Source organism: Novosphingobium sp. B1 (genome assembly GCF_900176395.1).
GTDB lineage: Bacteria > Pseudomonadota > Alphaproteobacteria > Sphingomonadales > Sphingomonadaceae > Novosphingobium.
Genome location: NZ_FWXL01000003.1, coordinates 223,062 through 279,765 on the forward strand (window position 1 = coordinate 223,062; position 56,704 = coordinate 279,765).

Consider the following 56,704-nt stretch of genomic DNA (forward strand, 5'->3'; position numbering starts at 1 on the left):
GGCCCTGTCCGAACCATCGCCGCCGCTGGCAGCAATCTCGTGCCGCGCGCCGCGTCCGGCCAGACCCTCCATCTCGGCAAGTGCGAGACCTGCCGCGCCAAGATCGCCGCCGATCGCCTCGACTGCCGCCATGATTGCCAGTGAATTGGCCACCCAGTGCTCGCCCGGCTGCGAGATCGTGTAGCAGACCTTGCGTCCGCCGAGATCTGCCGTCACCAGCGTACCACCGCCCACGGCTGGCACGGCATCGATCAGCCGGGCATCCGCGTCGGCATGGCGGCCGAAGCTGACGACGCGCTCGGCATGCTGCACGGCCTTGGCCCGCAGCCGTTCGAAATGGCGGTTGTCGGCCGGGATGATCGCGACGCCACCGGATTCCAGCCCTTCGAAGATCTCGGCCTTCGCATCGGCAATCGCCTCTTCACCGGCAAAGTGGCCAATGTGGGCCGGCGCGATGGTGGTGACGATGGCAACATGCGGGCGGACCAGCCTCGTCAGCGCCGACAGTTCGCCGGCGTGGTTCATGCCCATCTCGAACACGCCGAAGCTGGTGCGCGCCGGCATCCGGGCGAGGCTCAGCGGCACGCCGACGTGGTTGTTATAGCTCTTGACCGACCGGTGCGCGCGGCCACGGCTGGCACGATCAAGCGCAGCATAGAGCGCTTCCTTGACCCCGGTCTTGCCGGCAGACCCCGTGACACCGATGATCCCGGCATCGACGCGGGCGCGCGCCGCGCGGCCAAGATCCTCGAGCGCGGACATGGTGTTGCCGACAAGCACGTGCGGGCCAAAAGTCGCATGCTCAACCACCGTGCCCGCCGCGCCGCGCCCGTAGGAGCCTTCGAGATAGCGGTGACCGTCCGACGCTTCGCCCTTCAAGGCAAAAAACAGGTCGCCTTCCACCACCTCGCGACTATCGATCTCGACGCCCGAGACGGCAAATGACGTGCTGGCCCGGCCACCGGTCGCGCGGGCGATTTCGTCGCTCGTCCATAGCGCAAGACCCGCCTCGTCGGACGGGTCCTCTGGCCACTCGATAAGGGCGGGGTGGGCGGTCATGTGGTGCACTCCCTTGCGACCTGCACGTCGTCGAATGGCAGGATGCGCATGGCATCGCCCCTGCCCACGATCTGTCCCTGTTCGTGCCCCTTACCTGCAACAAGAACGATGTCTTCGCGGCCCGCCTCGGCAATCGCCGCAGCGATGGCTGCGCGCCGATCGCCGATTTCGCGCGCCTTGCTGTCGCAACCGGCCATGACGGCGGCGCGGATTTCGGCGGGCTCTTCCCCGCGCGGGTTATCGTCAGTCACGATGACGAGATCCGACCCGGCGCAGGCAGCGCGGCCCATTTCCGGTCGCTTGCCACCGTCCCGATCGCCACCGGCCCCGAAAACGGTGATCAGCCGCCCCTTGGTGTGCGGACGCAGGGCAGAGATGGCGGCTTCGATCGCATCGGGCGTGTGGGCATAATCGACATAGACCGGCGCTCCGGCCCGATTGATCGCCGCACGCTCAAGCCGTCCACGCACCGGCTGCAAGCGCCCCAGCGCATCAAAAACCTTGTCGGCTTGCGTACCGGAAGCCAGCGCCAACCCTGCCGAAACCAGCGCGTTCGCAGCCTGATAGGCCCCGATCAGCGGAAGGTTGATGTTGCGGACCTTGCCTTCGAACTCGATCTCGAGCGTCTGACCCAATTGCGTGGGGGTACGGGCGAGCAGGCGGATCGCCGTCCCCCGCTCGCCCACCGAGAGCAGCCGCAACCCCCTTGCGCGGACATGCTCCACTGCCCGCTCCGACCATTCGTCGTCCATCCAGACGACTGCCGTGCCGCCCTCTTCCACGACGTGATCGAACAGGCGCATCTTTGCCGCAAAATAATCGTCCATCGTCGCATGATAATCGAGATGATCGCGGCTGAGGTTGGTGAAGGCACCGGCGACGACGCGCAGGCCCTCGTTGCGAAATTGGGAAAGCCCGTGGCTCGATGCCTCATAGGCGACGTGGGTCACGCCCTCGCGGGCAAGGCCGGTCATGTTCGAAAGGAAGGTGACGATATCGGGCGTGGTGAGTCCGGTCGAAACGCTTTCGTCTGCCGTGGTCACGCCCAGCGTGCCGATGGAGGCGGCGGAATGGCCTGCCATCCGCCAGATCTGGCGGGTCATCTCGACGGTCGAGGTCTTGCCGTTAGTGCCGGTGACGGCAACGACGGTTTCGGGCACAGGCTGGAAAAAGCGCGATGCCAAGGCTGCGAACGCCTGGCGCGGTTCATCCATGGCGACGTGGACGGCACCCTCGACCACCGCTTCGGGGCGGGCGACCACGGCCACGGCTCCAGCCTTCACCGCATCGGCTATGAAATCCTCGCCGTTGAAGCGCGTGCCGGGAAAGGCGCCGAACACCGTTCCGGGCGCGACCTTGCGATGATCGATGGCAAAACCGGTAACATTCGCTTCGGCATTGCTGACCGGGAAGCCCGCCGCTTCAAGAATTGCGCCGAGCTTCATTCACCGTCTCCGTTGCCGACCAGCGGGGAAAGGTCGGAAATGTCGATGTCGCGGGTATCGTCAGGCACGACGCCGAGGAACGGCCCGATGCGCGGCACGACGCGGCCAACGATCGGCGCGGCGTTAAACGCTGCGGTGCGCTGGTACGAAGAGGCTGCAGTTCCCTTGGGCTCGTCAAGCATGGCAATCACGACGTAGCGCGGCTTGTCCATCGGGAACGCGGCGGCGAACGTGGCGACCAGCGAAGTGCGATTGTAACCACCGCGACCGCCCGGCTTTTCGGCCGACCCGGTCTTGCCGCCGACGCGGAAGCCTTGGGCATTTGCGGTCTTGCCGGTTCCATCGACCACGATCATGCGCAGCAACTGGCGCATGCGCGCGCTGGTAGAGGCCTTGTAAACGCGGCGACCTTCCGGGATCTGCGAAGGGTCACGCTTGAACAGCGTTGCCGGGCGCCAAATGCCGCCATTGACCATCGCGGCATAGGCCGCCGCAAGGTGAAGCGGAGTCACGGCGATGCCATGGCCATAGCTGACGGTCATCGTAGTGATGCGCGCCCAATCGCCGTTCTTGTTCGTGCCGCGCGGCCAGAGCGGGAAGCCGCGTGCGGGCAACTCCACAAACGGGCGCTCATTCATGCCGAGCGCGGCCATGGTCTTCTTCAGCGCCGGCCCGCCAAGCTTGTCGGCCACCTGCGCCGTGACAATGTTCGACGAATGGATCAGCGCCTCGGGCACGTTCAGCGATGCGCCGAAGCTGTGGCTGTCGCGGATATGGAAGCCGCCGATCGCGAGCGGGCGGTTCGAGGGATAGCGGACGGACAGGTCGGTGACCACGCCGGCATCGATCGCCGCGGCGACGGAGAGCGGCTTGAAGGTGGAGCCGAGTTCGTAGACCTGGTTGGTGACCTTGTTGAACACGAGGTTGTTCAAGGCCATGTCCGACCGGTTCGGATTGAACGAGGGCAGCGACGCCAACGCCACGATTTCCCCGGTATCAACATCGAGCACGATGCCGGCTGCGCCCTTGGCTTCGGTCTCCAGCATCCCGCGGCCAAGTTCGTCTTCAAGCGCCCCTTGCGCGCGCATGTCGATGGCCAGAGCCACCGGACGCCCGCGTTGCGCCGGGTCGAGCAGCTGCTTCTCCAGCACCTGCTCCATGCCGACATGGCCGTGGCCTTCGCTATCGACATAACCGAGCACGTGCGCGCCCAGCGAACCTTGCGGGTAATAGCGCTGATTCTCGCGCGGGAATTCGAGCGCCGGTTCACCCAGCGCGAAGATGCGGTTGGCCTCTTCGGGCATGACACGACGGCGCAGGTAGCTCGGCTTGTCCGACTTCAGGCGCTTGAGCAGGTCGGAATAGTCGGCGTCCGGGAAGATCGCCAGCAATGCGCGGGCCACTTCCTCGGGCGACTTGACCAGCGGCGAACCCTTCTCGCCCAGGGCCTTGGGGTTGTACCACAGCGCATACGCAGGAAATGCGCGTGCGAGCGGCACGCCGTTGCGGTCGGTGATCTCGCCGCGTGGCGGCAGCAGCGCATCGGCGAGCGAGCGCCGCTCGGGCGCATCCTCGAAGAAGCCGAGATGGGCAATGCGGATCAGGGCCGCCGCACCGATGAACATGAACAGGAGCGCGACGACGAGCACGCGCACCTTGGCTTCGACCAGCGAACGCTGGCGGATGTTGGCCAGCTTGACGCGGCCGGAGGCGATGGCGGCGGAGGCAGTGAGCGCGTTCACCGGGCTGCCTTAGCCTCCTTGCCCTTTGTCGTGCGAGAGGGCGCGGCCTCCTTTGCCTTCTTCGCAGAGGACTTATCCGCAACTGCAGTGACCTTTGGCTTGGTCTTGCCGGCATCAGCCTTGGCACTGGTGCCCTTTGCCGCAGACTTGGCCACCTTTTCGGCCTTGCGCGGCTTTGCTTCTTCCTTTTCCGAAGCGGTTTCCTTGCGGACCGGACCTTTGGGCCGCACGTCGACGACCTTGCCGAGACGATCCTGCAAGGTTTCGACAGCCTCGTCATGGTCGACGCGGGCAACGGCCTTCTGCAGCTTCGGCTTGGCGGCAGCGGCGCTGGCAGTGCCTTCGCCCGCACCGTCATCCGCGCTGAGCGCCTTGCCCGACAGCGGCGAAACCATCGCGGGGAACGCAGCCGAGGCAATGATGCTGTCATCGACACTGGCCACGCGGATCGGCGCCGGAGCATCTATGGCGGCAGGAACGCTGAGCGAGGCCAGCTGGCGTTCGCCCTCGAGGTACTGGCTGGCCGACGGCGCGGCGTAACCGAACTCGACGTCATTCCAGGCTTTCAGCTGCTGCTGGTTGGAGCGCGTCTCGAATTCGGTTTCGAGGTACATCTTTTCCTGCTTCAGCGCGACGATCCGCGCTTCGGCATGGTGGATCTGGCTGCGCAGCGCGTTGACGCGGAAGGCGAGCACGAGCACCAGCGCCAGGCACAGGCCCAGCAGCACGAGCCAGCCAACGGAACGCAGGCGGTTGGCCGAAGCGATCATGCTGCAGCCCTCCCCGCATTGTTTCGCGCCGGCGCCCCGGTCCGCACTGCCCAGCGCAGGGTGGCCGAACGCGCACGCGGGTTGCGCTCTTCCTCTTCGGCACTGGGCCGGATGGCGGAAGAAGGTTTCTCGAAAGTGGCGACAGGTTTGGCCAAGGTCTGCGGCAGGTGGCGCGACCCGGCCGGCAGGGCGCCTGCAGCTTCGCGCAGGTACTGCTTGACGATGCGATCTTCGAGGCTGTGGAAGCTGACCACGACGATGCGGCCGCCGGGCACAAGCACCTTCTCTGCGGCGGCGAGGCCTTCCATCAGTTCATCGAGTTCGCCGTTCACGTGAATGCGTACAGCCTGGAAGCTGCGGGTGGCAGGATCCTTCTGCGCCTTGGGTCCCTTGATGTCGGGACGGTAGCCGAGCGCCTTGCGCACGACGCTGGCGAACTGGCCGGTCGTGGTCAGCGGGCGGGCGGCAACGACGGCGCGGGCAATCCGGCGCGATTGGCGCTCCTCGCCATAGCGATAGAGAACGTCCGCTATTTCCCCCTCGTCCGCTTCATTCAGGAAATCCGCCGCACTTGGACCGTCCTGTGACATCCGCATGTCTAATGGACCGTCCGATGAAAAGGCAAACCCGCGGCCCGGCTGATCAAGCTGCATCGAGCTTACTCCGATGTCGAAAACGACGCCCTGAACACCAGCAATTCCGGCCTCCGCAAGTCCTTCGGCGAGTTCGGAAAAACGACGCGGATGGAGAACCAGGCGCGGATCTTTTCCACAGGTTTCTCCCCAGAGCCTTCCCGCCGCGATCGCATCGGGATCGCGATCGAAGGCGTGGACGGTTGCACCCGATTCCAGGATGCGGCGGGTATAGCCGCCGGCCCCGAAAGTCGCATCGACGATCAGGTCGCCCGGCTTGGCCGCCAGGGCCTCGACGACCTCTTCGAGCAGCACGGGAATGTGCGGGGCCCTTGGCGCTACAGCGGTCACTTGCGCTTCCCCTTTGCGGCTTCTGCCATCTTGGCACGGCACCCGGCCTGCGCACTTGCCCATGCCGGGCCCTGTTCGAACAGGATGCGCGGGTTCCAGATGGTGATCTGCCGACCGCCGCCGTGGAAGTAGAGCCCGTCTTCGACCTGGCCAAGTTCGGAAAGATATTCGGGCAGGACGAAGCGCCCGCTTTCATCGAAGCTGGCGCGGGTGAAGCCATAGACCTGCGCCTCGGCCACGTCGCGGTCGAAGTCGAGCCCGAGACGCAGCTTCTTCTCTTCCTCGCGGTCGATCTCTGCGGCGAATTCGTCGAGGCGGGACAGGCCGAATCCGGTCAGGCAAGGCAGGCGGGGATGCTTGTCGAGGCAAAGAATGCGCTGGCTGGCGGAAGATGCGAAGATGTCGGTGCGGAAGTCGGCAGGCAGGACGAAGCGGCCCTTTTCGCCACGCGGCGAAAAGCCCTGCCCCACCAAATTTACCGGCCCTCCCGCCACGCTGGACACCCCGCTCGCGGACGAAAGCTCCCTCGCTCGACAACACGCCTTCGCGCGTCGCCGACTCATCCCCCGCGGATGCGACTGGAGTTCGTCCCGATAGGAACTTTTGTAACGCGGGATGAGGCGGGCGAAAAGGGGAAAATGCGGGAAATCGCGGACTAGTTATGAATCCGTAGCATTTTCTGGACCTCTTACCGCTGCGCTAACCATAGTCCGCCCTAAAAATGGGCACGAATTGCTTGCCCAAGCTGCGATGTTCTTTGGTTCTTGGGAAGTTGCCCGCGAATTCCCGCGAACATAACGTGATCAGATACCGGCTGCTTCGCCAATCAGCTTCTGCAACTTGGACGAGCGCGAATCTTCGTCCTCATTCGGCTCAAGCAAGGCAGCGTCGGCCACGATGATTGCGCGGCCCTTTCCGATGCGGCAGCGCGCCACCAGTAGCGCCTGACCGATCACGCAGGACGCCTCATGCCCGCCGGCGATCGGCGCGAGCGTCCCCGGCAGGTTGACCGGCACATCCTCTCCCGGACTTTCCCGCTCACCAAGCGGCTGGGCATCGTCGAACCGCAATTGCAGCCCCCACCGCGCCAGTATCGGCGACAGAAGCACGACATCCTGGGGGCGACGCCGATCGCCGAGCGGAAACGCACTTTCCCGTGTCAGCATGGGATCTGCGAACAACAGGACATGCCCGCCCTTGCGCACCCAATCGTCGAGCGCGACATTCTCTTCAGGCAGGAGCGGCCGTGGTTGCGCGATAACCAGCAGGTCAACGTGCTGCAGTTCGAGCAAGGTATCCAGCGCCACGAGCTTGCCGTTGGTTTCCAGCACGGAGCGCGCCCAATGCGGCATTGCTGGCGGATCAAGCAGCCCCTTCAGTTCAGCCGCTTCGCTCCACAGGATCGGCAGGCTGGTGAACAGGCCAATGCGCCGGTCGTCCGCTTTCCCGCGCAATCCGGCGAAGGCGAGCGCCACCCCAATCACCGCGACCAGCGCCAGGACGATGACGAAACGCCGGCGCATTGCCGATCAGTTCTTCGGAACTGCCACCGTGGGCGCAGGACTGGGCGGCGGCGCAGGGGAAATCGACACCGTGGGCTTTTCCTGCGCACTGACGGGAAGCTGCGGGGCAACGCCCATGTCGGCCAGCGGGTCCTTGGCCGAAGTCTCGCTCGCCTCGACCGTGGGCGCGGCAGTGTTCACCGCAGAAGCGTCGATATATTTGGCGCGGTCCATTATCACATTGGCAAGGCTGACCAGCAACAACATGCCGGCAAGCCCGAACATGCCCACCTGCAGGCGATGCACCGCCTGCGATCGCAGTTCACGGGTAGAAGGCGGAACGTGCGCAAGCGCGCTGTGCGCGGCCATTTCCGTCTCGCTGGGAGCCGGTGCCTGCTTCGATGCCGGAAAGCCGAATAGCGCCATGACCGCTACTCTATCCTATTGCTCCAGCCATGGGAACACCGGCAGATTCTTGGCCCTGAGCCATTCGGGATTGTAGAGCGAGGACAGGTACCGGAAGCCGGTATCGCACAGGATCGTGGCGACGCGGCTGCCCTTGCCCAATTGCTTGGCCAGCGCCACCGCACCTGCCACGTTGATCCCGCTCGACAGGCCGAGGCAAAGCCCCTCATCAGCCAGCAGCCGTTCGACCCAGTAGAGGCCTTCCTCGTCGGAAATGCGGAACTGCGTATCGATTGGGGCCCCTTCGAGATTGGCGGTAATCCGGCCCTGCCCGATCCCTTCGGCGACCGACGACCCTTCGGCCTTGAGTTCACCGTTGGCATAATAGTTATAGAGCGCGGCGCCGTGGGGATCGGTCAGCGCGATGGTGATGTTCTCGTCAAAAGCCTTGAGGCCGAGGCCGGTGCCCGCGATGGTGCCGCCGGTTCCGGCCGCGCAGGTGAAGCCATCCACGCGGTGCTCCATCTGCTCCCAGATTTCAGGAGCCGTGCTTTCGATGTGGGCGCGGCGGTTGGCGATGTTGTCAAACTGGTTTGCCCAGATCGCGCCTTCGGTTTCCTCGGCGATGCGGCGCGAGGTGTGGACGAAGTGCCCCGGGTTCGAGAACGGCGCAGCGGGAACCAGCACCAGCTCTGCCCGCAGCGCCCGCAGCGTGTCCATCTTCTCGCGCGACTGGGTTTCGGGCATCACGATGACCGACTTGTAGCCGCGCGCATTGGCGACCAGCGCCAGGCCGATGCCGGTGTTGCCGGCCGTGCCCTCGACGATGGTGCCGCCCGGCTTGAGCACGCCGCGCTCTTCGGCATCGCGTACGATCCACAGGGCAGCGCGGTCCTTGACCGAGGCACCCGGGTTGGCAAATTCGCACTTGCCGTAGATCTCGGCGCCTGCCGCCTCGCTCGGCCCCTTGAGCAGGACGAGCGGCGTGTTGCCGATGAGCGAGATGGTATCGGTTGAAATCGAAGGTGCAGTCATAGCCCCCGAGTTAGGGAGACTTTGCCAGATTGCCAACGAATTTGCGCTTGGGGGTGGAGAAGCCCTTCTCGGGGCCGCTATTCGCGCCCCGCCCTTATTGCCGCTCCGCCGGCAAAAGGTGCCACAGCAAGCGCGACGAGGCTGCACGCGCCCAGCAGCAGCAAGCCGCCCTCGCCACCCGGTTGCAGCGAACCGGCCCCGAAGATCAGGAGCGGCACTGCCAGCGGGATCGCCAGCAATCCGCCCAGGGCCGAACCGGAACGCAGCCCGGCTGTCAGCGCGGCAATCGTGACGCCGATGGCGGCCAGACCCGGCGTGCCAAGCAGCAGACCAACCTCGACCGTCCACAATTGCTGCGCATCGAGCGAAAGCAGGCCGGCCGAAATCGGCGCAGCAAGCATCAGCGGTACTCCGAAGCTGAGCCAGTGCGCCACGATCCGGATCATCAGCAGCGCTTCTTCGGCAAGGCCGCGCAATGCCCACTGGTCGAACATGCCAGCTTCCACGTCGGGCTCCACCAAACGATCGAGCGGGAGGATCGCCGCGAGCAGCGCGGCCACCCAGATCACGCCTGCGCCGGTGCGCGCCAGCAAGCGGGCGTCGGGGCCGACTGCGAACGGAAAAAGCATCGCTACGGCCAGGAAGAACAGCAGCGGCAGCACCGCCCCGCCCCGTCCTTGCGCGCCGCGCGTGAGGAGGACCAGATCGCGCACGAAGATCGGCCAGAGCTTTGCGATCACGGCTGAAAATCCAGCAGTTCGACGATCTTCACAGCGGCCAGCGACAGGGGTTGGTGCGAGGCGATGACTACCGCACCACCGGCCTGGCAATGCGCCTTGATCGCTGCCTGGGCGATGCAAGACCAATGTGTGTCCAACCCGTTCAATGGCTCGTCCAGCAGCCAGATCGGCGCCCCGCTGGCTGACACGCGGGCAAGGGCGGCGCGCTTGCGCTGGCCGGTGGAAAGATAACGCACCGGCACATCGAGCAGATCGGCAAGGCCGAAATCGGCATGGGATTGCGGCGAGTGGTCGATCCGCTGCCAGAACGCGAGCGCCTTCTCCAGTGGCTCGTGTCCATCAAGCGCCAGCCTTTCATCGGACAGGGCCAATGCGCCGTGGCGCTCCACCGATCCCGAAAATGGCCGCAGCAAGCCGGCAAGAATGCGGATCAGGCTGGACTTGCCGATGCCGTTCGGACCAGCCAGATGGACGACCTCGCCCGCCCCGACGCTGAGCGACAGCCCGCGGAACAGGATCCGGTCCCCGCGCCTGCAGGCAATATCCGTGGCGACGAGACCGCACTCTTGCATAGGAAGTGGCGATAGGGGAAAGCGCAGGGCCTGCCAAGGATGCCGAAGGACGAGACATGCCGATTGCCCGCCTGACCGATGCCGAACGCGACGCACTGCTGGCCGAACTGCCGCAATGGTCCCTGCGCGATGATGGCCTCGCCATCACCCGCAGTTTCCGCTTCGGCGACTTTTCGGAAGCCTGGGCCTTCATGAACCGCGTCGCACTCTACGCTGAAAAGGCCGACCATCACCCCGAATGGTTCAACGTCTACAACCGCGTGGAAGTGACGCTGACGACGCATGACGCGGATGGTTTGTCGGCAAGGGACGCGGCAATGGCACGGGCGATGGAGGGCTTTCTTTGAAGCTCACCTCACGGAGCAGTTGGTTGAGGCATGGCTCGTCCGTGCTTCTCGTCTTGCTATCGGTACAAGTTGCCAGTGCCGAACCTGCCGCTTGCGCTGAAAATGTCGCCTCATTTCAGCCCAAGTCGGGCGTTGTGGGATCGGCAGAGACGGCAAAGTCAGTGGCCATGATTTACCTGAAGCCCATTTACGGCACCAAACCGATTGAAAGGCAGCGACCCTTCAAGGCTACACTCCGCGAGGGTGTCTGGACAGTGACAGGTTCGCTACCGAGAGGCTTGGATGGCGGCGTCGCACACATCTCGATTTGCCGCCGGAATGGCAAAGTGTTGCGCATTTTTCACGACAAGTGAGCAATTCATAATCAGAAGGGACGTAGCGCCGCTACTTCCCCAACGGACGCCCGCCTGACCGCATCTGCTTGCGCAAAGCGCCCGGCATCCAGCGGGAGGCGAACGCGAGCCGCCGCGCGGTCTTGCCGACCAAAGTATGCACCTTGTCGCCATGCACTGCCGCCCACGCTGCCTCGGCCACTTCGCTCACCGGCGTGATCTCAAGCCCTGCGCCGAGCACGCGGGTGCGGATGTCCTCGTTGCTGGCGCGGTTGGGAGCGTGGTCGAGCAGCGGGGTTTCGATGAACGAGGGCATCAGGCTGCGCACCTTGATCCCGTCCTCGGCCCATTCCCCGTCCAGCGATTCGGTCAGCGCCCGCACCCCGAACTTCGTCGCGGAATAGACCGATGCGCCGGGTGAGCCATAAATCCCCGCCGCACTGGCAGTGTTGAGCAGGCAAGAGCCCGGCGCGCTCACCCGCAGCCACGGAAACGCCGCCTGCGCGCCGAAGATCACCCCCTTGAGATTGATGTCGAGAGTGCGTTCGATCTCCTCGGGCGCCAGATCGACAATGCCGCCGCCGATGGGGATGCCGGCGTTGTTGAACACGACATCAATCTGCCCGCCAGCCGCTTTGGCACAGTCGGACAGGGCAGTATCCCAAGCCGCGCGGTCTCGCACGTCGAGACGGTGGCACGAGCTTTGCCCGGCGGGAAGCTGCGCGGCGGTTTCGGCCATGCCGGCCTCGTTGATGTCCGCGATTCCGACAAACCACCCGCCTTGCGCAAAGCGCTGCGCCACGGCACGCCCGATGCCCGAAGCGCCGCCGGTGATGAAGATCGTCTTGCGTGCCATCGGCACCTCCCCCTGCGCACATTGCTGTCAGCAGGACACTACAGCGCCGGATTGTTATAGCAATGCCAGGTGAAGATCGCTGCTGCACCGCGATGCGGGCGCCAGTCCTCGACCAGAGCGCGGGTTTCCTTCTCGCTCGGCCGTTCGGCAAGGCCGAGGAGCTTGCCAAGCCCGACCTGCACCGCCAGATCGCCCGCTGGCCAGATGTCAGGACGGCCCTCGGCAAAGAGCAGGTAGATTTCCGCCGACCAACGCCCGATGCCCTTGATCTTGACGAGTTCGGCGATGGCTTCCTCGTCGTCATCGGGCAGCGCTTCGAGATCAAGTTCGCCCGAGACGACCAGTTCGCACAAGCTTCGGGCATAGCCCTGCTTCTGGCGCGATAGGCCGCACGCCCGCAGGGAATCGAAATCCGATGCGAGCAGGTCATGCGGCGGAATGTCCTCGCCCAGCAGCGCCTCGAGCTTGTTCCAGACAGATGCGGCGGCGGCCACGCTGACCTGCTGGCCGACGATCGTACGCAGCAGCGTGCCGTATCCGGTCGAACGGATGCGCGGCTCCGGACAGCCAACGCGCGCAATCGCACCCGCCATCTCGGGGCTGCGCATGGCGATGTAGTCAAGCCCCTCGCGAATCGCTTCGGCCGTCAGCCCCACCCTTATTCTCCGCAACAGTGTTTGGCCGGTTTGGACAGTTGCCAAAGGCTCACGGGCGCGATAGCAGCCCCGTCCAAAGGCGAACAGGGGGCGCGGGGTTTGCGTTTTGAGCCCGTCGCCGCATTTGGAGAACGAACGATGCCGAAGATCGTGGTTGTCAATCGTGCGGGTGAAGAGAAGACCGTTGAGGCCGATGCCGGCCTTTCCGTGATGGAAGCGATCCGCGACAACGGTTTCGACGAACTGCTGGCGCTGTGCGGCGGCTGCTGCTCGTGCGCGACCTGCCACGTCTATATCGACCCGGAATTCGCCGACAAGGTTTCCCCGATGAGCGAGGACGAGAACGACCTGCTCGACAGCTCGGATCACCGCAACGAGACTTCGCGCCTGTCCTGCCAGGTGCAGTTGACTTCGGCGCTTGAAGGCCTGCGCGTGACGATCGCACCTGAAGACTGATCTTCGCGGCAAATATCGCCGCTTGAAAGAAGGCCCGCCTCCTAAGGGAGCGCGGGCCTTTTTGCTGCGCGATCGTTAGCCGCGGCGATCCCTTCGGGCAGAAGGTCGCAAAGGCCAATGCCCAGCACCATTTTTTCGGGAACCAATTTGCTCGCGCTGAAACTGCGACGAACAGAGTGCTTTGGGAGCGCTCTCAATTCGTCGCAAATCGACAGATTGCCGTCTTCTGTGCGTGGAACGGCGCAACATTTTTAGTGACATGCATCACTATCGTGTCCGAATGTTTCAGTTGTAACAACTCGTTATACTTCTGAATTTTCGTTCATAAACAATACCATGTGCCAAAATAACCACAGCCGCCACGCGCTGCGGCGGTTCGTTGTGCTTCTCGTTTGAAAGGAAGTATTTCCATAGGCCAAGGAAGCGCCGCTTTCCCCTGCTCGCCAGCAAAGCACCCCTAGCGAGGGCGCGCTGGCCAACGGGAAAGACCCGCCTCCAATTTCCCTGAAGGCGGTGGTTCAGGACAAGAGGACTGCCATTTTGACCACCAAGTATCTCTGCGCGCTCCGTACGGGCGCGACGCCATTGGCGATCGGGTTCGCACTCATCTCCACTGCGGCCTATGCACAGGACGCAACCACTACAGCCGCGCCTCAGAGCGTCGATTGCAGCACGCAGCCAGACGATCCGAGCTGCGGCGACACGCAGGCCATCGTCGTCACCGGCTCTATCCTGCGCCGCACCGACACCGAAACCGTATCGCCTGTCACCACCGTGACCGCGCAGAACCTTGACCAGCGCGGCATTTCGACCGTGCAGGAAGGTCTGCAGTCGCTGGCGGCCAACAACGGCCCCGCGCTGACCAACTCGTTCTCGGCCAACGGCGCGTTCGCCGCGGGTGCCTCGGCGATCTCGCTGCGCGGTCTTTCGACGAACTCGACGCTGGTCCTGTTCGATGGCATGCGCGCTGCCTATTACCCACTGGCAGACGACGGTTCGCGCAACTTCGTCGACCTCAACACCATTCCTGACGACATCGTCGACCGCGTCGAAGTGCTGCGCGACGGTGCATCGGCATCTTACGGTGCCGACGCAATCGCCGGCGTGGTCAACATCATCACCAAGCGCGAATTCAAGGGCGTGCGCGCCCGCGGCGAGGCTGGCGTTTCCGAGCGCGGCGATGCTGCCCAGTACCGCCTGTCGCTGACCGCTGGCGTGGGCGACATCGAGGAAAACGGCTACAACGCCTACGTTTCGGGCTTCTACTACAAGAGCAAGGCGCTGATGAACCGCGACCGCGGTTATCCGTTCAACACGGACGATCTGCGCGGCGTTTGCGGCCCTGAGGGCGACTGCGGCAGCGATGACCGCGTGAACTCGCCGACGGCGACGAGCTTCACCGGCGCCGGTGGCCCGCTCATGGTCCGCCCCTACGACCCGACGAACACGACCGCGCTCGGCCGCTTCCAGATGTTGAACAACGTCGGCTGCGACAGCCCCTATAATCTGACCCCGGGCCAGATTGCCGACAACCCTGCGGCGCCGCTGTCCACCTGCACCATCGACCTGACGCGCAACTATGGCGTGATCCAGCCGGAAATCGAGCGCTACGGCATTTCGGCACGTGTCACAGCCGCCGTTACCGACAGCATCGAAGCCTATGCAGAGTTCAACTACCTGCAGAGCAAGGTTTCGTATTCCGGTCTGCCAGAAGCGATCTCGCGCAATGCCAACGCCGGCATCCTGTTCCCGGGCTTCTCGACCTCGAACAATTCGGCCACGCGTGCGGCCGGTTCGTTCGCTCTGACGCTGCCGGTTTACGTCTGCGCCAACGGCGTGGGTGACGCCAGCGGTCTCAACACGGGCTGCAACGCAACCAACGGCACGCTCAACCCGAACAACCCGTTCGCCAGCCAGGGCCAGCTTGCCCGCATCCAGGGCCGTCTGTTCGACCAGGCGACCTTCAACGAGACGCGCAACCGTGCCTATCGTGGCGCCGTCGGCATCAAGGGCGACCTGACCGACAGCATCAACTTCGACTTCGGTGCGACGGCGATGCATTCGGACCTGCAGCGCACCCAGGAAGGCTATGTCTACATCGCCAACCTGCTGTCGGCGATTGCCAAGGGCACCTACAACTTCGCCGATCCGTCGAAGAACACGCAGGCCCAGAACGACTTCATCCGTCCGACGCAGGTTCTCAATGCGACCTCGGATCAGGTGCAGTTCCAGGGTACGCTCGGCACCAGCCTCATGGAACTGCCCGGCGGTCCGCTGCAGTTGGCAGTTGGCGCAGGCGCACGTTACGAAGCGGTCGATGCGCCTTCCGGCAACCCCGACTATTTCGGCCCGACGCAGCGCTACTTCACGCTCAATGCCTTCGGCACCAAGGGCAGCCGCTGGGTCTATTCCGGTTTTGCCGAACTTAATGCGCCGATCATCGATCAGGTCGAAGTCAACGTTTCTGGACGGTACGACAAGTATTCGAGCGGACAGAATGCGTTTTCGCCCAAGGCCGGCATCAAGTTCAAGCCGATCGACCAGTTGCTGATCCGCGGCACCTACTCGCGCGGGTTCCGCATTCCGTCGTTCGGCGAGGCCAATGCCCTGCCGACGACCGGCTTCGTGACCAACTCGGTGAGCAATTTCACCGATGCGTTCCTGTCGCAGTATGGTTGCAACACCGGGGCGACCACGGCCGCCAACCCGAACGGCTACAGCACCTGCCCGACCTACATCCGCTCCGGATCGTATGGGCAGACCACGCTGGCATCGCCGAACCTGCAGCCTGAAAAGTCGCGCAGCTTCACCGCTGGCGTCTTCTTCGAGCCGATTCGCAACCTCAGCTTCTCGGTGGACTACTACAACATCAAGAAGACGGGTGTGATCACCACCCCGTCGAACTCGCCTGCTCTGGCAGCGTACTACGGCGGTCAGGCAATTCCGGATGGTTACACCGTCATCCCCGATGCTGTCAGCCCGGACTTCCCGAACGCGAAGCCGCGCATTGCCTTCATCCAGGCGCAGCAGATCAACGCCAACACCCAGAAGGTGTCGGGCCTTGATTTCGCGATCGACGGCAAGGTCAATCTGACCGACAACATCCGCTTCACCAGCCATCTCGAGGCCAGCTACATCATCAAGCTGGAATCAGACCTGACCAACAGCGGTGGTGGCATCGAGCGCTATGACGGCACGTTGGGCAACTTCAACCTGACCGCCGGTTCGGGCACGCCGAAGTGGCACGGGTACTGGCTGAACGGCCTGCAGTTCGGCGACGCTCTCGAGGTCAACACCACCGTCAATTACTTCGGTGGCTACAACCTCTCGGCAATGGACCAGGGCGACGAATACAAGGACTGCGGCCAGAACCCGGGCTACAGCCCGACCGGATGCGATGTACCGCGCTACATCACGTTCGACCTGCAGACGCGCTTCAAGGTCAACGACCGCTTCACGCTGTCGCTCACCGCGCTGAACCTGTTCGACAACATGCCGCCGGTCGATGTCGTGACCTATGGTGCACACCTCTACAACCCGATCCAAGGCGGTACCGGCATTCTCGGTCGTTACTTCAAGGTTGGTTTCCAGGCCGACTTCTAAGGTTTCGATACGTGTCCAACTGGGGCGGCATCGCGAGGTGCCGTCCCATTTTTTGTGCAACGTGCGCGCGGCGCACAACGAAAAACGCCCCCGCTTTCGCAGGGGCGCTTTCGATGTAGCGTTAGAAGCGTTCTAGAGCCGCAGGCCCGCCGTTTCGTCGAGCCCGGACATCAGGTTCAACGATTGCACCGCGGCGCCACTGGCCCCCTTGCCGAGATTGTCGAGCACCGCAACCAGCCGCGCCTGCTCGCCATCGGCGCTGCCCATGACATGCAGCCGAAGGCCGTCCCATGGTTCCATCGATGCGCGCATCAGCATCTCGCCATCTGCGGGAAGCTCCTGCGCCACGGTCACCACGGGCGAGCCATCATAGAACTGCGTCAGTGCGGCACGCAGCAGGTCCGCAGGGACGTTGCCGGGCATCACGCCCAGCGGCAACGGAATCTCCACGACCATGCCGCGATGGGCGTTGACCACGGCAGGGCTGAACAGCGGCGCTATGGCCGTGCCGGTATAGCGCTGCATTTCGGGCACATGCTTGTGGCCGAAGGTCAGGCCATAGCCACGCCAGGCAATATCGGTGTCTTCCTCGAAGCGCCCGATCAGCGCCTTGCCGCCGCCTGAATAGCCCGAGACCGCGTTGCAGCTATAGGGCCAGGCTGCGGGCAGCAGGCCGTTGTGGACGAGCGGCGCCAGAAGAGCGATGAAGCCGGTGGGATAGCAGCCCGGGTTCGAGACGCGCTTGGCCTGCGCGACAGTCTCGCGCCCGACGATCTCGGGAAAGCCATAGGTCCAGCCATCTGCCACACGGTACGCGGTCGATGCGTCGATCACTCTGGTGCGATCGTTGCGGATCATCGCAACGGCCGCCCGGGCGGCGTCATCAGGCAGGCACAGGATCACGACATCGGCGTCGTTGATGGCCTCTTCACGGGCGGCATCGTCCTTGCGACGCGCATCGTCGAGCGCGATCAGGGCGAATTCGCTGCGACCGGCCAGCCGTTCGGCGATTTCGAGACCGGTTGTCCCGGCGGCGCCGTCGATGAATACCGAAGTCGTCACTGTACCGCTTCCAGTTGGCTCATTTCCACATAGCCCACGAGCAGGTCGGACCGGGCCTGCCCCCATGCCCAGCCACCGGCGATGTCAAGCACGTCGAATACCTCGCCCTCGGCCAGGCTGCGCAATTCTTGCGCCTCGGGCTTGCCGCCGGCGCGCAGGACGCTGTCCGACTTCACGCAGTGCGGCATCGGCACGGCGTAGTGCGGCACGAAGTACTTCCCGGCGAGGCCGATGTGCGCCAGATCGCCACGCACCGGCAGATGCGGCTTGTCCGAACGGTCGGCCGGACGCGTCAGCACAAGCTGGCCGGTGGGCAGGTCAGTGGGGAGAGGCGTGGCTTCGACAGTCAATTCAGGGTGTCCCCGCAGCAGGAAAGCCGGGCGATTAGCCGCCCCGGCGCTGTCAGGCAAGCCGTGCCGCATCAGCCATACCGCGCCTTGAGCAGCCCCCATGCCGCGCGCAGGCCCAGGGCATCGCCACCCTTGGGACGCCCCGGCTTGCCTACGGGGCGCCAGGCGAAAGTATCAAAGTGTGCCCAATCAAGGTCTTCGCCCACGAACCGATCAAGGAACAGCGCCGCTACGCTTGCACCGGCAAAGCCATTGGCAGGCGAATTCTGCAGGTCCGCCACGTCGGATTTGAGGTATTCGCGATAGCCTTCGTGCAGCGGCAACTGCCAGCACGGATCGTCGCGTTCGATCCCGGCAGCGATGAGCCCTTGCCCGGTTTCGCTGCGGCGCGCGAACATGGCGGGAAGATCCGGGCCGAGCGCAACGCGGGCCGCGCCGGTGAGTGTCGCAAAGTCGATCACCAGTTCGGGCTTCATCTCGGTTGCGCGGGTCAGCGCATCGCCCAGCACCAGCCGTCCTTCGGCATCGGTATTGGTGATCTCGACCGATAGTCCGGCACGCGAGCGCAGGATATCGCCGGGCCGGAACGCGTTGCCGGAGATCGCGTTTTCCACTGCAGGAACAAGCACGTGCAGTCGGACCTTCAAGCCCATGGCCATGATCAGGCCCGCCAGTGCCAGCGCATGAGCTGCGCCGCCCATGTCCTTCTTCATCAGCGCCATGCCCGACGAGGGCTTGATGTCGAGTCCGCCCGAATCAAAGCAGACCCCCTTGCCGACGATGGCCACGCGGGGATGCGCGGGATCGCCCCACTCCATCTCGATCAGGCGCGGAGCATGGCTGCGTGCGGCCGCACGGCCAACCGCATGGACCATGGGGTAGTCATGCTCCAGCGCATCGCCGGACGAGACATGGACTTCGGCATGGTGCTGCTTGGCCAGTGCCCGCGCCTCGGCCTCAAGCTGAAGCGGCCCCATGTCCTCGGCCGGCGTGTTGACGAGGTCGCGCACCATCAGCACTGCGGTCGCTTCGGCGATGGCGGGTTCGATCAGGGCGACTTCTTTTGTCAGAAGGATGCGCGGTTCGGCGTCCTTGGCATCCTTGCGGTAGCGGTCAAAGCGGTATTGCCCGGTTATCCATCCGTGCAGCGCCTTGCCCGCCTCCCCGCCAGCGCGGCGATAGGTTCCGCCCGGGAGCACATCGGCGAGCTTTGCCAGGCACCACGAGGAGAGGTTGTCGACATTGGCGACGCCCGCCACCACGAACCAGCCATCCCCGTCGGGAACGATGGCATGCTCATATCCGCCGCCTTCGAATTTCTGCGCAGCAAGGGAAGCGCGTTGGCCCGCGTTAAGACCCTTGAGAAAGTCCGGCAGCGTCGCCTTGTCGACAAGGTGGATGGCGGTGGCCTGCTGGCCGCGATCTGGCTGGATCAGTGCGTTTTTGTCGGTCATCGTGGATCGAGACATGCCGCAGAGCGCGGCCCGTTGCGAGAGGAATTTGCATGATGCGTACCCCAATGCCGACCTCGCTAGTGCTCATGCCGCTTGTCATGGTGGCTGCCTGTTCGGGTGAGAGCAACAAGGCCAGCGACCCTGCGCCAAGGTCGAGCGCCGAAGCTTCGGCCCAGCCGCCCGCCCCGCCGGCACAGACGCCCGTCACCGCACGCGAGGTTCACGAGAAGAACGACCTCTACGAATTCGACTATTCCTATCCCGCAAGCGCCGGCACCATCCCTGCGTTGAAGGCCCTGCTCGACAAGGACCTCGACAATGCGCAGGGCAAGTTGAAAGCCGAAGCCCTGGAGGGGCAGCAGGCTGCCAAGGATAACGGCTTTCCCTATCATCCCTACACGCACAGCGTGGAATGGAAGGTCGTCACCGACATCCCGGCCTGGCTCAGCCTCTCCACGCTGATCGGCTACTACAGTGGCGGCGCGCATCCCAATTACGGCTACGACACGATCCTGTGGGACCGCATCGCCGGTCAGCGCCGTGCGCCGGTGGACCTGTTCGCGTCAAAAGCAGCGCTCCGCGGGGCCATCCGCAAGGACTTCTGCCGCGAACTCGATCGCCAGCGCGCGAAAAAGCGCTCTGGCCCGGACATGGGCGACATTCCTGAATTCAGCCAATGCATCGACCCGACAGAGCAGACTGTCATCCTCGGATCGAGCAACGGAAAGGCCTTCGACCGCATCGGCGTGCTGATCGGCCCTTACGCTGCTGGCCCCTATGCCGAAGGCTCCTACGAAGTGACGGTGCCAGTGACGCAGCAGGTGCTAGACGTGGTGCGGCCTGAGTTCAAACCATCCTTCGTCGTACGATGAAACGTAGGGTTGCGAAAACCTCGCAATTCCCGCGCCGGGTCGCTACATGGTCGGAATGACCGAATACATGACCGTTGAAGACCACGACGTGCAACTGCGCGATGGCACCATCAAGCTCCATGGCCCTGCGGCGTTCGAAGGCATGCGCAAGGCCGGGCGCCTTGCTGCCGAGATCCTGGACGCGCTGGCGCCGCTAGTCGTCCCCGGTGCGCGGACCGATGACCTCGATGACGTGGTGCGTCAGATGACGCTCGACGGCGGTGCTGTGCCGGCAACGCTGGGTTATCGCGGCTACACGCATTCCTGCTGCATCTCGATCAACCACGTGGTGTGTCATGGCATTCCGTCCGAAAAGACGCTCAAGGATGGCGACATCGTCAACATCGACGTGACGCCGCTGCTTGATGGCTGGCATGGCGATACCAGCCGGATGTATCTGGTCGGCGATGTGCCGTTGAAGGCCAAGCGGCTGGTCGATGTTACCTACGAATGTCTGATGATCGGCATCGAGCAGGCAAAGCCCGGCGCGCGCCTCGGTGACATTGGCGCTGCGATCCAGGCCCATGCCGAAAAGCAGCGCTACGGCGTCGTGCGTGAATTCTGCGGCCATGGTCTTGGCCGCCTTTTCCACGATGCGCCCGAAGTGGTCCACGCCGCCCGCGCTGGCACCGGACCTGAACTGCGGCCCGGCATGTTCTTCACTATCGAACCGATGATCAACCTCGGCAAGCCGGGCGTGAAGATCCTTGAGGACGGCTGGACGGCTGTAACGCGCGACCGGTCGCTTTCGGCGCAGTTCGAACATTCGATCGGTATTACCGAAGACGGCTGCGAAATCTTCACCGCCAGCCCGAAGGGACTGCATAAGCCGCCGTACGCTGCCTAAAAAACAGGCAGCGCTTGCGCAAAATTTGTGCATGATTTGAACAAGGCCGCGCAATCTTGCGCATGGATCATCTGCGCATTCGATTCAAATCTTGCCGGACCCCCGATTTTCCCGCTTTCGCGATGCAGCGCGATGGCCTAGGGCTTTGTGACAGCGCGTGGCACGATTCTTGTAGGATCGGTAACACGCACGGGAACATTTAAAGCCGGTCCGTCCGCCATTGGCGCTCCGGCCCGCGTTGCAGGGGTCTGAACGACGTGAAAAAGGTCGAAGCGATCATCAAGCCCTTCAAGCTCGATGAAGTGAAGGAAGCGCTGCACGAAATCGGCGTGTCGGGCATCACCGTTACCGAAGCCAAGGGCTTTGGCCGGCAGAAGGGCCACACCGAGCTTTATCGCGGCGCGGAATACGTCGTCGACTTCCTGCCCAAGGTGAAGCTTGAGGTCGTCGTGGCCGACGCTCTGGCTGACCGCGTTGTCGAAGCCATTGCCGCCGCCGCACAGACCGGCCGCATCGGCGATGGCAAGATCTTCGTCATCCCGGTCGAAAGCGCGCTGCGCATCCGCACGGGCGAGCGCAACGACGACGCGATCTGAGCTTCCGAAGCGATTGATTTGATGCCGTGCTCTCAGGGGCCGGCAGCTTAGCGGGGGTGGGCCTGTGGACGGGCAAGCCTCCAGACGACCACCCCAGATACCCCCGCACCTCTCCACCGGGGGAATGAAGAAGAAGGACCAGCGATGGCAACTGCAAAGGACATCCTCGCCCGCATCAAGGACGAGGAAATCGAATGGGTCGACCTGCGCTTCACTGACCCGAAGGGCAAGTGGCAGCACCTGACCATGGTCTCGACCGTTCTCGGCGAAGACGAGCTGGAAGACGGCCTGATGTTCGACGGCTCGTCGATCGAAGGCTGGAAGGCCATCAACGAGTCGGACATGATCCTCAAGCCCGACCTCGACTCGGTCTACATCGATCCGTTCTCGGCCTCGCCGATGCTGATCATCTGCTGCGACATCGTCGAACCTTCGACCGGCGAACTCTACGCCCGCGACCCGCGTTCGACCGCCAAGCGCGCAGAAGCCTTCGTCAAGTCGGCCGGTTTCGGCGACACGGTCTATGTCGGTCCGGAAGCCGAGTTCTTCCTGTTCGACGACGTCAAGTTCTATGACGGCTACGACGGCAACGGCTTCAAGATCGACGACATCGAGCTGCCGACCAACTCGGCCAAGGACTACGAAGGCGGCAACCTTGGTCACCGTCCGCGCGCCAAGGGCGGCTACTTCCCGGTCGCTCCGGTCGACAGCTGCGTCGACATCCGTGGCGAAATGGTCCGCACCATGATCGAGATGGGCCTGCCCTGCGACAAGCACCACCACGAAGTGGCCTCGGCCCAGCACGAGCTCGGCCTGACCTTCGGCACCCTGGTGCAGACGGCTGACCGCATGCAGGTCTACAAGTACGTCGTGCAGCAGGTCGCCCAGGCCTATGGCAAGACCGCCACGTTCATGCCGAAGCCGATCAAGACCGACAACGGTTCGGGCATGCACACCCACATCTCGATCTGGGATGGTGGCAAGCCGCTGTTCGCCGGCAACGGCTATGCTGGCCTGTCGGAAATGTGCCTGTACTTCATCGGCGGCGTGATCAAGCACGCCAAGGCGCTGAACGCCTTCACCAACCCGACCACCAACAGCTACAAGCGCCTGGTGCCGGGCTATGAAGCTCCCGTGCTGCTCGCCTACTCGGCCCGCAACCGTTCGGCCTCGTGCCGCATCCCCTATGGCGCTGGCGCCAAGGCGAAGCGCGTCGAGTTCCGCTTCCCCGACGCGATGGCAAACCCCTACCTGTGCTATGCCGCGCTGCTGATGGCCGGCCTCGACGGGATCAAGAACAAGATCCACCCGGGCGAAGCCATGGACAAGAACCTGTACGACCTGCCGCCGGCAGAACTCGCCCAGGTTCCGACCGTCTGCGGTTCGCTGCGTGAAGCGCTCGAAAGCCTCGAAGCCGACTACGACTTCCTGCTCCAGGGTGGTGTGTTCACCAAGGACCAGATCGATGCCTACATCGAACTGAAGTGGCCGGAAGTGATGCGCTGGGAAACCACGCCGTCGGCTGTCGAATTCGACATGTACTACTCGCTCTGATCCACGCGATCAGCGAGAAGCCCAAAAGGGGCGTCCGGGAAACCGGGCGCCCTTTTGGTTTGCCAGGAGGAATCCGACACACCGCCTGCAGCGGGTAACGCACGAGATCGTGATTTTATCCACAGCACCGACTGACTTTGCGACGAAGCGAGATGAACGGTGATTGCCGCAGGATGAACGGAGGGGCGCAGGACTACTCGAATCCTCCGAAAACCTTAGTGGTGCTGCCCATGATAAAGAATGCGGTCGCAGCCCTTCTCGCCACTTTCGCCTTCGCCGCCTTGCCCACGGCAGCGCACGCCCGGCTGCAGTGCGTAACCTACGCCCGCCAGATTTCAGACGTCCAGATCAGCGGCAACGCGCGTGACTGGTGGAGCAATGCCGCCGGAACCTACGACCGCGGCCAGCAGCCCAAGGCAGGCGCCGTTCTGGCTTTCAGCGGCACTCGTGCAATGCCCTACGGCCACGTCGCCGTCGTTCGCAAGGTGGTCGATGATCGCCACATCCTGATCGATCACGCCAACTGGTCAGGTCCGGGAATGGTCGAAAAGGGCGTCATGGCGGTCGACGTTTCAGCCGCTGGCGACTGGAGCGAAGTGCGCGTGTGGTTCGCGCCGACCAAGTCGGTCGGCCTGCGCGCCAGCCCGGCACACGGCTTCATCTACCCGCATTCGACGACCGTCGCTTCGGCCGCTTCGGAAACCAAGCAGGGCTGATTACCCGGCACGGTTCGCCTCATGTCAGGCGGACTTGCGCTCTGCCTCGGCAGGATCATCCAGCAACGCCCGCGCCTCGGCGCCAGGCATCGCTTTCCAGAACAGGTGACCCTGGATCATCTGGCAGCCCGCCGCCTGAACCAGCGCACGCTGCATCGGTGTTTCGACACCTTCGGCTACGACCTTCATCCGCAGCGTATGCCCCAGCGACACGATGGCCCTCAGGATCGAGTGGGCATCTAGATCCCCTTCGATATTCTGCACGAACGAACGGTCGATCTTGATGCGATCAAACTGGAACGAGCGCAGATAGCTGAGCGAGGAATAGCCGATCCCGAAGTCGTCTAGCGCGATACGGAAGCCGCGATACTGCAGGCCCTTGAGCACTTCGACGACGTGTTCGCTGCGATCGAGCATCACCCCTTCGGTGACTTCAAGGATGAACCGGCGCGGATCGGCATTCGTCTCGCGCAGCAGGCCGTCGATCGATGGCAGGAAATCGCGCGCCATGATCTGCAGAGGCGAAAGGTTTACCGAGATGTCGCATTCGGGCCACTCTTGGCATTCCTCGAACGCCCGGCGCAGAACCCAATTGCCCAGCGGCATCATCATGCCAGCCTGCTCTGCCACGGGAACGAACAGGCCCGGCCGGATCATCCCGCGTTCGGGGTGCGGCCAGCGCAGCAGCGCCTCGAAGCCCTCCACTGCCCCCGATGCGGCATTCACGATCGGCTGATATGCCAGCGCCAGTTCGTCGCGCGCGATCGCACGGCGCAGCTCCATCTCCATCTCGCGTCGCAGCTTGACCGAGGCATCCATGTCGCGCGTAAAGCGGCGATAGCGTGCCCTGCCACGCTGCTTGGCGCGATAGAGGGCGATATCGGCACGGCGCAGCAGTTCGCCCGGGTCTTCGCTCTGCTCTGGCCCCCAACTGATCCCGCAGGACAGCGTGATGTCGAGATTGTTGCCGGAGATCACGAAAGGTTCGCGCGCAACCGCCATGATCTGCCGGCCAAGCATGTCGGCCGCCGAGGCACCACCTGACGACCGCCGCATCAGCACGAACTCGTCACCGCCGAAGCGCGAGAGGAAATCTCCCGGGGGCAACGAGCGCCGCAGTCGCAGCGCCATCTGCCTGACGAGTTCGTCGCCGACGTGATGGCCCAGGGTATCGTTGACCACCTTGAAACGGTCGATGTCGACATAGGCAACGAAGACATCGCCCTGACCGCGCGTCCGCGTGCAATCCGCCAGTTGCTGGCGCAGGCGCTGCATGAAGTGCGCACGGTTCGGCAGGCCCGACATCGCGTCGTGCAGGGCATTGTGCTGCGCCTGCGCTTCGCTGGCGACGAGTTCGCTGGTCGTCCGGCGCATCCTGCGCACAATGATCGCACCACCAGCGACGACGCCGACGAAGAACAGGATATAGATCGCCAGCAAGGGTGCCGTCTGTCGCAGGATGGCAGGCCCCGGCGTCTTGGACTTCCAGGTTATCCAGCCGACGGAGCCTCCGTTCAAATCATGCACCGCCAGACCATTGCGATCACGTGCGGTGTCATTTGGCTGCATCTGGAAGCGCACATCGCCGAACATCAGCGAAGATTCCAGATCGGATAGCACCCGCGTATCGATGAACCGCACCAGAATGACGTAATCCGGTGGACCGGCGAGCATCGAAGGCGATACGTCCGGCACGACCGCTGCGGCAGCCATGATTGCCGGCCGTCCTTCGACAACGGACACCGATGATGCCCCTAACGACAGTGGGACGCCCTTGGCATCGACCGGCCATGAAATCGAACCCAGCCGCTTGCGTTGCAGGGTGACGGCATCGCCACTCTCTTCATGGAGCGATTTGCGGATAAGCTGCGAGACAGTGGGTGCCAGAGCATCGAACCGGCAGTCCTTCGAGACATGAGCCTCGCGCCAGCAGCGCACCATTTCGCCATCGAAGCGGACATGGAAGATGCGGTCGATGCGGTGTGAACCCCAGAAATACCCAGCCAGGAAATTGCGCGCCCAGGCTTCGGCATCGGGCGCATTGAGCTTCACCACCGCTTCGTCCCAGGTCAACTGGAGCTTGTTTGCGCTGACGAGCTGGTTCTGATTGCGCTCGATGAAGCGTTCGACCAGGCGCCGCTCCTCCTGGCGCGCAAGGTTGTCCGCCATGCTTGTGGAATTGAGAAAGGCGGCGATCAGCGCAGTCGTGAGGGCGACCAGCGCTAGAAATGTGGCTGCGACTATCCAGCCAGCACTGGACGCGCCAGCGATGTGCCGTGCCCGGCGCGTCTGCAAGGGGGATTTCGTCGCCATGAATGGCACGGCGTATCAAGAGGTTGCAAAGAATTGGTTAGCGCAGGTTACGGGTGCCGGTCCGTCTGCCCAGGGCCTGATCGAAGATGCGGAACCGGAGCAGCTTTGCGGCATTGAAATTACAAGCAAAGACAAGGGGAATCGCAATGTTGCTGACTATCGCACTGATCCTTCTCGTACTGTGGGCTCTGGGCGTTTTTGCGTTCAAGGTCACTGCGGGCGTAATCCACATCGTCCTGATCATTGCGCTGCTGATCGGGCTGGTGCATCTCTTCCGCGGCCGCAGGGTCTGACCGCTTCAGCTTGCGCGATGTGATCTGACAGGCATCGCCGGTTGCGGACCGGCGGTGCGCTCCCTAGCTTGCCTCCAGAGGACAGCGCGCCATCACAGGCGTCGCGCTGGACCCGAATTCTGGAGGCGATGCCATGCGCGAAAGATTGCAACACTACATCGACGGCAAGTGGGTGGACAGCGAGGGCGGCAAGCGCCACGAAGTCATCAATCCGGCAACGGAAGAGCCGGTAAGCGTCATCACGCTCGGCACGCAGGCCGATGTCGACAAGGCCGTGGCCGCAGCGCAGCGAGCGTTCAAGAGCTTCAGCAAGACCACGCGCGAGGAACGCCTTGCGCTGATGGATCGCATCGTCGCCGAATACAAGAAGCGCGCACCTGATCTGGCGGTTGCCATGGCTGAAGAGATGGGCGCCCCCGTGAGCTTTGCAGGCACCGCGCAAGTCGGTGCCGGCATTGGCGGGTTCCTTGGCACGATGGCTGCACTCAAGAACTTCAGCTTCATGGAAGACAACGGCGCCTACAAGGTTGCCTATGAGCCGATCGGCGTTGTCGGGATGATCACGCCGTGGAACTGGCCGCTGAACCAGATCGCCCTCAAGGTCGCTCCGGCGCTTGCTGCCGGCAACACCATGATCCTCAAGCCATCCGAGGAATGCCCGACCAACGCGGCGATCTTTGCCGAGATCCTCGATGCAGCAGGCGTGCCACCTGGCGTGTTCAACCTCGTCCAGGGCGATGGTCCCGGCGTCGGCACCGCGATCAGCTCTCACCCCGGCATCGACATGGTCAGCTTCACCGGCTCGACCCGCGCCGGAATTCTGGTGGCAAAGGCCGCAGCCGACACGGTCAAGCGCGTGCATCAGGAACTTGGCGGCAAGTCGCCCAACCTCGTCCTGCCCGATGCCGATTTTGCCAAGCACCTGCCCTCGACCGCTTCGGGTCCGCTCGTCAACTCCGGTCAGTCCTGCATCTCGCCGACCCGTATCCTCGTCCCGCGCGAACGCGAGGCGGAGGCAGCCACTTTCGTTTCGGCGATGTATTCGGCGACGCCAGTGGGCGATCCGCTGCAGGAAGGCCAGCATCTCGGCCCGGTGGTGAACAAGGCACAGTTCGACAAGATCCGCGGGCTTATTCAGTCGGCCATCGACGAAGGCGCAAAGCTCGAGACCGGCGGGCCCGACCTGCCGGCCAACGTCAACCGTGGCTACTACATCAAGCCTACCGTGTTCTCCGGGGTCACCCCCGACATGCGCATCGCGCAGGAGGAGATCTTCGGACCGGTCGCGACGATCATGGCATACGACAGCCTCGATCAGGCCATCGAGATTGCCAATGACACGGCCTATGGCCTGTCGGCCTGCATCACCGGCGATCCCGAGAAGGCTGCCGAAGTGGCTCCGGCCCTGCGCGCCGGCATGGTCGCCATCAACAACTGGGGCCCGACACCGGGCGCGCCGTTCGGCGGCTACAAGCAATCCGGCAACGGCCGTGAAGGCGGCCTCTATGGCCTGAAGGACTTCATGGAAATGAAGGCGATCAGCGGCCTGCCTGCCTGATCACATAGCCGCTCCTGCATATTGAAAAGGCCGCCCACCCGGGCGGCCTTTTTTGCATGCGCTGCGACGAATGGCGCAGACGCAATCAGTAATCCTTGCTGACCTTTAGGTTGAGGCTTTCATCGCCAATCGTGGAAATCGTTCCAAGCAGCGCCAGCCAGCGGGTTATGCGGAATTCCACCGATGTCGCATTGTAGCCCGCACCATCCGTGACGAGTTCGACGAAGACGCGGCGGCCGAAGTACTTGCCCACCGCGATGCTGGTGCCCGAGCCGACCGTAGGATCGGCGCCGACGATGCGCAGGCGATCCAGACCGATCGCCGTGCGCAGCTTGTTGATCGGATCGAGCCCGCCGCCGCCGCGCAGGCTTGCCAGTGCCGACGCCAGCTGCACCGCTTCTGGCGCCGAAATCTGGGTGATCGAACTGCCAAACAGGATGCGGCTCAGCAGTTCTTCCTCCGGCAGAGCCGGGGTCGAGGAGAAGGCAATGATCGGCCTGGTGCCAGTACCGGTGATCGATATCTTGGCGTTGATGTTGTTGGCATCGCCCTCGGCCACGATATCGAGCAGCGGATCGACCGGCACTTCGCCCGCGAAGCGGATGCGTCCACGCGTCAACTCGAAGCGCTTGCCGGCAAACTCGTAGCCACCGCGCACGAGTTCGGCGGTGCCGAAGATCTGCGGTGCTGCGGTCGTCCCGCGCAGGCGGATATCCGCGCCCCACTCGCTGTCTAGGCCCAGGCCGCGCACGTCGATGCGGTTGGCACCGGCAGCGTCGATCAGGAAGCGCCAGGGCGCTGCCGCGACGCGGGCTGGCGCGGCATCGGCAGGTGCATTGATCTCGCGCGTGGGGATGTTGGGCAGTTCAAGCGCAGCGCTCGCCTTGCCCAGCGCCCAGCGTGCCCGCTCGATCCGCACGCGTCCGGCAATCGTCCCGCCCACGCCGTTGCTGACGATGCGCAAGGGTCCGGTCACCGTTGCCGCCATGTCATCGCGATTGATGAGCTGGGCATTCTGCGAGGACAGTTTCAGGTCGATCGTCGGGCCGTGCTGCGACAGTTCGGCAAGGCCGATGCTGCCGCTGCCGCTGACGCGCCCGCCATCCGGGGTGACGCCGCTGAACCGCGCCAGTTGCAGCGTGGAATCCGTGAACGTCCCGGCCATCTCGACCTGCCGCACATCGGTGCCGGTCAGCGTGCTCTGCACACGCAGGCCCTTGGATGCCATCGCGCCGCGCAGGACTGGGGCACTGATCGATCCGGTAATGTCTGCCCGTACACCGATGGGCCCGGTCAGATCGAAGATTTCGACGCCTGACAGGCGCCACAGCGCTTCGGCCGGGCCCGAATAGCGCAACTGCCCGGCAAGCTGCCCCGCCTCGAGCCGCTCCATGAACGCGCCGCCACGCGGCAGTCCGCCGATGCGTGCCTGCAGGCGCCCGCGCACGTCGCCGCCTTCGCGGATCACCGTGCGCATCTGTACCGCATCGGGATCGAGCTGTGCCACGAGAGCAACGTCGACCGGTCTGGACGTGAGCACGAGGCCCGAACGCGACAGTCCCTTGACCATCAACGCCGCGTTGCCCGAAGGCGCGCCCTGCCCGTCGTTGCTGTATTCGACCACGCCCGAGGCAATTCCGCCGAGCCCGAGATCGGCCACGACGATGTCGATGACCGAAAGCGGCATGCGCGAAAGCATCAGCTTGATCTGCGTCGGCCCGCCCAGCACATGGCCTTCGGCGATCAGTATGCCGCGTCCGAAACCGATCTGCGTCGGTGACAGACGCCAGCCCTCGCCCTCGCGGGTCAGGATCGCGCGCCGTGGCATGCTCACCTGGCGCCCGGCATATTCACCCGACACGTAGGTGACGATCTGATCGGGCGAAAACGCCGCCGTGCCCTGCAGCGCAAAGCGCGTGCCCCGTCGGCCCGAAACCGACGCCGTGACCGAGCCGCTGCCATCCTGCAGGTAGGCCGATGCCGCAAGCTTGCCGATGAAGACCTTGCCCATGCCAATGCCTTCGGCCAGCACGTTGCCTTCGATCGTCGAATGCCCATCCTTGATCAGGCCGCTGGCATCGATGCGCGCATTGCCGATCGACAAGGGGCTGGCCCCGCCGAACCTGGCATTGCGTGCCGTTATATCGGCGTCAAAGCCCTGCCCGCCTTCCCGCGGCGCAAGAGACACTGTGCCATTGAGGCCGCCGCCCGCCAGTGCAATCTGGCCAGCAACGCCATCCTTGCCCAGCGTGACGCCGCCGGTGATGTCGGTCTGCCAGACCCGGAACTGCCGGATATCGACCCGCGTGTCCTGCCCGGGCGGCATAGTCAGGCCGATCAGGCCATTGAACGGCCCAAGGCGTGACTCTCCCTTGGTCTCGATGCGGAAGCCATCGCCTTCGGGCGAAAGGGCTACGCGCACGTCCTTCAACCCGGCAGCAGGCAGCGGGCTGGCAAAGACCAGCACGGCGTTCGGCCCTTCCCCGGTCATCTGCGCCTCGACCGTGAACGGCCCATATTCAGTGTGGCGCCCGCGCCCGGTCAGCGAGGCATTGCCCCCCGGCATCAGGCGACCATCAAGCGTCATCTGCAGCTTGGCTGAATTGATCGAGCCCTTGCGGATGGTCAGCGGAATGCGCTCACCCAGGGCGATGCCACCTGCGAAGCGCAAGCCGCCGCCCGTCAGGGTCTGCAAGGTCCCGTTGTCGATCCGGGTCATGCGGCCGGCAGCATTGGCCTGAAGCGTCCAAGGCACGCCATTGCCGATCTTGAACAGGATCTTGGCGGTGCCATCGATGGCGCCGAGATCGGGCAAGACAAAGCCGCGTGCAACGACGGGGCCGGCCAGGGCATAGCCACCGCGCGCGATGTCACCGCGCAGCGAAAGCCGGGCGCCCAAGCCCTTGAGCGCCAGCGTCAGATCATCCGACGAAAGCTGATTGCCGGCAAACCGCAGGTTGCCGCTTATACGCGCGCCAGGGAAGCGCGGATCGATCAGGGCATTGCCACTCACGACCCGCCGCGCCGTGACATTCAGTGGCAGCATGAAGGTCTTGCCGTCCCAGGTCGCGGTGCCGGCGCTGCGCAACCCCTGTGCATCGAGAGTGCCAGCCTTGAGCCGCTCCACGCGCACTTCGTGTTCGATCGCAAGGTCCGAGAAAGCGCCATTCAGCGTGGCATCGACGGCAACACCGGCCAGTTGCGGTGTGGCAACGAGCCGTTCGGGACGCAGCACCCGCAGCTTGACCTGCAAGGCATCGGCTTCGTTCTGCGCGAAATCGAGCTTGCCGTTCGTGCCAAGCTTGAAGGCATCGCCCGCCAGCCGCAGCCGACCGTCCAGCGCATTGTTCAGGAAGGTGCCATCATAAAGCACCGAAAGCGCCTCGCCCACGGCCTGCGCCGGCAAACCCGTCACCAGCTTGCCCGGCCAGGCCTGCCCGGCCAGCCGGTAGTTGCCCGACTGGTTGCCAAGCTGGAACGCAGCCAGCCGCCTGCCCCCCATCGTCGCATAGGCCAGACCGTCCCAGCGCGACCAGCCGCCGCGCCCGAATACATCGGCGCGAATATCGCCGTCGGCACCCGCCATCTTTGCGAGCATGCCATCCCTCGGAGCGTCGTAGGCCAGCCGCAGGTCGAACTTGTCACGATCAGGCTCGCTGTCGAGGCGGAACAGCACGCGGTCACCCGCGATCTTGCCGGCAACGTCAACGATGGCATGGCCACCGCGAATGTCGGCCTTGGCAAGCACGTCGACGCGGCGCTTCTGGCCCGCCATGGCCTCTGACACCGTCAGATTGTCGATCACCAGCCTGTCGACGCGTATGTCGAAGTCGGGCAGGATCGGCGCGTTTTCGTCTTCACTCGGGCGCAGACGCGGCGCGCGGCGCAGCACGCCCCGGTGCAGCGCCAGCAGCCTGACGTCGAGCCCGGTCTTGAGCCACGCCAGCGGCCGCCAGTCCAGCTCGGCTTCCGGCACGGTGAGGAACACGCCTTCGGGATCGCTGACCCGGATGTCGCGCAGCTTGGCCGCGCCGTAGATCGACCCATCGATCCGGCCGATCTCGATCCGCAGGCCCGAACCCGGCGTAATGGCGGCAATGCGATCTGCAACAAGCCGGTGGCCGAGCGAGGAATCGAGCACGAACAGAGCTGCCAGCAGCAGGCCGACCGCGGCGACGACGAGAATGGCAAGGCGCTTGGCGGCGCCGCGAACGAGGCGCCCCCCGCGCGAACGCTGTGGCGTCGTCGGCTCGGGCGATGGCGTAGCGTCGGGCAGAACTTCGTCCCCGGCCATCAGAATGCCTGCCCCAGCGATACATAGACCCCGATCCGGCTGTCACCCTTCGAGGGGTTCAGCGGCGTGCCAAGGTCAACGCGGATCGGCCCGAAGTTGGTCTGGTAGCGCAGGCCGATACCGACACCGATCTTGAGATCGTCGAACTTGGGCGTCGTCGAGGTATCGACAGCGCCAGCATCGACGAACGGGACGACGCTCACCGCTCCGCCGAGCAGGCCGGTCTTGACGCGGGCCTCTAGCGAGAACTCTGTCAACGCGCGGCCGCCGCTCGGCTCGCCCAGCGTGTCGCGCGGGCCGATCTGCTGGAAGCCATAGCCGCGCACCGATCCGCCGCCCCCGGCATAGAGCCGGCGTGAAGGCGCGATGTTCTGGATTTCGGTGCCGACGATGGTGCCCAGACGTACGCGCCCAGCCATCACCACGCTGTCGGTGACAGGCTGGTAGTAGCTCGCATCAAGTTGGGCCTTGGTATAAGTCGATCTCGCCCCGTCCTGGACAGAGAGTTCCGGCGACAGGCGCAGGCCGACGCGGAAACCGGTGGTCGGGTCGAGCAGGCTGTTGCTGCCATCGTAGGCAAGGCGCAGCGGGATCGCCCCGATGAAGTAGGTCTTGCGCGGCAGGTTGGCGCGGATAGCAGCAGCATCGCGCTCGCTTGTCGCCACGGCTTCAAGCCCCGCCGAATAGACCCACGGCTTCTGGAACAGGAGCGTGGTCTGTCGCTCGAGCGAGGTGATGAAGGAAGCCGTGCGGGCCTGGAACGCATTGCTCTGCTGGTTGCGCGCGTAGAGATCGGCGTTGAGAATGAGATCACGCGTGATGAAGTTGTTGCGGCGGAATGTCACGCCAGCAAGCTGTTCGGTCGTTCCCGCCACGCCGCGCACGCGCAGCATGCCCTCGGGCGGGAAGAAGTTGCGATGCTCCCAGCTTGCCTCGACGCGGAAACCTTCGCCGCTCGAATAGCCGATAAGGCCGGCAATCGTCCGCAGCGGCGCCTGCGTGATCGCCACGTCGATGTCGACCGTTCCCGGCGCCTGGCCCGCAGGCGGTGCGGCTTCGCGCGCCTCGACCGTGACCGACGAGACAAGCCCCGTCGCAAGGATTGCCTGGCGCAGGTCGTCAACTTCCGAGCGCTTGTATCGGTCGCCCGGATCGAACCGCGCAATGCGCTGCAGATGGCGGGCGGACAGCAGCTTTTCGCGCGAGGAGGTGATCTGCCCAAAGTTGTAGACCCCGCCCGGTGTCACCGGCACGGTCAGATCACCCTCGCGCCGTTGGTGATCGATCAGCAGATCGGGTTCGCCGACCTTGGCAAAGGCATAGCCGGTTTCACCCAACGCGTTCTGCAGGTTCACCCGCTCGGTCACGATCTTGTCGGAATTGATCGCATCGCCGGCATTGAGCTTGAACGCGCCGCGCAGCGCCGGTTCGTCGGCACCGGTGGCCGCAAGATTGCCGAAATCGAACTTGCCGAACTTGTACTGCGGCCCCGGCTGCACATCGAAGCGCACCACCACCTTCTCTACATCGATCGGCCCGCGCGCTTCGCCATCGGCGCGATCTTCCAGTCCGCCAAGCGATTGGTAAACCTGCGCATCGTAGTAGCCATACGTGCGCATGACTTCGATCAGGAGATCGCGGTCCGTTCGGGCGCGCCGCACGATCTGTGCGAGGTTGTCCTCGTCATCGTCGAGCGTCTTGAGCGCCGACAGGCCGGCAAAGCGGCTGACAATCTCCTCCTTGTCGGCCGTCTTGCCCTCGGTGCTGCGCGGGAATGCCACTTCCACCTGCTTGCCAACGCGCTCCACATCGGCATCTGCCAGACGGAGATTGGCAGGCGTGTCTGCTTCTTCCTGGCCCGGCAGCGCCTTGACCGCTGCGTCGGTGCTCTGCTCGGCGATCTCGATGTCAGGATCGGGCGACAGGGGCTGGATGTCGGGAATCTCGCTCCCGTCGGGCCAGGCAATGGTCATGCCCGGAATGTCCGGCATGTCGCTGTCGCGCTCGATCTCGTCCAGCACGTTTGCCGGCGGTGCGCCAGTGCGAGCAGCATCGGTGTCGGTTGCCCAGGCATCGGCATTGCCGATCGCCGAATCGGGAATCAGGTCTTCAAGCTCCTGATCGGCCTGCATCGACTGGGCTGCCGCCTGCGCCGGGAGCGCAACCACCAGAACCGCTGCAATGATTCGGGAAAGCGGGCGACCTGCAACACCATGCCGCAGGCGCGGCCCGTCAACTATGGACGTAACGCTCCTGCGCGCCGTGGACGCCGTCCTTGAGACTGCCCTTGATATCGCGCTCATCGCGGTCTTCGCGCTTGGCATTGTGCAGGGAAACGGCACGTTCGATGGCATTGGCCTGTTCTTCAGGTTCGAAACGTTCCCAACCATCGCGGCCCAGTTTCTCCATTGGCCGGAATCGCACCTTGTATTGCATGCGCGCCGAACCTTCGACCCAGTAGCCGAGATAGACGTAGGGCAACCCGACGCGCCCTGCGCGTTGGATATGGTCGAGGATGATGAAGGTGCCAAGCCCTGACCGCGTCTCGTGTTGTGGATCGTAGAAACTGTAGATCATCGAGAGACCATCGCCCTGCTCGTCGGTCAGACAGGCCCCTACCAGTCTTCCCGGCGAGCCGTCCGTGGTCGGCTCCCTGTATTCGATGACGTAACTCTTGACGGGAGTATGCTCGACCATGTCCGCGAAATCGATCTCGTCCATGGACGCCATCCCCCCGCCAGGGTGACGCACGGCAAGGTAACGCTGCAACAGCTCGAACTGTTCCGGCGTTGACCAAGGTTTGCAGATATTTACGACCAGATCGCGGTTCCGGTTCCAGATTCGTTTCTGCGTGCCCGAGGCCTTGAAGGCATCTGCCACCACGCGCACCGATACGCAGGCGGTGCAGTCTATGCAGCTCGGGCGGTATGCAACGGTCTGGCTGCGACGGAAGCCGATGCGGCCAAGGGCATCGTTCAGTTCGTCGGCATTGGGGCCCTTCAGCTCGGTGAAGACCTTCCGTTCGCTCCGTCCCGGAAGATACGGGCACGGCGAAGGGCTGGTCACGAAAAAGCGCGGGAAGCGGACGGGCGCGGTCACGACGAGGCTGATGCTCCTGACGCCGGACTATCCAGCGTGCCAACAACAAACATGCAACAGAGCAAGCATTCCTAAAAGACCCTTAACCACGATATTGCGCACAATCGCCCGCGCAATCGGGGCCATAACGGCGCTTATCCGGTTGGTTCTGTGCCCAGTCCGGATACAGGACACCCGCCCGTTCAAAAGTTAACGCCGATCAGCGCCCGCAGCAGGTCACCCCAGCTCGACCTGCTCGAGATCGTAGCCCTTGGCGCGCAGGCCGGCGACAAGCTTCTCGATCTGTTCGCGATCGCGTGCCTCGCACTCGATCTCGGCGGTCAGGCCCTTGGCCGGCAGCGAGGTGAAAATGCGCTGGTGCCAGACTTCCAGGATGTTGACCTGATGGCGGTTGAACTCCTCCACCACCTTGAACAGCGCGCCCGGACGATCCTGCAGCGTGATGCGCAGACGGCCCAGCCGCCCCGACCGCGCCAGATCGCGCAGCAGCACGTTGGCGAGCAGGCGCGTATCGATATTGCCGCCACACAGCACCACGCCCACCTTGCGTCCGGCGAAGCGCTTCTTGTGGGTCATCACCGCGGCAAGGCCGGCGGCGCCCGCGCCCTCGACCACCGTCTTCTCGATCTGCAGAAGCAGCGCCACCGCACTTTCGAGCGCCGCTTCACCCACCAGCACCACGTCGTCGACGATCTCGGCCAGCACCTTGCTGGTGAACGCGCCCGGCTCCTTCACCGCGATGCCTTCAGCCAGCGTGTCACCGCCACAAGGCAGTTCGAGATGCTTGAGCTTGGCATACATCGATGGAAACAGTTGCGCCTGTACGCCGATCAACCCGATCCCCGGCTTGATCCCGCGAGCCGCCGTGCCCATGCCCGAAAGCAGCCCGCCGCCGCCGATCGGCACCACCAGCGTCTCGATCTCGGGGGCATCCTCGAGCATCTCGAGCGCCACGGTGCCCTGCCCTGCGGCCACGCGCGGATCGTCGAAGGGATGGACGAACGTAAGGCCCAGTTCGCCTTCCAGCTTGCGCGCATGAGCATAGGCGTCGTCGAAGGTCTCGCCTTCCAGCACCACCTTGCCGCCCACCGCCTCGGTCTGCATGACCTTCACCGTCGGCGTGGTGCGCGGCATCACGATCGTCACCGGCACACCCAGCCGCGTGCCGTGATAGCTAAGACCTTGCGCGTGGTTGCCTGCCGAAGCCGCGATCACGCCGCGTGCGCGCTGTTCATCATCGAGCTGCAAGAGCGCATTGAGCGCACCGCGCTCCTTGTAGGCGGCAGTGAACTGCTGGTTTTCGAACTTCAGCCAGATGTCAGCGCCGGTGATCGCGCTCAGCGTCTTGCTGTACATGGTCGGCGTACGCACGACCTGGCCGGAAATTCGCTCCGCCGCCGCGCGTACATCGGCGAGGGTCAGCAGGGACGAGGCCTGCGCTGCGGGCTTGAGCGCTGTATTTTCCATGGCCGCGCCCTAACGGAAAGCGCCGCCGATGGGAACCTCAAGCTTCGCCCGACGCCCGCGCAAAATGCCGAAAAACCGTCACAGGCACGAGCGCGATGAAAATGGCGAAGCTGTCAGCCACCCAATCGCGCCAATCCGAATCGCGATGCAGGGCCGGGATGGCCTGGACGACCTCGATCCCCGCCCCAAACATCGAAAGGTAGAGCGCCGCCTTGCCAAGCCGTGTTTGCGGCCATCCTACGCCAGCCAGCACCGTCAGGGTAAAGAACGCCAGCATGTGCTGGATCTTGTCGCCAAGTTCGGGGCCGGGAAGCTGTGGCGGCTTGGGCAGGACGGCCATGACCAGCGCAAAGATCAGCGCCGGCCAGAACAATGCCCGCGAAAGCCGCGACAGGTTTTTAGCAATGCGCGTCATCGCGGTCGCTATGCGGCACCCGCGCTATGGTGCGCAAGGGCTGGCGCAAGGCCCGAAACCGGATATGAAAGCGGGCATGAGCGCACAGTCACCGGCCGAACCGCCCCCCTCACCCGCGAACGTATCCTTTCTTGGCCTTGGGGTCATGGGAGGCGCAATGGCTCGTCACCTCGGCAATGCCGGACATCGCCTGACGATCTACAACCGCACCCCGGCCCGGGCCGAAGCCTGGCAGCAAGCCAACCCCGGCCTTGCCGCGCACGTCGCCGCCAGCCCTGCCGAAGCGGCCGATGGCGCCGACGTTGTCATCACCTGCGTGGGCAATGACGATGATCTCGCCGATGTCGTGCTCAGCCCCAATGGCGTTTTTTCCACGCTCAAGCGGGGCGCGCTCTATATCGACCACACCACGGTTTCGGCGCGCATCGCTCGCCAGATCGCGGTCGAAGGACGCGACAAGGAACTGCTCTGCGTCGATGCTCCGGTGACCGGCGGCCAATCGGGCGCCGAGGCGGGAACGCTTGCGATCATGTGCGGCGGCAGTGCCCGCGCTGTCGACGCTGCCCGCCCCATCCTGTCTGCCTATGCCAAGCGCGTCGTCCATGTCGGCAAGTCCGGCGCGGGGCAGACCGCCAAGATGGCCAATCAGATGTGCATTGCCGGCACGTTGGCCGGTCTGTCCGAAGCCATCCGCTTCGCCCAGATCGCCCATCTCGATCTCGACAAGGTGTTCGAGGCGATCTCGGGCGGCGCGGCGCAATCCTGGCAGATGGACAACCGCTTCCACACGATGGCCAAGGACGAATTCGACTTCGGCTTTGCCGTGGACTGGATGCGCAAGGACCTGGGCCTTGCCATGGATGAGGCGCGCAACCTTGGCGCCAGCGTGCCGGTGACGGCGCTTGTCGACCAGTTCTATGTCGACGTGCAGGCGATGGGCTACGGCCGCGAAGATACGAGCGCGCTGATCCGCCGCCTCCCCCATCGGGCGAAAAAGGCATGAGGCCGGTCCGCGCAGCGCTGGCAGCGCTTCTCCTGTCGACCGCCCCGGCGGCCATGGCCGATACGCTGATCGACAACGTCCGCGGCACGACGATTGGCGCAAACGGGCAGGTCGAACAGTTTACCGGCCTCCTGTTCGACAGCGCCGGCACCGTCAAGCGCGTCATCCGCGCGGGCGAAAAGCAGCCCAAGGCGCGCAAGGATTATCAATACCATCTCGATGGCAAGGGCCGCGTCATGCTTCCCGGCATGATCGATGCGCACGTCCATGTCATGGAGATGGGCCTTGCTGCACTAAGCCTTGATCTGTCGGACACGACATCGCTGGCAGATGCGCTTAACCGCATCGCCAAATTTGCCGCCGACCACCCGGACCGGCCATGGATCGTCGGCCGTGGCTGGAACCAGGAAACCTGGCAGCTGGGCCGCTTCCCTACCGCTTCCGAACTCGATGCCGTCACCGGCGGTCGGCCTGTGTGGCTGGAACGGGTCGACGGGCACGCTGGCTGGGCCAATACCGCCGCTCTGAAGGCAGCCGGCGTTTCGGCAGCCACGAAGGACCCGGCCGGAGGTCAGATCGATCGTGGAGCCGATGGTGCGCCACGCGGTGTGTTCGTCGATGCGGCGATGGATCTGATCAAGGAAAAGGTGCCCTCGCCTCGTCCCGAGGATCGCGATCTTGCCCTCGCCAGCGCCCAGCAATTGCTGTTCAAGCGCGGCGTGACGGCAGTGGCAGACATGGGCACCTCGATCGAGGACTGGCAGGCATTCCGTCGTGCCGGGGATGCTAACCGGCTCTATGTCCGCATTATGGCCTATGCCATGGGCACGCAGCAGATGACGCTGATTGCCGGCTCGGCGCCCTCGCCGTGGCTTTACCAGGATCGATTGCGGCTCAATGGCGTGAAGCTTTACGTTGACGGAGCGCTCGGCTCGCGGGGCGCGTGGCTGAAGGCTCCCTATGCCGATGCGCCGGGCACGCGCGGACTGCCGCAGCTCAACCAGACCCAGCTTGGCAATCTCATGAGTCGCGCGGCGATGGACAATTTCCAGGTTGCCATTCACGCCATCGGCGATCAGGCCAATGCCACGGTTATCGGCGCCATCACGGACCTTGCGGAAACCTACAAGGGTGACCGGCGCTGGCGCATCGAACATGCCCAGATCGTCGATCCGAAGGACTTCGGGCGGTTTGCGGCAAGCGGCGCGATTGCATCCGTGCAACCTGTTCACCAGACCTCCGACAGGCTCATGGCCGAGGTGCGACTGGGTCCTGATCGGCTTGCAGGTGCCTATGCCTGGAAGTCGCTGCGCAATGCCAACGTCCGCCTCGCATTCGGTTCCGACGCACCGGTCGAGGTCTCGGACCCCTGGGCCGGGCTGGCTGCAGCAATCAGTCGTCAGGGGCCCGATGGTCAACCTGCCGGCGGGTGGCAGCCGCAGGAACGCCTGAGCCCTGCAGAAGCGCTCGCCGCCTTTACCACCGGCGCGGCCTATGCGGGCTTTGCCGAAGGAAAGTTCGGTCGTCTGGCTCCCGGTCTGCGCGCCGATTTCGTGCTGGTCGATACAGATCCGCTCACCGCAAGCCCTGCACAGGTGAGGGCCACCAAGGTCATCGAAACGTGGATTGGCGGGGGCCTCGTCTGGTCCGCCGAAAAAGGGTTGGAAACAACACAAGGGCAAGTGCGTTAGGGGCGCGACGCGGAAGGCTGAGGGGCACTCCCGAAGCTGCGTTGCGGAACCCGCCCTCTCACCCCACGGTTTCGCGAGCCTTGCGAGGTTCTGATACCAGAAGTTTCGAAACGGGGGCTGCGGCCCCCGTTTCATTTACGGCAACAGCGGCGGGGTTTCGCCAGCGGCCAGCGCGGCAGCTTCAGCCTCTTCCTCGGCACGGCGCTTGGCGTCGGCCTTTTCGGTGAAGCGCATGAGCAGCAACGTACCTTCGAACAGGAACAGCAGCGGGATGGCCAGCATCAGCTGCGACACCACGTCGGGCGGAGTCGCAACGGTCGCCACGGCAAAGATCACCACGATCGCATAGCGGCGCGCCTTTACCAGTTGCTCGCGGCTGACGATCCCGGCGCGGTTGAGCAGCATGAGCAGTACCGGCAACAGGAAGCTGATCCCGAACGCCAGAATGAACTGCATGACGAGGCTCAGGTAATCACCAGTACCGGGCAATGCCTCAAGCTGCAGGCCACCCTTGTTGCCCTCGAAGCCGAGGAACCACTTGAACGCGGTCGGCATGACGATGAAGTAGGCAAGGCTCGCGCCTGCCGTGAACAGGATCGGCGTAGCGAACAGGAACGGCAGGAACGCCTTCTTCTCGCGCGCATAGAGCCCGGGCGCAACAAAGGCCCACAATTGGTTGGCGATAACCGGAAAACTGACGAAGAACGCCGCAAACATCGAAACCTTGAGCTCGACGAAGAAGGCCTCGTAGAGCTTGGTGTAGATCAGCTTGCCCTGTCCCGGCGGAAAGGCATGGACGAGCGGACGCGCCAGAAGGGCGAATATGTCGTCAGCAAAATAGAAGCTGATCGCAAAGGCTACCGCCAGCGCGTAGACGCAGCGCAGCAGACGCGTGCGCAGTTCCAGCAGATGGTCGAGCAGCGGGGCCTGCGTCTCGTCGATGTCGGAGATCACGGCAGCGGGGTCTCCGGCTTGGCAACCTTTTCCTCAGGCGGCATCGGACCGATCATGACCGGGTCGGCCGCGTGGGGGGCATCGGCTGGCAGCGGATGCGGGAACGGATCGTTCTGGTCCTCGGCGGCGGCAACAGTCTGACCTTGCGCTGCGGCGGCTTCCTGCGCGGCAGTCTCGCGCATGATCCGCTCGTTCTGTTCCTTCCACTTGCGCTCCATCTCTTCCATCTCCGCCTCGCGGATCATGGTCTCGATTCCAGCCTTGAAGTGGTTGGAGACGCGGCGCATCTTTGCCACCCAGCGCCCCGCGGTACGCAGGGCCATGGGCAGATCCTTCGGGCCGATCACCACGATCGCCACGATGACCAGCACCAGAAGTTCGGACGCGCCGATGTCAAACACGGCCCTGTCGCCTTGCTTTAGAGCCGCTTAGTTCGCGTGATCTGTCGACGTCGGGGTCGGCGCGGCAGCCGATGTCGGCGCTGCGGGCGGCGGCGTCTGCTGGATCTGGGCTGGCGGCGGGGTGACGGGCTTGTGGTCCTCGTCGTTCATGCCCTGCTTGAAGCTTTTGATGCCCTTGCCAAAATCGCCCATCATCTCGGAAATGCGGCCGCGCCCGAACAGGACCAAAACGACCAGCGCCAGCACGATCAGGTGCGGAAGGGAAAGACCACCCATAAAACCAACTCCTTTGCGTGCCCTAGATAAGGGTCGCGTGCGCCACTTGCCAGTTCTAACGTGAACTCAGTCTGAGTTGTCCTCGCCAGACGGATCAATCGCCTCCGTGTCGCCATCCTCGCCGCCCGTCAAGGTCGCAAACGCCTCCTCGACCGGATCGAGCAGGCCGGCAGCGCGCAATTCCTCGATACCGGGCAGGTCGCGCCGGGAGGAGAGGCCGAAATGCGTGAGAAACTCGGGGGTTGTCGCGTAGATCGTCGGGCGACCGGGCACTTCGCGCCGTCCGGCAATGCGGATCCAGCCTGCTTCCATCAACACGTCGAGCGTACCCTTGGCGGTCTGCACCCCGCGAATCGCCTCGATCTCGGCGCGGCTTACCGGTTCGTGATAAGCGATGATCGCCAGCGCCTCGGTTGCCGCGCGGGACAGGCGCTTGGGCTCTTCCTTCTCGCGCCGAAGCAGGTGGGCAAGATCCGGCGCGGTCTGGAAGTGCCAGCGCCCGCCACGCTCGACAAGGTGAATGCCACGTTCGGCATAGGTGAGGCACAGGTTGGCCAAGGTTGCGCCCACGTCGGCCCCGCCCAGATGCAGGGAAATCTCACCCGCCGACATTGGCTGCTCGGCCGCGAACAGCGTTGCCTCGACCGCGCGTTCGAGATCGTCCGGACGCGCCTTCATGCCGCTTTTCCAACACCGGATGCGGCGCGCAACAAGAGCGGACCGAACGCCTGCTCCTGCGCCAGCTCGGCCCTGCCCTGCTTGGCCAGCTCGAGCGCGGCAAGGAAGCTCGATGCCATTGCGGACTTGCGCAGTTGCGGATCGGCCTCAGCGGGCAGGAACGCCCGAAGATCGGTCCATTCAATAGCGATTCCAAGCATTTGCGATACACGGGCCAGCGCCGCGTCGAGCGTGACCACCGCGCGTTCGCGCACCATGTGGACGACTGGCTGGCTGCGCAGCTTGATCGCGCCATAGGCCTGGATCAACGAAAAGACGTCGCACTTCCACAGTGCCTTGCGATCGACGCGCAGACCTTCGGGCGCGCCCCGCAGGAAAACGTCGCGCCCGGTGCGGTCCCGCCCCATCAGCCGTGCTCCCGCCTCTCGCATCGCGCCAAGCCGCTGCAGCCGCAATTGCAGCTTCAGCGCCAGTTCCTCGGGGCTTGGCTGCACTTCGGGGTCGCGCGGCAGCAGCAGCATCGACTTGAGGTAGGCGAGCCAGGCTGCCATCACCAGATAGTCGGCGGCGACCTCAAGCTTGAGCGCCTCGGCCCGCTCGATGTAGTCAAGGTATTGGCCGACGAGATCTAGGATCGAGATCGTGCGCAGGTCCACCTTCTGCCGGCGCGCCAGTTCGAGGAGGAGGTCGAGCGGCCCTTCCCAGCCATCGAGTTCGAGATAAAGCGCCGCATCGCCAGCCGGCGCCGCACCCACGCCGTCCCACGCCTCGTCGCCTTCGAACAGTACGGGCGAGGCCGCATCGACCATCAGGCCAGTTCCAGCAACCGGTCGCGCGTTGCCAGCAGCGCGGACTGTCCGGCCATGTCAGCCGGGCCATCAAAGGCGGCCGTGCCGGCCAACGCGCGTTCAAGACGTTCTGCCGTCCTGTCGCTCATTGGCGACAGTCCCTGCGCAATGCCGATCATGTCGTCCATCCTGGCCCAGCAGTTGAGCGCGATATCGCACCCCGCCGCCTGTGCCCGCACCGCCCGTTCGGGCACTGTGCCGCCCAGCGCCTGCATGTCGAGATCGTCGGTAAGCAGCAATCCATCAAAGCCGATTGCCTTGCGGATGATCTCGCCGATCACGAAGGGCGACAGCGTGGCAGGATTTTCGGCATCCCATGCGGTGAAGCGCAAGTGGCCGGTCATGCCGATGGCTGCGTCCTTGAGCGTACGGAAAGGCGCAAGATCCTGCTCGAGTTCTTCCGCCGTTGCGGTGACGACCGGAGTTTCCTTGTGGCTGTCGACCATCGAGCGGCCATGGCCGGGCATGTGCTTGATCACGCCCGCCACGCCTGCGCGCGCCAGTCCGTCAAGCGTTGCCCGCCCCAGCGCGGCGACGCGCATCGGATCCGAGCCAAGTGCGCGATCGCCGATCACGTCGTGGGCGCCCGGCTGCCGCACATCGAGCAGCGGCAGGCAATCGACGCTGATCCCCGCCTCAGCCAGATCGAGTCCGAGCGCATGGCCATTGGCCCGCGCCGCCTCGATCGCGCTGGCAGGCGCAACGTCGTAGAGGCGGTCAAAGCGTTCGCCGGGAGGATACGGCGTCCACACCGGCGGCTTCATCCGCGCAACGCGCCCGCCTTCCTGGTCGATGCAGATGAATGTCCGGTCACGCCCGTGCAGCGCGCGCAGCTCGTCGGTCAGCGCGCGGACCTGGGCGCGGCTTTCGACGTTGCGACCGAACAGGATGTAGCCCGCCGGGTCGGCATCGCGGAAGAAAGCGCGCTCGTCATCGCTCAGGGTCAGGCCGGAAAGCCCGAATATCGCAGGAACCATGCCAGCCCGAATCGCGGATGGCCCGGACTTTGGCAAGGGTTCCTGCGGCGAAGGCAGGGGAAAAGCCCGCTATTCCGAAGCTGCTGTCAGCGCTTGACCTGGCACTTCAGGCCGCCAGCCTGAAGCTTGCTGCACAGGGCATTGGCGGAAGCGACATCACCCGCAACCGCCTGAAGACGATAGACGGTGCCGATATCGGCCTTGCCCTCAACAACGCGGTGCGACAGGCCCTTGAGCGCCTCGTGATTGCCGAGCAGCTTCTGCCATCCGGCTTCGGCTGCGGCGTTCGAGGAAAACGCGCCAACCTGCACGCCGACGCCACCGGTCGCCGCCGCCGGCTTGGGCGCAGCGCCTGCCGAAGCCGAAGCGCTGGGCTTGGGAGAGGCAGATGCCGACGTGACCGGGGTGGGAGATGCCGAATTCGCCAGGTTGGCGACAGGCTTCTCGCCCTCGCTGACCTTGAAGCTTGAATCCCCGGTTCCGGCGAAAGTCTTGCCGCCCGGGTCTTTTGGCGCAACCTTGTAGGGTTCGCGGCTGGCTTCGATCAGGCTGCCATCGGCATTTGCCGGACCGCTGCTGCTGCGGTTCGTGGCGTACCAGATGCCACCGATCAGGGCAGCAAGCACGAGCAGGCCGCCTAGCGCCAGCCCGATCAGCCGCCCGCTGCCGCCGCCAACTTCGTCCTCGTCGAGATCGTCGGCACTTTCGAGCCAGGGCAGGCGCTCTTCATCAACGAGGGCAAGACGCTCACCGGATGACTCACCCAGTTCGGACGAGACATCGAACGGGCGCGGTCCGCCGGGCTGAAAGACGCCCTTGTTGTCCCACGCGTTATCGCCGTTTTCGCCGCTCATCTCGATGTCCTGCCCCGCCGTTCGTGACGTCAAAGTTCTTGTGCGGCCTCGACACCAAGCAGCGCGAGACCGTTGCGGATTACCTGCCCGATTTGTTGGGCGAGGAAAAGCCGCGCTGCAGTCAAAGCGGATTCATGTGCCACAATGAACCGCTTCTCGGGGCGATCGTTGCCAAGGTTGTAGTAGGAGTGGAACGCCGAGGCGAGATCGTGGAGGAAGAAGGCAACGCGGTGCGGCTCGCGCGCCACGGCAGCAGCTTCGACCGTGCGCGGAAACTGTGCTGCCAGCTTGACCAGAGCCAGTTCTTCCTCGCCCAGCAGCGACAGGTTTTCTCCTGACGGGGCAAAGCCTTCGTCTGCACCCTTGCGAAGGTTCCTGCAGATACGCGCGTGGGCATACTGCACGTAGAACACGGGGTTGTCCTTGCTGGCTTCGACGACCTTGTCGAAATCGAAGTCCATCTGGGCATCGGGCTTGCGGGTCAGCATGGTGAAGCGCACCACATCCTTGCCGACCATCTCGACGACATCGGCGAGCGTGACGAAGTTGCCCGAGCGCTTCGACATCTTGAACGGCTGACCGCCCTTCATCAGTTGCACCATCTGCACGAGCTTGACCTCGAACGGCTTGGCCGTACCGCCATCGGCGCTGGTCAAGGCAGCGACGGCGGCCTTGATGCGCTTGACCGTGCCGGCGTGATCGGCACCCCAGATGTCGACGAGCGCATCGGCCGCCTGCGCCTTCTGGAAGTGATAGGCGAGGTCCGCGCCGAAATAGGTCCACGCGCCGTTCGACTTCTTGATCGGACGGTCCTGATCGTCACCGAACTTCGTCGAGCGGAACAGCGGGAGTTCGACCGGCTCCCAGTCCTCGAGCGTCTTGCCCTTGGGCGCCTCGAGGATGCCATCGTACACCAGATCGTGGGCGCGCAGCCACGCCTCGGCGGCATCGACCTTGCCCGAAGCCTGAAGTTCTGCTTCGGATGAGAACAGGTCATGATGGATGCCCAGCGTGGCAAGATCGGCGCGGATCATGTCCATCATCGCGGCAACAGCGCGCGTGCGGAACAGGATCAGCCAGTCAGCTTCGGGGGCGCCAACGTACTTGTCGCCGAATTCCTCGGCCAGCGCCTTGCCGACGGGGACGAGGTAATCGCCGGGATAGAGGCCTTCGGGGATCTCGATGCTCTCGCCCAGCGCCTCGCGGTAGCGCATGTGGACCGAGCGGGCGAGGACATCGACCTGCGCCCCGGCATCGTTGACATAGTATTCCTTGGTGACCTTGTGCCCGCTGAACACGAGCAGGTCCGCCAGCGCATCGCCGACCACGGCGCCGCGACAGTGCCCCATGTGCATCGGCCCGGTCGGATTGGCCGATACGTATTCCACGTTGACGACCTTGCCGCCGCCCATGGTGGAGCGGCCATAGTCCGCGCCCGCCGAGGCGATCAGTGCAAGTTCGCCGCGCCAGGCGTCGTCGGTCAGCCGCAGGTTGATGAAGCCGGGTCCTGCGATCTCGGCGGAGACGACGCGCGGCTCCTTCTCAAGCTCGGCAACAAGGGCCGTTGCCAGGGCGCGCGGATTGGTGCCGGCAGGCTTGGCCAGGACCATGGCGGCGTTCGTGGCAAGATCGCCATGGCTCGGCTCGCGCGGCGGTTCGCACGTCACCGCGCCCCGGTTCAGCCCTGCTGGCAGTGTGCCTGCGGCTTCGAGCGCGGTTAGCGCGGTGTCGATTACCGAGGCGAAGTCGGCGTGGAGGTTGATCCGGGCATCAGTCATGCGCGGGCGGTTAGCCCAATCGCACGGCTAACGGAAGGGTGCTACTTGCGGACGTTGAACTGCAACTGGTCTTCGGTAAGCTGGAAGCCGACGAGCAATTCGAAATTAGCCTTGGCCAGCGCGGCCTTCACTTCAGGCTGCGACAGCGGATCGATGGCGGCGTCCTCATCCCCGGCGCGGCGCTTGCGCGAGATGCGCTTGACGATGTCCTCGGGCAGCGAGGCTTCGGCCTTCTCGACATAGGCGCCGGCCTGGGCCTTGCCGGTTGCGCGGTTCTGGCCATCGGCAAAATCGATCACGACCTTGCCGACACGCTTGGCGACGACAATATTCCCGCCGCGAATGACCGTGGAGAAATAGGGCAGTTCCACGCGGCGCGCGCCGCTGGCGTTGGTACGGCGGGCCAGCACGTCGAAGCTCGCCACCGAATAGAGCTTGTCCCCGTCACTGCACTGCGCGCGCAGGTTGGTGATCGTCGCCTCGACGTCGATCGCGGCCGAATCGGTGCGACCGGGGGCTGTGAACAGCGTGACATCGCCGGTGTAATCAGGAATGCCGACGCGCGGGCAAGGATCGCGCAGCGCGGTGACGCCGACCGCATCGTCAACCACCAGTTCGCCCTTCTTGCCGCCGCACCCGCCAAGCGCCAGCGCGGCCAAGAGCGGTGCGCCCAGAATTGCGAGACGGCGGGCACTTGCGTTCATGGGCACTCTATCCTCGAAACTGGCAATATCGGACCGACACAGGATCGGTATTTCGGCCACCTCTACCCACCCCGGCCGCTTTCGGCAATGGCGGTAGGGCGCGCTTGCTGCTAAGGGCCGCAGGATGAACGCCAGCTTGCCAGATATCGCTGCCGAAACGGCCCCGTCCAAGTCCCCCTTGCGCCTCCTCATCGCCGCGCCACGCGGCTTCTGCGCGGGGGTCGACCGGGCTATCGAGATCGTCGAACGCGCGATCGAACGCTATGGCGCACCGGTCTATGTGCGGCACGAGATCGTGCACAACCGCTTCGTCGTTGATGGCCTCAAGGCCAAGGGCGCCATCTTCGTCGAAGAACTCGATCAGGTGCCCGATGGCGCGCCGGTGGTCTTCTCGGCCCATGGCGTGCCCAAGGTGGTGCCGCAGGATGCAACCGCGCGCGGGCTGGACTGGCTCGATGCCACTTGCCCGCTGGTGTCAAAGGTCCACCGCCAGGCCGAGCGTCAGGTCGAGGCCGGCAGGCACATCCTGTTCGTCGGGCACAAGGGCCATCCCGAAGTGATCGGCACGATGGGCCAGGTTCCGGAAGGCGCGATTTCCCTGGTCGAGACAGTAGAGGACGTAGCCAGGCTTTCCTTCGCAGAAGGGACGCCTCTGGCATTCCTGACGCAGACGACGCTTTCGGTCGATGATACCGCCGAGATCGTCGCAGCCCTGCGCGCGAGGTTCCCGCAGATCGTCGGGCCCAAGGCCGAGGACATCTGCTATGCGACCTCCAACCGGCAGGAAGCGGTCAAGGCAATCGCCGGCGAGTGCGACCTGCTGCTGGTGATCGGCGCGCCCAACAGTTCCAACTCGCTGCGGCTGGTGGAAGTGGCCGAGCGCATGGGCACGCGCTCGCGCCTGATCCAGCGGGCGAACGAGATCGACCCTGCATGGCTCGAAGGCGTGAACACGCTGGGGCTGACGGCAGGCGCATCGGCGCCGGAAGTGCTGGTGCGCGAGGTGGTTGCCAAGGTCGGCGAATTGCGGTCGATCTCGGAGGAAACGGTGACCACCACCGAGGAAAAGATGGTGTTCAAGCTGCCGCGCCAGCTGCTCGACTGAGGCGCACGACAAATGGCGGTCTATACGCAGATCGGCGCGGAGGAGATGGCCGCGCTTGTCAACGAATTCGACGTGGGCGAACTGGTTTCGGCCAAGGGCATTGCCGAGGGCGTGTCCAACTCCAACTGGCTGCTGGAAACGACCGGACGTGACGGAAGCGGCGCACGTTTCATCCTGACGATGTACGAGTTCCGCATCGAGCTGGAGGACCTGCCCTACTTCCTTTCGCTGCTCGATCACCTTGCCGCCAAGGGCTGCCCGGTGCCGCGCACGATCCACGATCGCGATGGCGCGCTGTTCCGCAGGCGTGGCGACAAGGCGCTGGCGCTGATCGAATTCCTGCCCGGCGTATCTGTGAGCGAGCCGACCGTGGCGCAGGCCCGCAGCGTCGGGGCAGCGCTGGCACAGATCCACGCGGCGTCGGCGGACTTTGCGGGATCGCGCAAGAACGGCATGGGCCTCGCCGAATGGCAGCGGCTGTTCGAAGAGTGCGGGCCGGAAGGGCTGGCCTCGATCGACCCGGAGCTGGCGGGACTGGTGGCCGAGCACTTGCCGAAAATCGCCGCAGCCTGGCCGCAAAACCTGCCGCGCGCGGTGATCCATGCCGACCTGTTCCCCGACAACGTGCTGATGCTGGGCGACAAGGTCACGGGTCTCATCGACTTCTACTTCGCCTGCAACGACCTGATGGCCTACGACGTGGCGGTGACGCACGCGGCGTGGTGCTTCGATGGGACGGGACGGACCTTCCGCCCGGACCTCTCGCAAGCGTTGCTCGAAGGCTATGAGTCCGTGCGCGCGCTCTCGGCGGCCGAGCGCGCTGCGTTGCCCCTGCTGGCGCAGGGTGCGGCGATGCGTTTCACCTCCAGCCGCGCCTACGATTGGCTGAACACGCCTGCGGATGCCCTCGTGGTGCGCAAGGACCCGTTGGCCTTTGCCCGGCGACTGCAGTTCTACGCGGCAAATCCTGCCATATTCGACAAGGGGGCCTTCGCGTGAAGCACGTCGAGATCTTCACCGACGGTGCGTGCAAGGGCAATCCCGGCAAGGGCGGATGGGGTGCGCTGCTGCGAATGGGCGAGCACGAGAAGGAAATGTCTGGCTCCGAGAAGGAGACCACCAACAATCGCATGGAACTGATGGGCGCGATCATGGCACTTCAGGCGCTGAAGCAACCCTGCCGCGTGACGCTCCACACCGACAGCAAGTACGTGCTCGACGGCATTACCAAGTGGGTCTTCGGCTGGCAGAAGAAGGGCTGGAAGACGGCCGACAACAAGCCGGTGAAGAACGAGGACCTGTGGCGCGCGCTGGTTGACGCCGTACGCCCGCACAAGGTCGAATGGGTCTGGGTAAAAGGCCACGATGGTCACCCGGAAAACGAGCGCGCCGACAAGCTCGCCAGCGATGCGGCGATTGCGGCCTGAGCCTGCATATTGATAGGCAGCCGCGCCCCTGAGTGAGGACGCGGCGGCTGCGCGGCGGGATCAGTCGACGGTCGTATCGATCACTTCAGCGCCCGGGCCGTTCTTGAGGATCGATTCGATGGCGTTCTTTGCGCTGGCCTTGCTCGAATAGCCTTCGGTCCAGAAGATGCTTTCCTTGTTGTGACAGAAGTAGGCGACAAACTCGCCAGCCTTGTTCTTGCGGATCTCGAACCGATGCGCCATCGCGACTCTCCCACGCGTTAACCCGCGTTAAGCAATATCACGCCCCCAGTGCCGCGAAAGGGCCTAGTGGAACCGTTCCGGGGCATAAGCGCCTGCGTCGATCTCGGCGGTCAGGCCATCGCGCGGCAGGCCGAGCAGGAGTTGCGCGCCCAGCCTGGCAGCCGCCGGGGCGGTCTGGATGCCAAAGCCGCCCTGGCCTGCAAACCAGAAGAAACCTTCCGCCCGCCGATCGAAGCCGTAGACGGGCAAGCGATCGGGCGCGAACGATCGCAATCCGGCCCAGCGGCGTTCCATGGCCTCGATCTTCCAGTCGACGACGTGCTCGAAGCGATCGATGGCAATGGCCACGTCAAGCTCCTCGGGAGCGGCATCTCCGGCAACATCGGGAATCTCGTCGTGCGGGGAGAGCCATAGCCGCCCGCCCTGCGGCTTGAAGTAGAAGTCGCCGTTGATGCCCAGCGTCAGCGGCAGGTCAACAGCGGCGGCAGGCATCGTGCGCAGTTGCACGACGGTTCGCCGCAGCGGCACTATGCCCAGAGCGGGCACGCCGGCGATTGCGGCAATCGTGTCGGCCCAGGCACCCGCTGCATTGGCAACGATCGGCGCACGGGCTTCTCCGTCTGCCCAGACGATCCGCCAGTTCGCCCCTTCCCGTTCGAGGCGCTCGACGCGGGCACGCACCCGCAGGACAGTGCCGGTGCGCCGCGATGCGGCAAGATAGTGCTGATGCAGGCCGGCCACATCGATATCGGCGCACCCCGGCTCCCACGCTCCCACGACCCACTCCGGCCGCAGCCCCGGCACTCTTGCCGCAATGGCCGCACGGTCCTGGAAATGGAGTGTCGCGCCCAAGGTAGTGAATTCTGCAATGAACTCTTCAACCTTGTTACAATCGCCCGCCTGCCCGATGCTGAGGCCACCGCGGGGTGACAGGTAGCCACCCTCGCGCAGGAAGTGGCCGGAAGCCATGGTCAGCGGAAAGACCCCCGGCCCGCCGTAGGTCTCCTCCCAGAATGCCGCGGAGCGTCCGGTGGTGTGATAGCCCGGGGTGTCCTCGGCCTCGATCAGCAGGACGCGGGCGTGAGGCGCGCATTCGGCGGCAAGGCTGGCTCCCGCCATGCCTGCACCGATAATCGCTACATCGAAATCCTGGATCGACTGATTCACGCCCCTGCCTCTGCCGGGGCCGGGGCCAGCCGGTCAAGGAAATCGTCGATGGCGGCAACGACCTTGTCGCGCACCGGATCAGCCTCGCGCAGCAATTCGTGGCGCGCCTCCTTGCCCCAGCTCACCAGTTGCGCGCGCGGCAGGCGGCGCGCGGCACGCTCGATCGCCTTCCACGAGACCAGCCCATCGTGCTGCGCCGCCAGGATGAGCACCGGCGTGACCACGTTTTCGAGCATGCCCGGCGCATCCATCGCCAGCATCGAGGCATAGGCGCGCTCGACCCAGCGCCAGGACCCCGGCCCCATGCCAAGATAGGGTCGCGCCGTCTTCCAGTGCGTCTCGTCGGCATAGCGCGCCTCGTCATGGGTGAGGAGCGTATTGCGGGCGGCAAGGGTGGCGCCCGGCTTCTCGCTGATCTTCCACGCCGGCCGCACAGGGTCCCCGAATCGGCACATCGAATCGGCCACCTTGTGCAGGAGGCGATTCGGTCCCGGAGTCAGAAAACCGAGCATGGGTGCACTCAGGACGACCGCCACAGGGTTAATGCGATGCTCCGCAACAGCACGCAGTACGAGATGCCCGCCCATCGAATGGCCGACAATGACATGCGGTGCCGGTGTGTCTTTCACCCACTGTGACCAGAAGGCACCAAGATCTTCGAGCCAGACGGCGAAGTCTTCGACATGGCCGATCGCAGGGTCTGCCGAAAGGCGTCCGGAACCTGCCTGTCCGCGCCAGTCCAAGGCGGTGACCTCCCACCCCTCCCAGCTCCAATATTCAAGAGTTTCCAGATACTTCTCGTAGAAATCCCCACGCCCGGGAAGAAACAGCAGCGAGCCTCGCCTGGCGCTGCCGTCCAAATCGGGAAGGCCTGGTTTCCAATCGATCCGGCGGATCCGGTGCCCATCGGGTGCCGTCCAGAAGTCCTCGTTCGCTGCGGCTGGAATCGTCCTGCGGTCGATGGTGCCCACCGTGCCAAGGTTCATGCTGCGACGCCTCCACCGGCGCTTTTCCGCGCCAAGGTTTGGTTACCGTTTGGTAAGTGGTTCTCCCGTATGCCGGGAAGCATGCAGGGGAACTTCTTCGTTTACGGACTGGTCGGGGCATTGGCAATCGCGCTGCTGGTTGCCGCCTTCACCGATATCCGCCGCCGCCAGATCGATAACTGGCTCAACGCCGCGATCGCGCTTTCCGCGCCGGTCTACTGGTGGGCAGCCGGGCTTTCGCTCTGGCCGGACATCGCCATCCAGCTTGGTCTGGCGCTTGGCGTGTTCATTGTGCTTGCTGGGTTGTTCGCCCTCAAGATGATGGGCGGCGGCGACGTCAAACTGCTGAGCGCGCTGGCGCTGTGGCTGGCACCGATGTCGTTCCTGAAGCTGTTCATCGTGATGTCGCTGCTGGGTGCGTTCCTGACAATCGTCACGGTCGCCTGGCACTTCATGCGGACGCGCCGGCGCGATGCCAAGATCCCTTACGGAGTGGCGATTGCCGTTGCGGGCCTGATCACCCTGGCCCCGACGCTCGAGGCCGGATGGCGCTCCGTTACGGGCGCATGAACTGACTGACAAAAATTTTAACCAATTTGCCCGAGACATGCGGGTCGGACTTTAGAGGGCGGGACAAGTAGCCATGGACAAGAGGAAGCTGATGCTGCTGGTGGGGGCGCTGATCGTTGCGATCGGCACGGCCTTCGCGGCCAGGAGCCTTTTCGCCGGCGCATCGACGCCTCAGGCAGAAGCTGCGGCAAAGGTGCCGATGGGGCCGAAAGTCCTCGTCGCCCAGCGCGCGCTGCCGGTCGGCACGATCATCACGGCAGACTCGATCAACTTCCAGGCATGGCCGAAGGACATGGTCCAGGATGCCTACTTCGTCGAGGGCGAAGCTGACATGCAGAAGCTGCTCGGCACCGTCGTTCGCAACCCGATCACGGCCGGCGAACCGGTGACCAAGGGCAACCTCGTGGCGCCCGGCGACCGCGGCTTCCTCGCAGCAGCGCTTGCCCCCGGCATGCGCGCCGTGACGATCCCGGTATCGGCCCGCACCGGCGTTGCCGGCTTCGTCTTCCCGGGTGACCACATCGACCTGGTGCTGACGCAGACCGTCAAGACCAACAGCGATGCCATGGCCCTGAAGGCGTCCGAGACGATCCTCAAGAACCTGCGCGTGCTCGCTACCGACCAGTCGACCGAACAGGTCATGGTCGAAGGCAAGACCCAGGTGCGCGCCTTCAGCACGGTAACGCTCGAAGTCACGCCCAAGATTGCCGAGAAGATCGCCGTCGCGCAGACCATCGGCACCATCAGTCTCTCGCTTCGCTCGTTGGCCGACAACTCGGCCGAGCTCGAGCAGGCCATTGCCTCGGGCGATATCAAGATCCCGGCCGGCGCCACCAAGCAGCAGGAAGAAGCGCTGCTCAAGCAGGCGATGAACCGCCCGATCGAAAGCAGCAAGGCAAGCTACGTTACCGGTGGCGACGTCTCGCGCTTCCAGCGCACCACCGCGCCGGTCGCGACTGCTCCGGCCGCGATGGGTCCGATGCCCGCCGCGCCCTCGGGCCCGCAGATGGCCAGCTCCGCCGCCCCTGTGCGCCGTGGCCCGCTGGTCCGCGTGACCCGCGGCAAGGAGACCGAAGACGTCTCGCTGGGGGGTAACTGACATGACCAGCGCAAAGCGGAACCCGATCCTGAAGGGCAAGCCCATGAACCGCCGTTTCACCTCCTCGCTTATCTCGGCCGCGATGATCGCAATGCCGCTGGCGCTGGCCCCGATCTCGGGCGCAACGCAGGCCCAGAGCGTGACCAGCCCGGCCCGCACCGTCACCCTCTCCATCGGACGCGGCGAACTCGTCACCATACCGGGCCGGATGGCCGATGTGTTCGTCGCCGACGAAAAGGTCGCCGATGTGCAGGTCAAGTCGACTAACCAGCTCTATGTCTTCGGCAAGACCGGTGGCGAGACCACGATCTACGCCAGCAACGCCAAGGGCGATGTGGTGTGGTCGGCCAATGTCCGCGTGGGCAACAACATCGACTCGATCGACCAGATGCTGCACCTGGCCATGCCAGATGCCCGCGTGAACGTGGCCACGATGAACAACACCGTGCTGCTCACCGGTACGGTCGGCGCGCCGGAAGACGCTGCCGAGGCCGAACGCCTGGTCAAGGCTTTCGTGGGCGAGAAGACCAACGTCATCAGCCGCCTCAAGATGGCGACGCCGCTCCAGGTCAGCCTGCACGTGAAGTTTGCCGAAGTGAGCCGCTCGCTGGTACGCGACCTTGGCGTCAACCTGACCACCATCGACGGCACGGGCGGTTTCAAGTTTGGCGTGGGCCAGGGCCGCGCGGTTGGCGGATCCTTCACGACCGATCCCCGCCTGCCGTTCGGCGTGGGCTCGGGCGGCGTCAGCGTCAACGGCTACATTCCCGATCCCACGGGCGCGACGACCAACCTGGTCAAGTCCGCAGGCACTGCCGTGTCCGCAGCTGCTACCGGCACCACGCTTGCCGGCATGGGCAAGTTCCTCGGCCTCGACCTGCTTGGCGCGCTTGACGCTGCCGAGACGGTGGGCCTCGTGACGACCCTTTCGGAGCCCAACCTTACTGCGATTTCGGGCGAGACAGCCGATTTCCTCGCCGGTGGCGAATATCCGATCCCGGTCTCGCAAGGTCTTGGCACCACCTCGATCGAATACAAGAAGTATGGTGTCAGCCTCGCCTACACGCCTACCGTGCTGGCCAATGGCCGCATCTCGATCCGCGTCCGTCCGGAAGTTTCGGAGCTGACCAGCACCGGCGCGCTCAAGCTCGAGAACGCGGAAATTCCGGCGCTCACCGTGCGCCGCGCCGAGACGACCATCGAACTCGGATCTGGGCAGTCGTTCATGATTGCCGGCCTGCTGAGCAACAGCGCGCAGAACACGCTGACCAAGATGCCCGGCGTGGGCGACGTGCCGATACTCGGCTCGCTGTTCCGCTCGACCCGCTATCGCAAGGGCGAGACCGAACTGGTGATCATCGTGACGCCTTATCTGGTCAACCCGGTCAACGCCAACGACATCAAGCTCCCGACCGACGGCTTCCAGAGCCCGAACGATATCCAGCGCCTCCTGGGCAACATGGAAAATGACGGCGTGACCGGCGGCGATCGGCCCAAGCCGACCCAGAAGGAAGGCACGGTTCAAGCTGGGCCGAAGGTCGGTGCTCTCGATGGATCGATGAGCCCCACCCAGCCACGGGACCGCCGCAGCGACAAGAAGGTCGCCAGCGTCGAACCCGGCTTCAGCATCCAGTGACAAAGGGAAAAGCCATGCGCAAACTGCACAATCGCCGCGCTTCTGCCGCGCTGCTGCTCTCACTGGCAACCGTGCTGTCAGCCTGTTCGGCCGCCGCTCCGGAAAACCGTATGCTCAACTCGGTCCACCAGCCGGTGGTCCAGCGTGATCGCTATGTCCTGGATGTCGAGACCCTCCCCGGAGGCGGCCTCGCCATTGCCGAACAGCGCCGCCTTGCCGACTGGTTCGAAAGCCTCGGCCTCAAGTATGGCGACAAGATCACGATCGACGATCCACTGATGAGCAAGGCCACCGTTGCCGCAATCGATGGTGTGGCTGGACGCTGGGGCATGTTCAGCGAAGGACCTGCGCCGGTCACGCCCGGCTATGTCGCCGCCGGTGGTGCGCGCATCGTCGTGACCCGCGCCTCGGCCTATGTGCCCGGTTGCCCGGACTGGTCGAAGAAGTCGGACTTCTCGATGAACAACGCCACCAGCTCGGGCTTCGGTTGCGCCATCAATGGCAATCTTGCCGCCATGGTCGCTGACAAGGAACACCTTGTCCAGGGCGCGAGCGGCACGGGCGAAACGGTCGTGATGAGCGGCACCAAGGCCATCGACAGCTACCGCGCGGCACGGCCGAGTGGAGAGCAGGGTCTGAAGAACAACGCAACGTCAAGCTCTGCCGGCGGAGGAAACTGATACCATGAGCTGGAAGAACGCAAACCGCGACGCTTTCTCGGCGTTCATGTGCGACGAAACGGCGCTCGACACCCTTCGCTCGGTTGTCGTGGACATGGGATGGGCACCGGAAAAGTGCCACCGTGGTGGCCTGCGCAACGCGATCCAGTCGCTGTCGATCACGGCAAGCCCGAACATCCTGATGGTCGACCTGTC

At 64.4% G+C, this 56,704-nt stretch carries 55 protein-coding genes and 2 pseudogenes (2 of these 57 only partly in view); 23 read left to right on the plus strand and 34 right to left on the minus strand.

Annotated elements, in window-relative coordinates; all coding sequences use genetic code 11:
• The 11 genes from murF to ccmA form a co-directional block, all read right to left on the minus strand.
• Positions 1-1,059 carry the 5' portion of a UDP-N-acetylmuramoyl-tripeptide--D-alanyl-D-alanine ligase gene (gene murF, locus B9A23_RS06915; RefSeq protein ID WP_084278129.1) on the minus strand. The gene continues 411 nt to the left of window position 1, outside the view, so the window shows 1,059 of its 1,470 coding nt (coding positions 1-1,059); the start codon lies at positions 1,057-1,059; the stop codon falls past the left edge of the window.
• Complete coding sequence (locus B9A23_RS06920) at positions 1,056-2,504, minus strand: UDP-N-acetylmuramoyl-L-alanyl-D-glutamate--2,6-diaminopimelate ligase (protein ID WP_084278130.1); 1,449 nt, start codon at positions 2,502-2,504, stop codon at positions 1,056-1,058. The genes murF and B9A23_RS06920 overlap by 4 nt, the downstream gene beginning before the upstream one ends.
• Positions 2,501-4,246: a peptidoglycan D,D-transpeptidase FtsI family protein gene (locus B9A23_RS06925; RefSeq protein WP_084278131.1), complete on the minus strand. Its 1,746-nt coding sequence runs from the start codon at positions 4,244-4,246 to the stop codon at positions 2,501-2,503. Before B9A23_RS06925 ends, B9A23_RS06920 begins: the two co-directional genes overlap by 4 nt.
• Positions 4,243-5,016, minus strand: a complete 774-nt coding sequence (locus tag B9A23_RS06930) for a hypothetical protein (protein WP_139797370.1) — start codon at positions 5,014-5,016, stop codon at positions 4,243-4,245. Before B9A23_RS06930 ends, B9A23_RS06925 begins: the two co-directional genes overlap by 4 nt.
• Positions 5,013-5,999, minus strand: coding sequence for a 16S rRNA (cytosine(1402)-N(4))-methyltransferase RsmH (gene rsmH, locus B9A23_RS06935; RefSeq protein ID WP_254895031.1), 987 nt, complete (start codon positions 5,997-5,999; stop codon positions 5,013-5,015). The genes B9A23_RS06930 and rsmH overlap by 4 nt, the downstream gene beginning before the upstream one ends.
• Positions 5,996-6,469, minus strand: coding sequence for a division/cell wall cluster transcriptional repressor MraZ (locus B9A23_RS06940; RefSeq protein ID WP_254895032.1), 474 nt, complete (start codon positions 6,467-6,469; stop codon positions 5,996-5,998). Before B9A23_RS06940 ends, rsmH begins: the two co-directional genes overlap by 4 nt.
• A 333-nt stretch (positions 6,470-6,802) precedes the next feature.
• Positions 6,803-7,522 (minus strand): DUF4350 domain-containing protein, encoded by a 720-nt coding sequence (locus B9A23_RS06945; RefSeq protein WP_084278134.1) that lies wholly within the window; start codon positions 7,520-7,522, stop codon positions 6,803-6,805.
• Positions 7,523-7,528: 6 nt separating this feature from the next.
• Positions 7,529-7,927, minus strand: a complete 399-nt coding sequence (locus B9A23_RS06950) for a hypothetical protein (protein WP_084278135.1) — start codon at positions 7,925-7,927, stop codon at positions 7,529-7,531.
• A gap of 15 nt (positions 7,928-7,942) precedes the next feature.
• Positions 7,943-8,941, minus strand: coding sequence for a cysteine synthase A (locus B9A23_RS06955; RefSeq protein ID WP_084278136.1), 999 nt, complete (start codon positions 8,939-8,941; stop codon positions 7,943-7,945).
• 77 nt (positions 8,942-9,018) lie between these two features.
• Positions 9,019-9,681, minus strand: a complete 663-nt coding sequence (gene ccmB / locus B9A23_RS06960) for a heme exporter protein CcmB (protein ID WP_084278137.1) — start codon at positions 9,679-9,681, stop codon at positions 9,019-9,021.
• Complete coding sequence (gene ccmA, locus B9A23_RS06965) at positions 9,678-10,253, minus strand: heme ABC exporter ATP-binding protein CcmA (protein WP_084278138.1); 576 nt, start codon at positions 10,251-10,253, stop codon at positions 9,678-9,680. The genes ccmB and ccmA overlap by 4 nt, the downstream gene beginning before the upstream one ends.
• A gap of 56 nt (positions 10,254-10,309) precedes the next feature.
• Between ccmA and B9A23_RS06970 the strand changes: the two genes are divergently transcribed.
• Both B9A23_RS06970 and B9A23_RS23510 read left to right on the plus strand, forming a co-directional pair.
• Positions 10,310-10,600 (plus strand): 4a-hydroxytetrahydrobiopterin dehydratase, encoded by a 291-nt coding sequence (locus B9A23_RS06970; RefSeq protein WP_084278336.1) that lies wholly within the window; start codon positions 10,310-10,312, stop codon positions 10,598-10,600.
• A 161-nt stretch (positions 10,601-10,761) separates the two neighbouring features.
• Complete coding sequence (locus B9A23_RS23510) at positions 10,762-10,953, plus strand: NTF2 fold immunity protein (protein WP_368655931.1); 192 nt, start codon at positions 10,762-10,764, stop codon at positions 10,951-10,953.
• Between the two features lie 31 nt (positions 10,954-10,984).
• Here B9A23_RS23510 and B9A23_RS06980 read toward each other — a convergent pair whose 3' ends face one another.
• A complete protein-coding gene (locus tag B9A23_RS06980) occupies positions 10,985-11,788 on the minus strand; it encodes an SDR family oxidoreductase (RefSeq protein ID WP_084278140.1) in 804 nt (267 codons plus the stop codon).
• A gap of 38 nt (positions 11,789-11,826) precedes the next feature.
• Complete coding sequence (locus tag B9A23_RS06985; protein ID WP_084278141.1) at positions 11,827-12,444, minus strand: DNA-3-methyladenine glycosylase family protein; 618 nt, start codon at positions 12,442-12,444, stop codon at positions 11,827-11,829.
• Between the two features lie 138 nt (positions 12,445-12,582).
• On the opposite strand from B9A23_RS06985, the gene B9A23_RS06990 reads away from it, so the two are divergent.
• The 4 genes and pseudogenes from B9A23_RS06990 (at position 12,583) to B9A23_RS06995 (ending at position 16,503) form a co-directional block, all read left to right on the plus strand.
• Complete coding sequence (locus B9A23_RS06990) at positions 12,583-12,900, plus strand: 2Fe-2S iron-sulfur cluster-binding protein (RefSeq protein WP_084278142.1); 318 nt, start codon at positions 12,583-12,585, stop codon at positions 12,898-12,900.
• Between the two features lie 513 nt (positions 12,901-13,413).
• A pseudogene (locus B9A23_RS23515) lies at positions 13,414-13,995 on the plus strand (TonB-dependent receptor plug domain-containing protein); the annotation flags it as partial.
• 344 nt (positions 13,996-14,339) lie between these two features.
• A pseudogene (locus tag B9A23_RS23520) lies at positions 14,340-14,405 on the plus strand (hypothetical protein); the annotation flags it as partial.
• 79 nt (positions 14,406-14,484) lie between these two features.
• The gene (locus tag B9A23_RS06995) at positions 14,485-16,503 is read left to right on the plus strand and encodes a TonB-dependent receptor domain-containing protein (RefSeq protein WP_368655932.1); all 2,019 of its coding nucleotides are present in this window, start codon (positions 14,485-14,487) and stop codon (positions 16,501-16,503) included.
• 132 nt (positions 16,504-16,635) lie between these two features.
• Here B9A23_RS06995 and argC read toward each other — a convergent pair whose 3' ends face one another.
• Genes argC through B9A23_RS07010 form a run of 3 tightly spaced genes read right to left on the minus strand, consistent with a single transcriptional unit; the run spans position 16,636 to position 19,369 of the window.
• Positions 16,636-17,565, minus strand: coding sequence for an N-acetyl-gamma-glutamyl-phosphate reductase (argC, locus tag B9A23_RS07000; RefSeq protein WP_084278143.1), 930 nt, complete (start codon positions 17,563-17,565; stop codon positions 16,636-16,638).
• Entirely contained in the window at positions 17,562-17,987 is a 426-nt protein-coding gene (locus tag B9A23_RS07005) for an SH3 domain-containing protein (protein ID WP_176217909.1), read from the minus strand. Before B9A23_RS07005 ends, argC begins: the two co-directional genes overlap by 4 nt.
• Positions 17,987-19,369, minus strand: a complete 1,383-nt coding sequence (locus B9A23_RS07010) for a leucyl aminopeptidase family protein (protein ID WP_084278145.1) — start codon at positions 19,367-19,369, stop codon at positions 17,987-17,989. The genes B9A23_RS07005 and B9A23_RS07010 overlap by 1 nt, the downstream gene beginning before the upstream one ends.
• 50 nt (positions 19,370-19,419) lie before the next feature.
• On the opposite strand from B9A23_RS07010, the gene B9A23_RS07015 reads away from it, so the two are divergent.
• From B9A23_RS07015 to B9A23_RS07035, 5 genes are all read left to right on the plus strand, one after another.
• Positions 19,420-20,241, plus strand: a complete 822-nt coding sequence (locus B9A23_RS07015; RefSeq protein ID WP_254895034.1) for a DUF4163 domain-containing protein — start codon at positions 19,420-19,422, stop codon at positions 20,239-20,241.
• 55 nt (positions 20,242-20,296) lie between these two features.
• Entirely contained in the window at positions 20,297-21,127 is an 831-nt protein-coding gene (map, locus tag B9A23_RS07020; protein WP_084278338.1) for a type I methionyl aminopeptidase, read from the plus strand.
• Between the two features lie 257 nt (positions 21,128-21,384).
• On the plus strand, positions 21,385-21,723 hold the full coding sequence (locus B9A23_RS07025; RefSeq protein ID WP_084278147.1) for a P-II family nitrogen regulator: 339 nt from the start codon (positions 21,385-21,387) through the stop codon (positions 21,721-21,723).
• A 144-nt stretch (positions 21,724-21,867) separates the two neighbouring features.
• A complete protein-coding gene (gene glnA, locus B9A23_RS07030; RefSeq protein ID WP_084278148.1) occupies positions 21,868-23,277 on the plus strand; it encodes a type I glutamate--ammonia ligase in 1,410 nt (469 codons plus the stop codon).
• Positions 23,278-23,507: 230 nt separating this feature from the next.
• Positions 23,508-23,993: a CHAP domain-containing protein gene (locus B9A23_RS07035; RefSeq protein ID WP_084278339.1), complete on the plus strand. Its 486-nt coding sequence runs from the start codon at positions 23,508-23,510 to the stop codon at positions 23,991-23,993.
• A 24-nt stretch (positions 23,994-24,017) separates the two neighbouring features.
• On the opposite strand, the gene B9A23_RS07040 is transcribed toward B9A23_RS07035, so the two are convergent.
• Positions 24,018-26,306, minus strand: a complete 2,289-nt coding sequence (locus B9A23_RS07040) for a putative bifunctional diguanylate cyclase/phosphodiesterase (RefSeq protein ID WP_084278149.1) — start codon at positions 26,304-26,306, stop codon at positions 24,018-24,020.
• Positions 26,307-26,452: 146 nt separating this feature from the next.
• Between B9A23_RS07040 and B9A23_RS22190 the strand changes: the two genes are divergently transcribed.
• Together B9A23_RS22190 and B9A23_RS07045 are read left to right on the plus strand one after the other, a co-directional pair.
• Positions 26,453-26,599, plus strand: a complete 147-nt coding sequence (locus B9A23_RS22190) for a lmo0937 family membrane protein (protein ID WP_139797372.1) — start codon at positions 26,453-26,455, stop codon at positions 26,597-26,599.
• Between the two features lie 133 nt (positions 26,600-26,732).
• Positions 26,733-28,157 carry an aldehyde dehydrogenase family protein gene (locus tag B9A23_RS07045; RefSeq protein WP_084278150.1) on the plus strand — a complete coding sequence of 475 codons (1,425 nt, stop codon included), beginning with the start codon at positions 26,733-26,735 and terminating at the stop codon, positions 28,155-28,157.
• Positions 28,158-28,242: 85 nt separating this feature from the next.
• Here the strand turns inward: B9A23_RS07045 and B9A23_RS07050 are convergent, their stop codons facing one another.
• The 5 genes from B9A23_RS07050 to B9A23_RS07070 form a co-directional block, all read right to left on the minus strand.
• Complete coding sequence (locus B9A23_RS07050; RefSeq protein ID WP_084278151.1) at positions 28,243-32,451, minus strand: translocation/assembly module TamB domain-containing protein; 4,209 nt, start codon at positions 32,449-32,451, stop codon at positions 28,243-28,245.
• Positions 32,451-34,619 carry an autotransporter assembly complex protein TamA gene (locus B9A23_RS07055; RefSeq protein ID WP_254895035.1) on the minus strand — a complete coding sequence of 723 codons (2,169 nt, stop codon included), beginning with the start codon at positions 34,617-34,619 and terminating at the stop codon, positions 32,451-32,453. The genes B9A23_RS07050 and B9A23_RS07055 overlap by 1 nt, the downstream gene beginning before the upstream one ends.
• A 64-nt stretch (positions 34,620-34,683) precedes the next feature.
• Positions 34,684-35,550 carry an arginyltransferase gene (locus B9A23_RS07060; protein ID WP_084278152.1) on the minus strand — a complete coding sequence of 289 codons (867 nt, stop codon included), beginning with the start codon at positions 35,548-35,550 and terminating at the stop codon, positions 34,684-34,686.
• Between the two features lie 216 nt (positions 35,551-35,766).
• Positions 35,767-37,017, minus strand: coding sequence for a threonine ammonia-lyase (locus B9A23_RS07065; protein ID WP_084278153.1), 1,251 nt, complete (start codon positions 37,015-37,017; stop codon positions 35,767-35,769).
• A 37-nt stretch (positions 37,018-37,054) separates the two neighbouring features.
• Positions 37,055-37,432: a VanZ family protein gene (locus B9A23_RS07070; RefSeq protein WP_084278154.1), complete on the minus strand. Its 378-nt coding sequence runs from the start codon at positions 37,430-37,432 to the stop codon at positions 37,055-37,057.
• Positions 37,433-37,508: 76 nt separating this feature from the next.
• Between B9A23_RS07070 and B9A23_RS07075 the strand changes: the two genes are divergently transcribed.
• Both B9A23_RS07075 and B9A23_RS07080 read left to right on the plus strand, forming a co-directional pair.
• A complete protein-coding gene (locus B9A23_RS07075; RefSeq protein WP_176217910.1) occupies positions 37,509-38,435 on the plus strand; it encodes an NAD(P)-dependent oxidoreductase in 927 nt (308 codons plus the stop codon).
• Positions 38,432-40,126: an amidohydrolase gene (locus B9A23_RS07080; RefSeq protein WP_084278155.1), complete on the plus strand. Its 1,695-nt coding sequence runs from the start codon at positions 38,432-38,434 to the stop codon at positions 40,124-40,126. Before B9A23_RS07075 ends, B9A23_RS07080 begins: the two co-directional genes overlap by 4 nt.
• 135 nt (positions 40,127-40,261) lie before the next feature.
• Here the strand turns inward: B9A23_RS07080 and tatC are convergent, their stop codons facing one another.
• From tatC to B9A23_RS07125, 9 genes are all read right to left on the minus strand, one after another.
• A complete protein-coding gene (gene tatC / locus B9A23_RS07085; protein ID WP_084278156.1) occupies positions 40,262-41,080 on the minus strand; it encodes a twin-arginine translocase subunit TatC in 819 nt (272 codons plus the stop codon).
• A complete protein-coding gene (gene tatB / locus B9A23_RS07090) occupies positions 41,077-41,481 on the minus strand; it encodes a Sec-independent protein translocase protein TatB (RefSeq protein WP_084278157.1) in 405 nt (134 codons plus the stop codon). Before tatB ends, tatC begins: the two co-directional genes overlap by 4 nt.
• 27 nt (positions 41,482-41,508) lie before the next feature.
• Positions 41,509-41,757 carry a twin-arginine translocase TatA/TatE family subunit gene (locus tag B9A23_RS07095; RefSeq protein ID WP_084278158.1) on the minus strand — a complete coding sequence of 83 codons (249 nt, stop codon included), beginning with the start codon at positions 41,755-41,757 and terminating at the stop codon, positions 41,509-41,511.
• Positions 41,758-41,823: 66 nt separating this feature from the next.
• On the minus strand, positions 41,824-42,435 hold the full coding sequence (gene scpB / locus B9A23_RS07100; RefSeq protein ID WP_084278159.1) for an SMC-Scp complex subunit ScpB: 612 nt from the start codon (positions 42,433-42,435) through the stop codon (positions 41,824-41,826).
• Positions 42,432-43,244 (minus strand): segregation and condensation protein A, encoded by an 813-nt coding sequence (locus B9A23_RS07105; RefSeq protein WP_084278160.1) that lies wholly within the window; start codon positions 43,242-43,244, stop codon positions 42,432-42,434. Before B9A23_RS07105 ends, scpB begins: the two co-directional genes overlap by 4 nt.
• Positions 43,244-44,260 (minus strand): beta-N-acetylhexosaminidase, encoded by a 1,017-nt coding sequence (gene nagZ, locus B9A23_RS07110; protein WP_084278161.1) that lies wholly within the window; start codon positions 44,258-44,260, stop codon positions 43,244-43,246. Before nagZ ends, B9A23_RS07105 begins: the two co-directional genes overlap by 1 nt.
• Positions 44,261-44,346: 86 nt before the next feature.
• Positions 44,347-45,114 (minus strand): SPOR domain-containing protein, encoded by a 768-nt coding sequence (locus B9A23_RS07115; protein WP_084278162.1) that lies wholly within the window; start codon positions 45,112-45,114, stop codon positions 44,347-44,349.
• A 29-nt stretch (positions 45,115-45,143) separates the two neighbouring features.
• Entirely contained in the window at positions 45,144-46,892 is a 1,749-nt protein-coding gene (argS, locus tag B9A23_RS07120; protein WP_084278163.1) for an arginine--tRNA ligase, read from the minus strand.
• Between the two features lie 41 nt (positions 46,893-46,933).
• The gene (locus B9A23_RS07125) at positions 46,934-47,596 is read right to left on the minus strand and encodes a hypothetical protein (RefSeq protein ID WP_084278164.1); all 663 of its coding nucleotides are present in this window, start codon (positions 47,594-47,596) and stop codon (positions 46,934-46,936) included.
• Between the two features lie 124 nt (positions 47,597-47,720).
• Between B9A23_RS07125 and ispH the strand changes: the two genes are divergently transcribed.
• Genes ispH through rnhA form a run of 3 tightly spaced genes read left to right on the plus strand, consistent with a single transcriptional unit; the run spans position 47,721 to position 50,128 of the window.
• Positions 47,721-48,701, plus strand: a complete 981-nt coding sequence (ispH, locus tag B9A23_RS07130; protein ID WP_084278165.1) for a 4-hydroxy-3-methylbut-2-enyl diphosphate reductase — start codon at positions 47,721-47,723, stop codon at positions 48,699-48,701.
• A 12-nt stretch (positions 48,702-48,713) separates the two neighbouring features.
• On the plus strand, positions 48,714-49,700 hold the full coding sequence (thrB, locus tag B9A23_RS07135; RefSeq protein WP_084278166.1) for a homoserine kinase: 987 nt from the start codon (positions 48,714-48,716) through the stop codon (positions 49,698-49,700).
• On the plus strand, positions 49,697-50,128 hold the full coding sequence (gene rnhA / locus B9A23_RS07140; RefSeq protein WP_084278167.1) for a ribonuclease HI: 432 nt from the start codon (positions 49,697-49,699) through the stop codon (positions 50,126-50,128). Before thrB ends, rnhA begins: the two co-directional genes overlap by 4 nt.
• Before the next feature lie 60 nt (positions 50,129-50,188).
• On the opposite strand, the gene B9A23_RS07145 is transcribed toward rnhA, so the two are convergent.
• The 3 genes from B9A23_RS07145 to B9A23_RS07155 form a co-directional block, all read right to left on the minus strand.
• Positions 50,189-50,371, minus strand: a complete 183-nt coding sequence (locus B9A23_RS07145) for a YegP family protein (RefSeq protein WP_084278168.1) — start codon at positions 50,369-50,371, stop codon at positions 50,189-50,191.
• Between the two features lie 63 nt (positions 50,372-50,434).
• On the minus strand, positions 50,435-51,538 hold the full coding sequence (locus B9A23_RS07150; protein ID WP_084278169.1) for an NAD(P)/FAD-dependent oxidoreductase: 1,104 nt from the start codon (positions 51,536-51,538) through the stop codon (positions 50,435-50,437).
• Positions 51,535-52,524: an alpha/beta hydrolase gene (locus tag B9A23_RS07155; RefSeq protein ID WP_084278170.1), complete on the minus strand. Its 990-nt coding sequence runs from the start codon at positions 52,522-52,524 to the stop codon at positions 51,535-51,537. The genes B9A23_RS07150 and B9A23_RS07155 overlap by 4 nt, the downstream gene beginning before the upstream one ends.
• Positions 52,525-52,605: 81 nt before the next feature.
• Between B9A23_RS07155 and B9A23_RS07160 the strand changes: the two genes are divergently transcribed.
• The 5 genes from B9A23_RS07160 to B9A23_RS07180 form a co-directional block, all read left to right on the plus strand.
• Positions 52,606-53,094, plus strand: coding sequence for an A24 family peptidase (locus B9A23_RS07160; RefSeq protein WP_084278342.1), 489 nt, complete (start codon positions 52,606-52,608; stop codon positions 53,092-53,094).
• 73 nt (positions 53,095-53,167) lie between these two features.
• On the plus strand, positions 53,168-54,193 hold the full coding sequence (gene cpaB, locus B9A23_RS07165) for a Flp pilus assembly protein CpaB (protein WP_084278171.1): 1,026 nt from the start codon (positions 53,168-53,170) through the stop codon (positions 54,191-54,193).
• A gap of 1 nt (position 54,194) precedes the next feature.
• Positions 54,195-55,829 (plus strand): type II and III secretion system protein family protein, encoded by a 1,635-nt coding sequence (locus tag B9A23_RS07170; protein ID WP_084278172.1) that lies wholly within the window; start codon positions 54,195-54,197, stop codon positions 55,827-55,829.
• Between the two features lie 14 nt (positions 55,830-55,843).
• The gene (locus tag B9A23_RS07175; protein ID WP_084278173.1) at positions 55,844-56,509 is read left to right on the plus strand and encodes a CpaD family pilus assembly protein; all 666 of its coding nucleotides are present in this window, start codon (positions 55,844-55,846) and stop codon (positions 56,507-56,509) included.
• 4 nt (positions 56,510-56,513) lie between these two features.
• On the plus strand, positions 56,514-56,704 hold the start of the coding sequence (locus B9A23_RS07180) for a P-loop NTPase family protein (RefSeq protein WP_084278174.1). Its footprint extends 1,084 nt past the window's final position; 191 of the gene's 1,275 nt are visible here — the first part of the coding sequence; its start codon is at positions 56,514-56,516; the stop codon falls past the right edge of the window.

Excerpts from the sequence above, each read along its gene's own strand:
- B9A23_RS06950 (WP_084278135.1), bottom strand. The coding sequence starts at position 7,927 with ATGGCGCTATTCGGCTTTCCGGCATCGAAGCAGGCACCGGCTCCCAGC.
- B9A23_RS07155 (WP_084278170.1), bottom strand. The coding sequence starts at position 52,524 with ATGAACCTTGGCACGGTGGGCACCATCGACCGCAGGACGATTCCAGCC.
- B9A23_RS07075 (WP_176217910.1), top strand. The coding sequence starts at position 37,509 with ATGAGCGCACAGTCACCGGCCGAACCGCCCCCCTCACCCGCGAACGTA.
- B9A23_RS06970 (WP_084278336.1), top strand. The coding sequence starts at position 10,310 with ATGCCGATTGCCCGCCTGACCGATGCCGAACGCGACGCACTGCTGGCC.
- B9A23_RS07095 (WP_084278158.1), bottom strand. The coding sequence starts at position 41,757 with ATGGGTGGTCTTTCCCTTCCGCACCTGATCGTGCTGGCGCTGGTCGTT.
- B9A23_RS06945 (WP_084278134.1), bottom strand. The coding sequence starts at position 7,522 with ATGCGCCGGCGTTTCGTCATCGTCCTGGCGCTGGTCGCGGTGATTGGG.
- nagZ (WP_084278161.1), bottom strand. The coding sequence starts at position 44,260 with ATGGTTCCTGCGATATTCGGGCTTTCCGGCCTGACCCTGAGCGATGAC.
- B9A23_RS07010 (WP_084278145.1), bottom strand. The coding sequence starts at position 19,369 with ATGACCGACAAAAACGCACTGATCCAGCCAGATCGCGGCCAGCAGGCC.
- thrB (WP_084278166.1), top strand. The coding sequence starts at position 48,714 with ATGGCGGTCTATACGCAGATCGGCGCGGAGGAGATGGCCGCGCTTGTC.
- B9A23_RS07015 (WP_254895034.1), top strand. The coding sequence starts at position 19,420 with ATGATGCGTACCCCAATGCCGACCTCGCTAGTGCTCATGCCGCTTGTC.
- B9A23_RS06930 (WP_139797370.1), bottom strand. The coding sequence starts at position 5,016 with ATGATCGCTTCGGCCAACCGCCTGCGTTCCGTTGGCTGGCTCGTGCTG.
- map (WP_084278338.1), top strand. The coding sequence starts at position 20,297 with ATGACCGAATACATGACCGTTGAAGACCACGACGTGCAACTGCGCGAT.
- B9A23_RS07065 (WP_084278153.1), bottom strand. The coding sequence starts at position 37,017 with ATGGAAAATACAGCGCTCAAGCCCGCAGCGCAGGCCTCGTCCCTGCTG.
- B9A23_RS07105 (WP_084278160.1), bottom strand. The coding sequence starts at position 43,244 with ATGGTCGATGCGGCCTCGCCCGTACTGTTCGAAGGCGACGAGGCGTGG.
- B9A23_RS07050 (WP_084278151.1), bottom strand. The coding sequence starts at position 32,451 with ATGGCCGGGGACGAAGTTCTGCCCGACGCTACGCCATCGCCCGAGCCG.
- B9A23_RS07045 (WP_084278150.1), top strand. The coding sequence starts at position 26,733 with ATGCGCGAAAGATTGCAACACTACATCGACGGCAAGTGGGTGGACAGC.
- B9A23_RS06980 (WP_084278140.1), bottom strand. The coding sequence starts at position 11,788 with ATGGCACGCAAGACGATCTTCATCACCGGCGGCGCTTCGGGCATCGGG.
- B9A23_RS06990 (WP_084278142.1), top strand. The coding sequence starts at position 12,583 with ATGCCGAAGATCGTGGTTGTCAATCGTGCGGGTGAAGAGAAGACCGTT.
- B9A23_RS07005 (WP_176217909.1), bottom strand. The coding sequence starts at position 17,987 with ATGCGGCACGGCTTGCCTGACAGCGCCGGGGCGGCTAATCGCCCGGCT.
- argS (WP_084278163.1), bottom strand. The coding sequence starts at position 46,892 with ATGACTGATGCCCGGATCAACCTCCACGCCGACTTCGCCTCGGTAATC.
- B9A23_RS22190 (WP_139797372.1), top strand. The coding sequence starts at position 26,453 with ATGTTGCTGACTATCGCACTGATCCTTCTCGTACTGTGGGCTCTGGGC.
- B9A23_RS06920 (WP_084278130.1), bottom strand. The coding sequence starts at position 2,504 with ATGAAGCTCGGCGCAATTCTTGAAGCGGCGGGCTTCCCGGTCAGCAAT.
- glnA (WP_084278148.1), top strand. The coding sequence starts at position 21,868 with ATGGCAACTGCAAAGGACATCCTCGCCCGCATCAAGGACGAGGAAATC.
- B9A23_RS07035 (WP_084278339.1), top strand. The coding sequence starts at position 23,508 with ATGATAAAGAATGCGGTCGCAGCCCTTCTCGCCACTTTCGCCTTCGCC.
- cpaB (WP_084278171.1), top strand. The coding sequence starts at position 53,168 with ATGGACAAGAGGAAGCTGATGCTGCTGGTGGGGGCGCTGATCGTTGCG.
- B9A23_RS07145 (WP_084278168.1), bottom strand. The coding sequence starts at position 50,371 with ATGGCGCATCGGTTCGAGATCCGCAAGAACAAGGCTGGCGAGTTTGTC.
- scpB (WP_084278159.1), bottom strand. The coding sequence starts at position 42,435 with ATGAAGGCGCGTCCGGACGATCTCGAACGCGCGGTCGAGGCAACGCTG.
- B9A23_RS07070 (WP_084278154.1), bottom strand. The coding sequence starts at position 37,432 with ATGACGCGCATTGCTAAAAACCTGTCGCGGCTTTCGCGGGCATTGTTC.
- B9A23_RS07040 (WP_084278149.1), bottom strand. The coding sequence starts at position 26,306 with ATGGCGACGAAATCCCCCTTGCAGACGCGCCGGGCACGGCACATCGCT.
- B9A23_RS07160 (WP_084278342.1), top strand. The coding sequence starts at position 52,606 with ATGCAGGGGAACTTCTTCGTTTACGGACTGGTCGGGGCATTGGCAATC.
- B9A23_RS07125 (WP_084278164.1), bottom strand. The coding sequence starts at position 47,596 with ATGAACGCAAGTGCCCGCCGTCTCGCAATTCTGGGCGCACCGCTCTTG.
- ccmA (WP_084278138.1), bottom strand. The coding sequence starts at position 10,253 with ATGCAAGAGTGCGGTCTCGTCGCCACGGATATTGCCTGCAGGCGCGGG.
- ispH (WP_084278165.1), top strand. The coding sequence starts at position 47,721 with ATGAACGCCAGCTTGCCAGATATCGCTGCCGAAACGGCCCCGTCCAAG.
- B9A23_RS07175 (WP_084278173.1), top strand. The coding sequence starts at position 55,844 with ATGCGCAAACTGCACAATCGCCGCGCTTCTGCCGCGCTGCTGCTCTCA.
- B9A23_RS07080 (WP_084278155.1), top strand. The coding sequence starts at position 38,432 with ATGAGGCCGGTCCGCGCAGCGCTGGCAGCGCTTCTCCTGTCGACCGCC.
- B9A23_RS06955 (WP_084278136.1), bottom strand. The coding sequence starts at position 8,941 with ATGACTGCACCTTCGATTTCAACCGATACCATCTCGCTCATCGGCAAC.
- B9A23_RS07115 (WP_084278162.1), bottom strand. The coding sequence starts at position 45,114 with ATGAGCGGCGAAAACGGCGATAACGCGTGGGACAACAAGGGCGTCTTT.
- B9A23_RS07170 (WP_084278172.1), top strand. The coding sequence starts at position 54,195 with ATGACCAGCGCAAAGCGGAACCCGATCCTGAAGGGCAAGCCCATGAAC.